Here is a 55,060-nt window from a genome sequence, read left to right on the forward strand (position 1 = left end):
AATAACTCCGCTCGACTTGCATGTATTAGGCACGCCGCCAGCGTTCGTCCTGAGCCAGGATCAAACTCTCCATAAAGGTGTTTGACTTGCTCAAAAACTTTTTATTGCTTTAGTCAGAAGCCGAAGCTTCTTAACTGGCAGTTTCGCTCGTTGTTCAGTTTTCAAAGAACAATCACTTGTCTTACGTTTCTTGCGTGTCTGCCGTTTGTCTCAGCGGCGACTTTTATAATATATCACAGGGGCCCATTTTATTGCAACCCCTTTTTTCAATTTTTTTTAAAAACATTATTAATGCCATTATTACGCCTACTTAAGCAGCTGTATAACAACTGATCCAGTGCAGGCTGATCGCCTCCGTTAGACGCCAGCCGCTTCACTGTATGTATGCCTCTTACCGGTAAGTGCGGGCATTAAGCGCATAGCGCGATAACTCTTTGGGAGATGCAATGCGTGCGTACATACGGAAGATGATTTTGTACCTCCGCGCGATCGCTTGCTTAATATCTCCATCCAATCTCGAATCATTCAGGTCCAGCAGCATTTCGTCCAATTCTTTGCGCAATACGTAATCGAGTTCTTTGCATTCTTTATCGTTGAACAGTATTCCGAGCATAACCGTAAGCGGCCTCCTTTATCAAATACAAAGCGCAATTGGACCGTCCCCCATGTGACAGAAAAGCAGTGCCGTCGATAATGCTTAGGACACTGCTTTACTGTTATGCTCAAATATTGGAAATAATATTACAACGACAACAACCAAACTGAAAGTGTGCTTTCGATTATGGAAGCCACGAGCATTGCAATAGGAAGAATAACGATCATTGGCACGGTTCGTGAAACGAAGGTCTCATACTCTTTGCCGATCGCCGGAAGCTTCGATCTGCTGAACAATAGGCTGCCAAAGCCGCGCAAACCAAGCGTTCCGAACTTCATACCATAGGCGCAAGCGATAATGATAGCTGGAATCTCAATAATACCGTGCGGCAAAATGCCCTTAAGAACAACCGATGCCATATAACCTGCTCCCTCTTGGGCAGCGATATTTTGCAATAGATAACCGATCAGCATCCCATTCACCACGATAAACAATAAAGGGATAATACCGAAGAAGGCACCCAAATACATGACGAACACAGCTTTAATCGCGTTATTAAGGAAGATGATGATGGAAAGCGTCAATGTCGGATTGTCCGAATTCTCGGCAACGTCGGCTAAGCCGCTTAGTCCGGCTAGTTGATTATTCAGAAACGCATGAAAGACGGGATTCGTCCCTCCAATGACCATGCCCGCAAAAAACAATATAAACCCAAAAGTAATATACGGATTCATCTGCTTCAGATGATCCAAGATCGACTTCTTTTTAAACATGAATAAAACCTCCCTAATCAGTTGAACTTTCGGTTGAATCGAACAAGCATGAATAAACTGGGTGTACGAGCATAGATTGTACAACAAGCGCAAATTAGAGAGGAGAGCATGGTTATGAATGTTTTTTATGTGCTCAACGGTCAGAAATTGAAAAGGTACTTCTTAATTGCTATTGCTGTCGCCTTCTCTATCGGCATCATCTATGCGGAACGCGACAACATTACCGTCTTCGCTCCGCAGCAGCCGGCAGCCATCTACAGCATACCAACGGAGAAGAAGATCGTCGCTCTTACGTTCGACATTAGCTGGGGCGAAAAAAAGACAGAACCGATTCTTAATGTGTTGAAAGAAAAAAACGTCAAGCAAGCTACGTTCTTCCTGTCTTCGCCATGGAGTCAGTCCCATCCTGAGATTGTGAAAAAAATTATTGATGCCGGCTATGAGATTGGAAGCCATGGCCATAAGCATGATAATTACAGCAAATTCAGCGATGAAGAGATCCGCAAACAAATTACGACCGCGCATACGATCTTAACCGATGTAACAGGCAAACAGCCTAGCCTGATCCGACTCCCTAACGGAGACTTCGACAAACGTGTCCTTCGTATCGCTGAGGAGCTCAACTACAAAGTGATTCAATGGGATACGGATTCGCTTGACTGGATGAGTCCCGGAACGGACAAGATTGTGAATCGGGTCGTGAGCAGAACACATCCAGGCGATATTATTTTACTGCATGCAAGCGACTCCGCCAAGCAAACCGCGGAAGCTCTCCCGGCTATTATTGATCAATTGCGCGGCAACGGCTATGATTTCGTTAACGTATCGGAGCTGATTTCCCAGACGGATATCGAAGGCAAGCCCGTACAGGAGAAATCAGCATCGATCGCCGCTTACACGCAATGGAGCGCCGATGAACAGCCGTAAGTATGTCATTAATAATTGAATAGGATAAACAATGAGCGGCTCGCAATCGGAGCCGCTCGTTGTATTAGACGACCGGCTTCGCAGTGCTTGCTGCGGGGTCGGCCGCTTTATTGCTGACCAATCGATGCATCATCATAATTTGGTACGCATTGCAGACGAATAACGGAATCATCATAAAGACGATAGCAGATACGTTCGTCTCTCCTTGCAGCGCGGGCCAAGCTTCAATAAACGTAATCACGAACATAAGGAACATTGTCGGTACGAATGCGGTTTTGTTCGTCTGCTTTACTTTGTACCAAGAGACGGCAATCGACAGGATGAGCAGGATTAGAGGCAACACCCAGAAAAACCAATTGTTCGTCCGCTGCTCGAATAAGACGTATCCTAGTCCGAACGCTGCGAATGCAGTCGTATAGCCTTGCAAGGCATTCCACAAATATTTTTTCCGGAATACGCTGAGCGCGATGTAATTCAGTGTCAAATATGCGAAGAAGCCCATTTGGCTGAACGCACCGATCATCAAGCCGACAATAGCCATCATCAAAGCGTTGAAGCCCGTTGCTTCGAGACCCATAAAGCCGAAGTCCTGATCCGTCCATGACATGATCGAGCCGCTAACAACGCAAGCAAGCGCACCGACTGCCATGCAGCTCCAAAATAAAAAGAACCATTTGCGTAAATTCAATTCCAATTCCTCCTGTAAAATGGGTTCAACGTCAACGCATATTCAGCTATGCATCAGCCGGATTGTAATCATTCGTAAGGTCAATAAACAAGCCTTATGCAAACACCCTTTATTTTACCACGTTCGGGGCAAAAAGCTAACTGTCACTCATGATAATACGGTGAACATTGCGCATAATAAGGTCATCAATCTGCTCAATATACAATTTCAGAACACCCCTGCTTCTTGCGAAGATTACACAAGTGCTGACATAGAAGGGAGCAAGGCCATATGCGCAATCGATGGGCTTTATTGTTGGTTATCCCTGCTTTGGCGATGGTATTGACTAGCTGCGGCTCAGAACCGTCAGGCGGAAACCAACAGGTGAGTTATAAGGATATGAAGTCAATGGTCATCGACATTTTGAAGACCGAGGATGCCCAAAAGGCGCTTCAAGAATCTTCGCAGCAGATGTCCGGCTATAACGGCAATACGTCGAAGCTTCTATCCGTTCAGGATCAAGAGGAAGTGCGCCTCGCTGTAAAAGACGTGCTCATCTCACCTGACTACGACAAAGTCATTAAGAAGCTGATGGTGGATACAAGGTTCGCGGGTGAATTCGCCAAAGCCGTCAACAAGCAGAACAAGGACATTCATAAGGAATTGATTAAGGATCCGACGTATCAAGCCGATCTTGTTAAAGTGCTCAAAACGCCGGAAATGGACAAAATGATTCTCGAGGTGCTTCAAAGCACGCAATACCGCAAAGAAGTCATGTCGCTCATGCAGGAATCGATGCAAAATCCGCTTTTCCGGCTTGAAGTGCTTGACCTTATGAAGAAAGCGGTGCAGGAAGAGCTTAAGCCTAACCCTGAAGAGAAGGTTGAGAAGAAGAAAGAAGAAGACGCTTCGAAGGAAGAAGAGCAAGGTTCCGGGGATGATCAATCGTCGGACGACTCGGGCAGCGGTGAAGATTCGGGCATGTAGGAGCAGAAGAAAAGCCAGAACAGCGTATGATGCTGTTCTGGCTTTTTTTAAAAAATTAGATTAGCTTTCGAGCTTTCTTAGCACGCTATCGGCCAGTTCCAAGTACATACCGCCCGTTTCTGTATCTTCCTTATAGACCGAAGGCGCGAAGTCCGGCTCGGATATATGGTTGTCCGGCGCCCCGAGCGGAATTTGCGCGAGCAAATCCGCATTTAGCGATTCGGCTAAGCGAGCTCCGCCTCCGCGTCCGAATACGTATTCCTTCTCCCCTGTGGAGGTTGAGACGTAATACGACATGTTCTCAACAATGCCGATAATCTCATGTTCGGTCTTAATCGCCATTGCCCCTGCCCGCGCCGCCACGAATGCAGCTGTCGCATGAGGCGTCGTAACGATAATTTCTTTGCTTTGCGGGATGATCTGATGGACGTCAAGCGCGACGTCGCCCGTGCCTGGCGGCAAGTCGAGCAGCAAATAGTCGAGCTCGCCCCACTCGATTTCCTGGAAGAAGTTGCGCAGCATCTTGCCGAGCATCGGTCCGCGCCATACGATCGGGCTATTGTCCTCAACGAAGAAGCCCATCGACATCACTTTGACGCCGAACTTCTCGATCGGAATGACGCGCTCGTTCACAACGTTCGGACGTTCCTCTATGCCCATCATATCGGGCACGCTGAAGCCGTAGATGTCGGCGTCGATGATGCCGACGCGCTTGCCCCTGCGGGCTAGGGCGACCGCCAAATTGACGGTCACCGTGGACTTGCCGACGCCGCCCTTGCCGCTGGCGACGGCGATGAACTTCACGTTGCTGGCAGGATCCAGCAACGCGCTGGCGAGGCCGGTGCCGTGTCCCTGCACCGGCGCCGCCCCAGCTGACGCTGGCTTCGCAGCAGGCTCTGCCTTGCTGCTGCCAGCGTCAGGCGCGGGCTCGCTTCGAAACCGGCAACGCACGGTTTCAACGCCCTCCCGCGCCAGCGCCTCGCGAAGCGAGGCTTCCAGCGCGGGCTGTACGTCCGCGCCAGCCCCAAGGACCGTCAATGATACTTGACGGTCCTTTACCATAACGTCGCGGATTGTAATCCCATCCGCGCTATACGTACTCGTCACCGAACCGACGAGATCAATCACTTGTTCACGCGTTAACATCGGTTATGTCCCACCTTTATGTGATCACATTTCGATAAATGATCTTATATTTAATCACTTAATTATAGCACACTATGTCCATCAGCCAACTAGCGAAATATGACTCTTTAGCCAGTTGCGCGCTTTACTCCTGCACATCGGCAACCTTCTCGCCCGAGCTATACCTTAGTATGCCCTGATAGATCGATGCGGCAACCTGCCGCTGGTATTCCGTATCCGCCAGTCGCGCCGCTTCTCCCGGATTGGATAGAAACCCTACCTCAACGAGCGCTGTCGGCATGTCCGCAAGTTCCTTCAGCACATAAACATCTTTTTTCGACGCTGGCATCCGGCTTGTGTTCTCAAGATTGCGTTTAATCTCATCTTGAATGAGCGTCGCAAGCGATCGGTTGTCCGGATGTTTGTCCGGGTGGAAAAAAGTCTGTGCGCCCGACCACTTATCCGATGGGATGCTATTCATATGGATGCTGATGACGGCCGCTGGATGATTCTCTTTGATGAGCGCGACACGCTTCTTCAGATCTTCGGTCTTGCGCTTGCTGTAGGCGCGTGAGTCTCCTGTGGCGAGATCATAATCCCCTTCGCGCGTCATTAAGACAACAGCGCCTGCCTGCTGCAAATAATCGCGCAAATAAAGAGCTATGGCAAGGTTCAAGTCCTTCTCGATAACCCCCTCCTTGCTCATCGCTCCCCCATCCACGCCTCCGTGTCCGGCGTCAATGGCAATAGTCTTGCCCGACAACGGCATCGTCCAATACGACCACGTTCGGGCCGCTGGCATTCCTTGTCCGAGCAGTACGGCTGTTAAGGCGATGACGAGTAAGCCAATGGCGATTCGTATCGCTCCCTTATAATTAATCCATACGACGAAATGCCGACCTAATCGGCGCATAAAAAAACCACCCCGTCCTTCATATAATAATGCGGCAACAGCACACTATCATTTATATGGGACGAGATGGTGTATTATGTGAGTCTTGTCTTCATAGTCGCTCCTCTCGAAAAAAAATCGATTGGAGTTTTAAATCATTTATGCAATCCGCATTCCGTTTTCTCTTGTCCCGACCAGCGTCCTGCGCGTGGATCTTCGCCCGGCATAACTTTGCGCGTGCATTGCTCGCAGCCGATGCTTGGGTAGTTCTGGTCATGCAGAGGGTTATAGATGACGTCATTCTCGCGAATGTAGTTCCATACATCTTCACTTGTCCAACCGGCGATGGGGTTAAATTTCACCAAACCGAATTTTGTATCGTATTCGATTTTCTTCGAATTCGCGCGAGTAGGTGCTTGATCACGGCGAATACCAGTAATCCAAGCTTCGTATTTCGCAAGGATATTCGTAAGCGGCTTAACTTTACGAATGTTGCAGCAAGCGTTCGCGTCCGATTTCCACAGCTCTTCGCCGAACTCCGCCGCTTGCTCTTCAGGCGTTAGCTCTGGTTTCACTTCTACGAACGGAATGCCAGGGTAACGCTCCACCATGCGGTCGCGCGTCTCATAGGTTTCTTTGAAATGATAATCCGTATCCAGATAGAAAATATCGGTCTTAGGACTAACCTTTTGAAGCATATCTACCAAAACAACATCTTCCGCACCGAAGCTGCAGGCGAAAGTAATATTAGGGAATGTCTTAACCGCAAAAGCGATGATTTCCTCTGGCGTCGCATTCTCAAGCTCAACAGCTTGTTTCGCGATAAGCGCTTCTTTTTCAAAAAGATTCATAGCGTTGCCCTCCGATTTTAATACCTAGTAAAGTGGTCTGTATAAAAATTATAAGTCTTTCGTAGTCATTGTTCAATCCATTGTTTGAACCAATATACGTTAAAAACAAAAATACCTTCCCTAGAGTACAGAGAAGGTATCGTCGTGAACCTATTAACGTTTCGAGAATTGTGGAGCGCGACGTGCCGCTTTAAGACCGTATTTTTTACGTTCTTTCATACGCGGGTCACGAGTCAGGAAGCCTGCGCGTTTCAGAGCTGGACGGAATTCTGGGTCAGCTTTGAGCAATGCGCGGGAAATACCGTGACGGATAGCGCCAGCTTGACCGGACATTCCGCCGCCGTTAGCGATAACCAATACGTCATATTTCGAAAGCGTATCAGTTAGGTTAAGCGGTTGTTTTACGATCAGCTTGAGTGTTTCCAAACCGAAATATTCATTCAAATCGCGTTTATTAACAATGATTCGTCCTTCACCCGGCACAAGACGTACACGTGCAACAGAGTGTTTACGACGACCGGTTCCATAGTATTGCACTTGAGCCATGAAACTTGTCCTCCTCTTTATTACCCGCGAAGTTCGTAAACTTCAGGGTTTTGTGCTTGATGTGGATGTTCCGCACCTGCGTATACTTTAAGTTTAAGCTTCATTTTGTCGCCAAGACGGTTCTTAGGCAACATGCCGTGAACTGCGAATTCGATAACGCGTTCTGGCTTGTTTTTGATCATTTCTTGTGCCGGTGTAACTTTCAGACCGCCTGGGTACATCGAGTGACGGTAGTACATTTTGTCCGACATTTTCTTGCCTGTCAATACGATCTTCTCAGCGTTAATGACAACGACGAAATCTCCTGTATCAACATGTGGCGTAAATTGCGGTTTGTGCTTGCCGCGGATAAGCGCTGCAGCTTCACTAGCCAAACGACCAAGCGTTTTGCCTTCCGCATCGATGACGAACCATTTACGCTCAACTTCATTTGGCTTAGCCATATAGGTGGTACGCATGGATGATCCTCCTTAATTCTTATACATTAATCGTTTTTTATAACAACGTTTCCGTTGGTTTGTTATTCATTGTTGATCGCCAAGTTTGTAACTTTCTCAGTCGGGGCTGTGGGATAGCCACTTCGAAAGCACAAGTTATATTATACTATAAAGACTAGGTATAAGCAAGCAATTTATAGTTAATTATAATGGCGTTTCGCTGGAATACTCAACGTCCAGAAGCATTAGTCCGTGGGCCATTGCCGTTGGTCCTGCAAGTGAACGATTGCAGCCGTCCAGGATCCGTTTCACGTCGTCCGGGTCAAGCTTTCCTTGGCCTACCCACAACAAGGTTCCCATAATAACCCGAACCATATTGTACAAAAATCCGTTGCCGGTAATGTACATATGAACGATAGGTCCCTCCTGCACAAAGTCGGCCTCATACACCGTACGCACATGATGCGGCTTAGTCGAGTGGATCGAAGTGAACGAGGTGAAATCATGCTCGCCAATGAGGTGCATGAGTCCTTCTCGCATCGCCTCCACGTTCAAAGGAGCCGGATGATGGAAGCGGTACTGCCGCCCGAACACATCGGGAAACTTCCCGGTATCGATCGTATAGCGGTACGTCTTGCGTTTGGCTGAACGTCTAGAATGAAAGTGTTCCGGCACATCAATGGCCTCTATAATGACGATATCTTTCGGCAAGCGCGTATTGAGCGCAATAGCCCACCGTTCTGTCGGTATGGTCGACTCCGTATAGAAGTTGAATACCTGACCTTGCGCATGCACGCCAGCATCGGTGCGTCCCGAACCGATTATAATAATCGTCTCGCCGGTCAATAGCCTGATCGCCTTCTCAATTTCACCCTGAACCGTTCTGCCATAAGGCTGCGACTGAAAACCGTTGAAGCCGGCTCCATCATAGCTTACTTTCACGCATATGTTTCGCATCGCTAACACCTCCCTTGCCACTCCAAGCTAGTTACCCAATAAAAAAAGGTGGCCGCAAGGGTCCACCCTTTCTCTGTATATACGCACGAGGCTTATATACTACGCAATTGCGGCATCGTCCTTCAAGAAGGACGATTGCAGCTCTTGCGGTAGGTCCGGTCAATTACGCGCGGTCAACCAGTTCTAGGTAAACCATAGGCGCAGCATCGCCGCGACGAGGTCCTAGTTTAAGGATACGCGTGTATCCGCCCGCACGTTCCGAGTAACGGGTGGCCAGTTCGGAGAACAGCTTTTGGATTGCGTCTTGCTCACCGTTAACGGATTCGCGACGAACATAAGCTGCTACTTGACGACGAGCATGAAGATCACCTTGCTTCGCTTTAGTGATCAGCTTCTCAGCGATAGAACGAACTTCTTTCGCTTTAGCTTCAGTCGTTTGGATACGCTCATAAAGGAACAAATCAGTAACGAGGTCACGGAACAATGCTTTCCGTGCACTTGCGTCACGTCCTAGTTTTTGATATGCCATCTTGTTTTCCCCTCCCTTGCTCTGTTGTCTACACTAAGTTGGTCTCTACTCTTCCATACGAAGGCCAAGTCCCAGCTCTTCAAGTTTCTCTTGAACTTCCTCGAGGGATTTACGGCCCAAGTTACGAACCTTCATCATGTCCTCTTCGGATTTCGTGATCAGCTCTTGAACGGTATTGATGCCCGCGCGTTTCAAGCAGTTGTAAGAACGTACGGAAAGATCCAGTTCCTCGATTGTCATCTCCAGAACTTTCTCTTTCTTGTCTTCTTCCTTCTCGACCATTATCTCCGCGTCTTTGGCTTCATCGGTTAATCCAACGAACAAGTCCAAATGCTCGGTCAAAATTTTAGCGCCGAGGCTTACAGCCTCTTCCGGACGAATACTTCCGTCCGTCCATACTTCAAGCGTCAGTTTGTCATAGTTAGTGACTTGACCGACGCGCGTATTTTCAACGCTGTAGTTGACACGCGTAATTGGTGTGTAGATCGAATCGACTGGAATAACTCCGATCGGTTGATCGTCCTTCTTGTTGCGGTCCGCTTGCACGTAGCCGCGTCCCCGATTGGCAAAAATCCGCATATGGAGCCGCGCGCCGGAGGCCAAGGTTGCGATGTGAAGATCAGGGCTTAAAATCTCGACATCACTGTCAGCTCGAATGTCGCCCGCCGTAACGTTCCCTTCGCCTTCCGCGTCGATTTCCAACACCTTTTCTTCATCGGAGTGGATTTTTAACGAGAGGCCCTTCAGGTTCAGAATGATTTCGGTAACATCCTCAATCACTCCGGGAACCGTAGAGAACTCGTGAAGCACTCCGTCGATCTGAACCGAGGTTACTGCTGCACCCGGCAACGACGACAACAAAATTCGGCGAAGCGAATTTCCAAGCGTCGTTCCGTATCCGCGTTCCAGCGGCTCAACGACGAACCGTCCGTAAGTTCCCTCGTCATTCAGTTCAACGGTTTCGATTTTCGGCTTTTCGATCTCAATCACTAATAGTACCCTCCTTCAAACGTCGCTCCGTTACTTACGTTATTTTAAGTCAAATCTCGTAGTATGCCAAACCTTCACAACCATTATTCACAAGTTGTTGTTATTTGATACCACCGTTGATCCAACTATACGCGACGACGTTTCGGAGGACGGCATCCGTTATGCGGAACTGGGGTAACGTCTTTAATGAGGTTAACTTCCAATCCTGCAGCTTGAAGCGAACGAATCGCTGCTTCGCGGCCTGCGCCTGGACCTTTAACCATCACTTCGACAGTTTTCATGCCATGCTCCATTGCAGCTTTTGCAGCGGATTCAGCAGCCATTTGAGCTGCGAATGGCGTGCTCTTACGGGATCCCTTGAAACCAAGGTTACCGGAGCTTGCCCAGGAGATTGCATTACCGTGCGGATCCGTAATCGTAACGATCGTATTGTTGAACGTCGAGCGGATGTGCGCAACGCCAGTGTCAATATTTTTCCGGTCGCGACGTTTGGTACGTACGACTTTTTTTGGTTTAGCCATTGTCCATTATCCTCCCTTCTTATTTCTTCTTGTTAGCTACAGTCCGACGAGGACCTTTGCGAGTACGAGCGTTTGTTTTTGTACGTTGACCGCGAACAGGCAAACCGCGACGGTGACGAAGACCACGGTAGCAGCCGATTTCAGTCAGGCGTTTAATGTTAAGCGAAATTTCACGACGCAGGTCGCCTTCTACTTTAACGTTTTTGTCGATTGCTTCACGCAAACGAGCCAATTCGTCTTCAGTAAGATCGCGAACGCGAGTGTCATAGTTAACATCAGCAGCAGTCAACAAAGTTTGTGAAGTCTTCTTGCCAATACCGAAGATGTACGTCAAGGCGATTTCGACGCGTTTGTCACGCGGCAAGTCTACACCAGCTATACGTGCCATAGGCTATATATTCCTCCTTCTATCCTTGTTTTTGTTTGTGTTTCGGATTTTCACAAATCACCATAACGTTGCCTTTGCGACGAATGACTTTGCATTTTTCGCAGATCGGCTTTACCGAAGGTCTAACCTTCATTGTGATTACCTCCCGAATCTTTCGTCAGCAGGCTTATTAAGCCTACTTACGATAGGTGATGCGCCCTCTTGATAAATCATAAGGCGATAACTGTATAACCACTTTGTCTCCTGTCAGGATGCGAATAAAGTGCATTCTGAGCTTTCCGGAAACGTGTGCGAGAATCTGATGACCGTTCTCCAGCTCCACCTTGAACATCGCATTTGGCAACGGCTCAATTACCGTGCCTTCGACCTCAATGACGTCTTCCTTAGCCACCGTCATTCTCCTTTCGCTTGCATAAACTTCTGAATCACATAACGTAACTTGGCGTTGGTTACCCTGCCGGCTTCAAGCATGCTGCTTGTTACCTCTTGGCTTATTTCAGGCTGTAGTTCAAGATGCAGAACGTTTTTTTTCTTCGGCAGATCGAACTTTCGCTTGTCGCCGTCGGCTATCATGACGAACCTGTCGTCGATGATCGCTACGATGACTGCCAAGCTTGTTTCGTCTTTACCGCGAAGCACTTTGACGAACTGACCAATCTGGGGACGCGCATCCATGGCCATAGACTATGACTGCTGCGGCAAAATGGTCAATATTTCAAAGCCGTCCTCTGTTACGGCTACCGTGTGCTCAAAGTGAGCGCACCATGAACCGTCATCTGTTACGACCGTCCAATTGTCTTCGAGCGTATGGACATATCGTTCACCGATATTAACCATTGGCTCGATTGCAAGTACCATTCCGGGCTTGAGCCGTGGTCCGCGGTCCGGTATACCATAGTTCGGTATTTGCGGCTCTTCATGAAGGTCCGCGCCGATTCCGTGCCCTACGTATTCACGCACAACGGAGAATCCAGCATTCTCAATTACCTTTTGAATGGCATGCGATATCGTGTATAAACGAACATCTGGTTTGATGAGCGCAAGCCCCGCATAAAGCGATGCTTCCGTTACATCTAGCAGCCTTTGAACTTCATCGGATACAGCTCCAACCGCGTAGGTCCAAGCCGAATCGCCATGATAGCCTTCGTACTGCGCTCCGATATCAATACTGACAATATCGCCCTCGTTCAACTTGCGTGACCCAGGGAAGCCGTGTACAAGCTCGTCATTCACAGAAGCGCAAACGCTGGAAGGAAAACCATTGTAACCTTTGAAAGAAGGTATCGCACCTTGACTTCTAATGAACTTCTCGGCGATCTCGTCAAGCTCACCAGTGGTGATGCCCGGCTTAACCGCTGAAGCCATTAGCCGATGCGTTTCCGCAACGATGCGTCCTGCTTCCCTCATATAGCGCAGCTCCGATTCGGATTTGCATATAATCATTACAATGAACCTCGCAAGCAGGATACGATTTCGGATGTTACGACTTCGATGTCCTTCTCGCCGTCGACTTCGCGCAGGAGACCTTTAGTGCTGTAGTAATCGAGTAGAGGGGCTGTCTTGGATGTATACTCATCCAGGCGCGTGCCTACCTTTTCCTCTGTATCATCTGAACGTTGATACAACTCTCCGCCGTCCTTGTCACAGATGCCTTCAACCTTTGGCGGGTTGAACATCACGTGGTAAGTCGAGCCGCAAGATTTGCAGATGCGTCTGCCAGTAAGACGGGCAAGCAGCAGTCCGCGATCAACTTTCAAGTTAACAACATGGTCGATGCCGCGGTTAAGCTCAGCAAGCATCCCGTCAAGCGCTTCGGCTTGTTGGAGCGTGCGAGGGAAACCATCGAGCAGAAAACCGTTTTTGCAATCATCAAGAGCAAGACGCTCTTTCACGATTCCATTTGTGATCTCATCAGGAACGAGCAGACCTTGATCGATATACTCTTTCGCTTTAAGACCGATAGCAGTTCCTTGCTTCATAGCAAGACGGAATGCATCGCCTGTGGAAATATGCGGTACGCTGAATTCTTCTACAATACGTTCAGCTTGCGTTCCTTTGCCTGCCCCCGGAGGGCCCATGAATAAAATGTTCATTGCCGAGTTCCTCGCTTTAAGCACAATAGGCTCGGGCGGGCTTCCCGCACAATATCGTTGTCGATCGCGCAAAGCCCGGTCAGAACCTATTGTTATTTATTGATAAACCCTTTGTAATGGCGTTTGATCAACTGGCTCTCGATTTGCTTCATCGTGTCTAGCGCAACCCCGATAACGATTAGAAGCGAGGTACCGCCAAGCTGAACGGACGTTGGCAATCCAGCAATCTTACCGAACACGACCGGCAATAAGGAGATAACCGCCAGAAAGATTGCACCCGTCAGTGTAATCCGTGACATTACACGAGTCAAATAAGAGGAAGTTGGCTTGCCTGGGCGAATGCCCGGGATGTAGCCGCCGTTCTTCTTCATTTGATCCGCCATTTGCACAGGATTGATTTGTACGAATGTATAGAAGAAAGTAAATCCGATGATGAGCAATACGTACAATACCATGCCAAGCGGCTTGTCATAGTACATATTGTCCATTATCCATTGCGCCCAACCTTTGTCGGCCCAGAATCCAGCAATCGTAATTGGGAACATAATCAGCGATACCGCGAAGATGACAGGAATAACGCCAGCGCCATTCACTTTCATCGGGATATGTGTCGATTGTCCACCGTACATTTTCCGTCCAACGACGCGTTTAGCGTATTGAACCGGAATTTTGCGAATACCTTGCTGAACGAAGATAACACCGACAATGATTGCGATAATCGCAACGATAATCAGAATTACCTTTATGATGTTCAAGAACAATTGGTCTTGTACACCAATGAATTGATCTTGGTAGATCGTACGGATATGTCCAGGGATACCTGCTGCGATAGCAGCGAAGATCAGAATGGAAATACCGTTCCCGATGCCCTTCTCCGTGATCTGCTCGCCAAGCCACATCAAGAATGCAGTACCTGCAGTCAAGATGATAGCGATGACCAAGTAGTCAACGAAGGTAGCGTTCGGAATCATTTGTTGACCATACTGACGGTTAAAGCCGATTGCTGTTGCAAAGCCTTGAACAAGACCGAGCACAACCGTACCGTAACGAGTGATCTGAGCAAGTTTACGTTTACCGTTCTCGCCTTCCTTAGCCCACTCCGCAAACTTAGGAATTACGTCCATCGACAATAGTTGTACGATGATCGAAGCCGTAATGTACGGCGTAATGCCGATTGCGAAGATAGAGAATTGGAACAAAGCACCGCCGGAAAACGTGTTAAGCAAGCCGAACAAATCCGTTCCGGCTTCATTGACTTGATCGAACACGCTCTTGTCGACGTCAGGCACCGGAATGAATGCCCCGATGCGGTATACAAGAAGAATCATGAGAGTGAACAGGATCCTTGTACGAAGATCCGCCACTTTCCAAATGTTGGACACGGTCTTGAACAATTAGATCACCTCGGTTTTACCGCCGGCAGCCTGGATTTTCTCTACCGCAGATTGAGAGAACTTGCTTGCTTTTACAGTCAGCGAAACGCTAATTTCACCGTTACCCAAAATTTTGATTCCTGCAAGAGGATTTTTGACAATCCCTTGCTCAAGAAGAACTTCTGGAGTGACTTCTGTACCTGCTGCAAAGCTGTTTAGTTCTTCAATGTTAACAATCGCATACTCGGTACGGAAACGGTTGTTGAATCCACGCTTCGGCACTCGACGATACAACGGGTTTTGTCCACCCTCGAAACCAGGACGAACGCCGCCGCCGGAACGAGCGTTTTGACCTTTATGACCTTTACCGGCTGTTTTACCGTTTCCGGAACCGATACCGCGGCCTTTGCGCTTAGGCGCTTGAGTCGAACCCGGTGCTGGTGCTAGCTCATGCAATTTCATCGTTCGTGCACCTCCTTATTGATTTCTAGAAAGCTATCTTATACTTCTTCAACTTTAACCAAGTGGCTAACAGCGTTAACCATGCCGCGGATAGCTTCGCTATCGTTCAAAACAACAGCTTGGCGAATTTTGCGAAGGCCAAGCGCTTCAACTGTAGCACGTTGTTTCTCGTTGCGGCCGATCAAACTGCGAACGAGGGTGATTTGCAATTTTGCCATCGTATTTCCCTCCTTAACCTAACAGCTCTTCGACAGTTTTACCACGAAGCTTCGCAACTTCTTCCGCACGTTTCAAACGGGAAAGACCTTCTAGCGTCGCGTTTACCATGTTCATGGAGTTCGAAGAACCGAGCGATTTCGTCAAAATGTCGCCTACACCAGCAAGCTCAAGTACTGCACGTACAGGGCCGCCAGCGATAACGCCAGTACCTTCGGAAGCCGGCTTCAGAAGAACTTCTCCAGCGCCGAAATGTCCGAGGACAAGGTGAGGGATCGTTGTTCCAACGAGTGGTACATGGATCAGGTTTTTCTTAGCATCTTCGATACCTTTGCGAATCGCATCAGGTACTTCGCCTGCTTTACCGATCCCTGCGCCAACCCAGCCTTTGCCGTCGCCGACTACTACAAGCGCACTAAAGCTGAAACGGCGTCCGCCTTTTACAACTTTCGCTACGCGATTGATATTAACAACTTTTTCAGTCAGTTCTAACGTATTCGGATCTACACGCAAGTCATTTAACCTCCTTATAAGTAAAGTCGATTAGAATTCCAGACCAGCTTCACGAGCTGCTGTCGCAAGTGCTGAAATTCTGCCGTGATACAAGTAACCGCCGCGGTCGAATACGATTTGGGTTACCCCTTTCGCTTGAGCGCGTTGTGCAATCAATTGGCCTACTTTCGTAGCTGCTTCGATGTTACCGCCATTGCCGACAGCTTCTGTCAACTCTTTGTCCATTGTGGACGCGGATGCGATCGTTACACCTGCAACGTCATCGATCAATTGTGCATACATATGCTTGGAGGAACGGAATACAGACAGACGTGGACGTGCAGCTGTACCGTTGATTTTTTTGCGAACACGCAGGTGTCTTTTCAGACGAGCCTTGTTTTTATCGCCTTTCGTAATCATGCAAGGTTCACTCCTTTCTCATTGCCTTAGGACGCTATCTTAAGCAAACGAGCCGTTTGCTTATTTCTTCTTACCAGCTTTACCTTCTTTGCGGATGATGCGTTCACCTTCGTACTTGATACCTTTGCCTTTATACGGCTCTGGTTCACGAACGGAGCGGATTTGAGCAGCAACAGCGCCTACGCGCTCTTTGTCGATACCGCGAACAGTGATTTTCGTGTTCGCAGGAACGTCAAACTCAATACCAGCCTCTGGAGTAATCTCCACCGGGTGAGAGTAACCAACGTTAAGAACGATCTTATCGCCAGCTTTGTTCGCACGGTAACCTACACCTACCAGCTCCAGATTTCTCGAGAAGCCTTCAGTAACGCCGCTCACCATGTTAGCGATGATGCTGCGAGTCGTTCCGTGCAAAGAACGATGCAATTTATTGTCGGAAGGACGTTCGATCAGGATTTCAGTCTCCGATACGTTCACTTTCATATCTTTGTGAACTTCGCGGGAAAGCGATCCTTTCGGTCCTTTTACAGTAATAACTGTGTTATCCAAGTTAATAGTAACGCCGTTAGGCACTTGAATTGGTTTACGACCAATACGGGACATTGTTACACCTCCTGTCTTTGTGACTTGTTACTTACCAAACGTAGCAGACTACTTCGCCGCCGGATTTAACTTGGCGAGCTTCTTTATCAGTCATAACCCCTTTGGACGTGGAAATAATAGCAATTCCAAGACCGCCCAAAACGCGTGGGATTTCAGTTGATTGTGTGTAAACGCGAAGGCCAGGTTTCGAAATACGTTTCAGGCCTGTAATTACGCGCTCTTGGTTAGGGCCGTATTTCAGGAAAATACGGATCATACCTTGTTTGTTGTCTTCGATATATTCAGCATCGCGGATGAAACCCTCACGCTTCAAAATTTCAGCAATTTGCTTCTTCATTTTCGAAGCGGGCATTTCCACGGTCTCATGACGAACGACATTCGCGTTACGAATACGTGTCAACATATCTGCAACCGGATCAGACATAACCATTGTGTTAACCTCCTTCCCGAACTAGGCATTTTACCAGCTTGCTTTTTTAACGCCAGGAATCTGGCCCTTATGTGCTAACTCGCGGAAACAAATCCGGCAAATTTTAAACTTTTGCAAAACAGAATGCGGACGGCCGCAACGCTCACAGCGCGTATAAGCACGCACTTGGAATTTCGGTGTGCGTTGTTGCTTCACTTTCATCGAAGTTTTTGCCACTGGGTATTACACCTCCTACAAGTGGATTACTTCGTGAACGGCATGCCCAATTGGGTCAGCAATTCACGAGATTCTTCGTCCGTTTTTGCCGTAGTGACGATGACGATGTCCATACCACGAACTTTATCGACTTTATCGTATTCGATCTCTGGGAAAATCAGCTGCTCTTTCAAGCCAAGCGTGTAGTTTCCGCGACCATCAAATGCTTTATTCGAAACACCACGGAAGTCACGTACGCGTGGAAGCGAAATATTGAACAGCTTGTCAAGGAAATGGTACATGCGCTCGCCGCGCAATGTCACTTTAACCCCGATTGGCATGTTCTCACGAAGTTTGAAGCCGGCAATCGACTTCTTCGCGCGAGTTACGACTGGTTTTTGACCGGAAATGATGCGTAGTTCTTCAACAGCTACATCAAGGATTTTCGAATTGGAAACCGCTTCGCCTACCCCCATGTTGATAACAACCTTCTCAATTTTCGGCACTTGCATTACAGACGTATAGTTGAACTTCTGCATAAGAGCAGGTGTGATGTCATTGAGAAAACGATCTTTCATTCTTGCTGCCATTTTCATGGACCTCCTTTCCTACTGTAACGATTAGTCGATTACTTCTCCGGAACGTTTAGCGATTCGTACTTTCTTACCGTTGTCGAGCACTTTGTATCCGATACGTGTTACTTTACCGCTCTTCGGATCGATGTGCATAACGTTCGATACGTGTACTGGCGCTTCTTGTTCAATGATACCGCCCTGCGGATTTGCTTGCGATGGACGAGTATGCTTTTTCACCATGTTAACGCCCTCTACAAGTACGCGATTTTCACGCGGGTACGCAGCGATTACACGGCCCTTTTTACCTTTGTCTTTACCGGTAATAACGATAACTGTATCGTCTTTTTTGACGTGCAATTTATTGTTATGCGATTCAAGAATTTTTTTCAACCTTGGCATGAGTTACACCTCCTGCACGCTTGTGCTTTCAAGCTTATATAGGGTTTTGATTAGATTACTTCTGGTGCCAGCGATACGATTTTCATGAAATCTTTATCGCGAAGCTCACGAGCAACAGGTCCGAAGATACGTGTGCCGCGCGGGCTCTTATCTTCTTTAACGATTACTGCTGCATTCTCATCGAATGCGATGTAGGAACCGTCTTTACGACGAACCGAACGCTTCGTGCGAACGATAACGGCTTTTACAACGTCACCCTTTTTGACAACGCCGCCTGGTGTTGCTTGTTTGACGGAGCAAACGATCAAGTCGCCAATGTGACCAACGCGGCGTCCTGTACCGCCTAGTACACGGATACACATCAATTCTTTAGCGCCGGAGTTGTCAGCAACTGCTAAGCGCGAAAATGGTTGAATCATTTCAACGTCCTCCTTTCGGAAAAATGCTCAGGTACTGCTATCGCTCGTTAAATAACAACCGCTACTTCTACAACTTCTACAAGTCTGAAGCGCTTGTCTTTGGAAAGCGGACGAGTCTCCATGATTTTCACGATATCGCCAATTTTCGCTTGGTTGTTTTCATCGTGCGCTTTGAACTTTTTCGTAACCTTAATACGTTTATGGTACAATTCGTGTTTTTTGTAAGTCTCAATAGCAACAACAATTGTTTTATCCATTTTGTCGCTTACGACTTTGCCAATTAGCACTTTGCGGGCATTGCGTTCGCTCATGTTCTTCCTCCTTCCTACAGCCGTGATGGTTCATAACTGCAAGAAAATATTATTAGCTGCTGATGCCGAGTTCTCTTTCACGCAAGATCGTTTTAGCGCGAGCAATTCCTTTACGCACGTCACGAATCCGTGTCGGGTTATCCAGTTGGCCAGTAGCCAATTGGAAACGAAGGTTGAAAAGCTCTTCTTTAAAACCAGTGATCTGTTGTTCAAGCTCAGCAGAGGTTAGGTTGCGAAATTCATTAGCTTTCATTTGCTTCACCACCCACTTCTTCGCGTTTCACGAACTTCGTTTTGATCGGCAGTTTGTGAGCAGCAAGGCGCATTGCTTCGCGAGCAATTTCTTCGGATACACCAGCAAGTTCAAACATGATCTTACCTGGTTTAACGACTGCAACCCACTTTTCAACGTTACCTTTACCGCTACCCATACGAACCTCTAGAGGCTTTTGAGTTATCGGTTTATCCGGGAAGATTTTGATCCATACTTTACCGCCACGTTTGATGTAACGAGTCATCGCGATACGAGCTGCCTCGATCTGACGGTTCGTGATCCATGTCGGTTCAAGAGCTTGAAGACCAAATTCGCCGAATGCTACTGTTGTGCCGCCTTTAGCGCGACCTTTCATATGACCGCGTTGTTGTTTGCGGTGTTTGACACGTTTAGGTACCAACATGATTAGTTGCCTCCTTCCTGGGGAGCTTTCTTCTTAGTCGGAAGGACTTCGCCGCGATAGATCCACACTTTTACGCCGATACGGCCGTAAGTTGTATGTGCTTCTGCTGTACCATAATCAATATCTGCGCGCAGTGTATGAAGAGGTACTGTACCTTCGCTGTAGCCTTCCGAACGTGCGATTTCCGCGCCACCGAGACGACCGCTAACTGCGGTTTTGATCCCTTTAGCACCCGAACGCATGGAGCGTTGAATTGCTTGCTTCAATGCGCGGCGGAAAGATACACGACGCTCAAGTTGTTGTGCGATGCTTTCAGCTACAAGAATAGCGTCAAGATCAGCATGTTTGATTTCAGAGATGTTGATGTGAACTTTTTTGCCTTTAGTGATCTTGCCAAGCTCCGTACGTAGGTTTTCCACCTCGGAACCGCCTTTACCGATAACCATGCCCGGTTTAGCAGTTTGGATCGTTACGTTTACGCGGTTAGCTGCACGTTCGATCTCGATATGGGAAACAGCTGCATCTTTCAGCTTGTTTTTCAAATATTCACGAATTTTAACGTCTTCCATCAGAAGATCGCCAAAATCTTTGCCTGCGAACCATTTCGACTCCCAATCGCGGATAACTCCGACACGGAAGCCAACTGGATTTACCTTTTGACCCACACGTAATCCCTCCTTATTTTTCAGATACCACTAAGGTGATGTGGCTGGTTCTTTTATTGATCCGGCTTGCACGTCCCATAGCACGAGGACGGAAACGTTTCATCGTTGGCCCTTGGTTAACGAAAGCTTGCGATATAACCAATTTGTTAACGTCTAGCTGGTAGTTGTGCTCAGCATTCGCTATAGCAGAGTTCAGCAACTTCTCCAGGATTGGGGAAGCGGATCTCGGCGTGTGACGCAGAATGGCAATCGCTTCGCCAACTTGCTTACCACGGATCAAATCAGCAACGAGCATCGCTTTGCGCGGAGCAATACGAACGAATTTAACGTGCGCTTTAGCTTCTTGCATGTAGGAACCTCCTCTCGTTCATTAAAGGTGATAAAGGGCAAATTAACGTCTGCCCGTTTTTTTGTCTTCGCCGGCATGGCCTTTGTACGTACGAGTTGGTGCGAATTCACCAAGCTTGTGTCCAACCATATCTTCCGTTACATAAACCGGCACATGCTTACGACCATCATAAACTGCAAACGTGTGACCAATGAATTGTGGGAAAATGGTCGAGCGGCGGGACCAGGTTTTGATAACGACTTTTTTCTCGGTTTCGTTCAAGACCTCGACTTTTTTAAGCAGGTACCCGTCAATAAACGGACCTTTCTTCAAACTGCGACCCATTTGTGTTCCTCCCTTCACATAACGTTCGTGTTAAGCAATTTGTATCAAGCGACTATTACTTCGTGCGACGACGAATAATATATTGGCTCGATGCTTTTTTCTTCTTGCGAGTTTTGTAACCAAGCGTCGGTTTGCCCCATGGAGACATTGGGGATTTACGTCCGATTGGAGCACGGCCTTCACCACCACCGTGTGGGTGATCGTTCGGGTTCATTACTACGCCGCGGACTTCTGGACGTTTGCCCAACCAACGGGAACGGCCGGCTTTACCGATTTTCACGAGTTCGTGATCTTCGTTACCAACAGAACCGATTGTAGCACGGCAAGTGTTCAGAATGCGACGAACTTCGCCGGAAGTCAAACGAATCGATACGTAGTTTTCTTCTTTACCAAGAAGTTGAGCTTCCGTACCAGCAGCGCGAACAAGTTGTCCACCTTTGCCTGGTTTCAATTCGATGTTGTGGATAACTGTACCGACCGGGATATTCACAAGCGGCAAAGCGTTGCCGATTTTGATATCAGCCGTAGGACCGGACATAACTTGATCGCCGACTTTCAATCCTTTAGGGGCGATGATGTAAGCTTTCGCACCATCCACGTAATGGATCAAAGCGATATTGGAAGTACGGTTCGGATCGTATTCGATCGTCGCAACGTTACCTACGATACCGTCCTTAGTACGTTTGAAATCGATGATACGGTATTTACGTTTGTGTCCGCCGCCATGGTGACGAACCGTAATTTTACCTTGGTTATTACGACCAGCTTTTTTGAAAAGCGGTGCAAGCAACGATTTCTCCGGTGTGCTTGTCGTAATTTCTTCGAAAGTCGACACGGACATACCACGACGAGCTGGCGATGTCGGTTTGTACTTTTTAATTGGCACTTGTATTCCCTCCTTTTCTAAACAGACGTTTCAAAGAACTCAAGTTCTTTGCTGTCAGCGCTCAGTTGAACGATCGCTTTTTTCCAATCAGGTCTGTATCCGCTATGTTTACCATAACGTTTTGGTTTACCCGCTACACGCATCGTGTTAACGCCGGTTACTTTTACTTTGAAGATTTGTTCAATAGCTTGTTTGATTTCGGTTTTGTTCGAACGAAGATCAACTTCAAACACATAACGTTTTGTAGCCATGTAATCGCTCGTACGTTCCGTAATAACCGGGCGCTTGATAATATCGCGTGGATTTTTCATTACGCAAGCACCTCCTGTACTTTCTCTACTGCTTCTTTAGTGATGATCAGCTTATCATACACAAGTACGTCACGAACATTGATGCCGTCAGCTGCGACGAATTTCACGCCCGGAATGTTACGAGCGGACAATGCTACGTTATCCTCATAGTTAGCCGTTACAACAAGCGCTTTACGGTCAACCTTAAGGTTGTTCAAGATGTTTGCGAATTCTTTCGTCTTAGGAGCCGCGAATGTCAGTTGATCAAGAACGATAATTTCGTTAGCGATAACTTTCGAAGACAATGCGGATTTGATCGCAAGACGACGAACTTTTCTAGGAAGCTTGAATCCGTAAGTGCGTGGAGTCGGTCCGAATACAGTACCGCCGCCAACCCACTGCGGGGAGCGAATGCTACCTTGACGAGCACGGCCAGTACCTTTTTGTTTCCAAGGTTTACGACCGCCGCCGCGTACTTCGGAGCGTCCTTTAGTTTTGTGAGTACCTTGACGTTCAGCAGCTTGTTGAAGGACAACAGCGCTGTGCATAACCGTTGCGTTTGGCGTGATACCAAATACGTTCTCAGCAAGCTCAAGCTCGCCAACGGAAGCGCCACTCACGTTCAATACTTTAACTGTAGGCATTTCTTGTTCCTCCTTTCTTCAAGAGCAATTATTTCTTAACGGTTTGTTTCACTTTAACGAATCCGTTTTTAGGGCCCGGGATCGAACCTTTTACAAGAAGAACGTTACGTTCTGCATCTACACGGATAATTTCAAGCTTTTGGATTGTGATCGTTTCGTTACCCATGTGACCTGGAAGGCGTTTGCCTTTCGGTACGCGGTTAGCTTGGATCGAACCCATCGAACCTGGACCACGGTGGTAACGCGAACCGTGTGCCATTGGTCCAGTGCTTTGTCCCCAACGTTTGATAACGCCGGCAAAGCCTTTACCTTTCGAAATACCTGTTACGTCAACGAATTCGCCCTCTGCGAACAAGTCAGCTTTCACTTCCTGGCCAACTTCGTAATCACCAAGGTTAATACCGCGAATCTCACGAACGTAGCGCTTAGGAGTCGCGCCAGCTTTCTTAGCGTGGCCGATCTCTGGCTTATTCGTTCTGCTTTCTTTCTTATCGGAGAAACCGAATTGAACGGCTTCGTAGCCATCGTTCTCTTGGTCTTTCTTCTGAAGCACGACGCAAGGACCAGCTTCGATAACCGTTACTGGAACTACGTTTCCTTCAGGAGTGAACACTTGAGTCATTCCAAGTTTTTTCCCTAAGATACCTTTCATGTTGACACCTCATTTCCTTTCTATAATCGCATTTACTTTTGTTATTACAGTTTGATTTCGATATCTACACCGGATGGTAGATCCAGGCGCATCAACGCATCAACCGTTTGCGGCGTTGGGTTAACAATATCGATCAAACGTTTATGTGTACGTTGTTCGAACTGCTCCCGGGAATCCTTGTACTTGTGTACCGCACGGAGAATAGTGATGATTTGCTTTTCCGTTGGTAACGGAATCGGCCCGGATACACCTGCACCGGAACGTTTTGCAGTTTCAACGATCTTCTCTGCGGATTGGTCAAGAATTCTGTGATCGTATGCTTTCAAGCGAATACGAATCTTTTGCTTTGCCATATAAGTCCCTCCTTCTATCGCCCAATTTATTATCGGACATACTCCGCGAGAAAAACCCTTCACGCGCTCCATGGCAAAGGAGCGGGGTGTGTCGGCAACCTCTCGCATCAACGCAACGTCAGACCAACAGTCAATATTATACCGAATTTAATAGGCAATTGCAACATAATAATCTCGCTCGCAACATTTGGCATCGTACAAGGATTATTACCGCTCTGCGCCACTGCATTCGGCCTCCGTCCGCTGTTGAAATGGTGATCCTAAGATTCGAGTTGAAGGTAAGATCACCATTTCAAAGGCGGAACGTAAACTCTCCGACCGAACGCAGTTCTGCTCCACTCTTATCCTTGAAAAATACCTGATGTGCTCGCTCGAAGCAGAAAAACATGCTCGTTCAATTTCATGTGAACGAACATATGTAGCTGATGCCATCATTCCGTTATGAGTTGTCCTCACTCATTATTGACCCGAATCACATTATATAACGCCGATCGCTACGTTTCATTAGTAATAAGAAGGGAATGCTACACGCTACACGCTACATGCTTCATGCACCGTGCTCTATGCTCGAACGTCGATCAATACTGTGCTGATTACATCCAACCACCTACTGCTGCGCATTAGTGGCATTTCGTGAAGCTAATTAGTCCTCTACACCGAAATACCCCCATTTAGTTCGATTTCAGGCAGCTACTCCGGCGGTTTTAGTATTTTGTACGATTATCGGACAATTAGTTCGACGAAATGCATCTATCGAGTAGAATAAAGCTCGTTACTCAAAATTAGTTCGACGAAATCGAACTAATGCTTCTTCCACAACAAAAAAACGCGTGCGACTTAACATCGCACGCGTTTCTTCTATTATATATATGGTTTGTTGAGGACGGAACGGAGAGGAAGGCGGGGAGCTGGAGAGTTTACGATCTGCTTTTGAAATCCGTATTGTATCAGCGTTCTATTCTAATCAAAACAATACGGTTTCAACGCAGACGTAAGCCCCCGACTTCTTCGCAGTGCAGCTCCCTCTATTAATACCCCAGTTTGTTGAGGACGGAACGGAGAGGAAGGCGGGGAGCTGAGGAGTTTACGTTCTGCTTTTGAAATCCGTATTGTTTCAGCGATCTATTCTAATCAAAACAATACGGTTTCAACGCAGACGCAAGCCCCCGACTTCTTCGCAGTGCAGCTCCCTCACATGAACCTTCACCTAGCCCAGTGCAGTCTGCAATCAAACCTATCCCAGCACGATGCGATCGTCGGCCAGTTTCTTGCCGCTGATCTGCTCGAACTCGCCAAGCAGTTGCTCGACCGTCAGGTTCTGCTTCCGATCCTCGTTAACGTTGAGGATGATGCGACCCTTGTCCATCATGATGAGTCGGTTGCCAAGGCGGATTGCCTGCTCCATGTTATGCGTAACCATAAGAGTGGTAAGATTCATCTCGCGAACGATCGATTCCGTCAACGTCGTAATCAGCTCGGCACGAGCGGGATCCAACGCCGCCGTATGCTCGTCCAACAGAAGGATCTGCGGACGGGTAAATGTCGCCATCAACAGGCTGAGCGCCTGACGTTCGCCGCCAGATAACAAGCCTACCTTCGCGCTTAAGCGATTCTCCAATCCGATACCTAGTCGAGATAGTTCTTCCCTGAATATCTTCTTTTTTGCCCTATTCACGCCGAAGGAGAAACCACGTGATTTGCCGCGCGTATACGCCATCGCCATATTTTCCTCAATCGTCATGCGCGGCGCTGTACCGGCCATCGGATCTTGGAAGACACGTCCGATCCAGCGGCTGCGCTGGTGCTCGGACAATGGCGAGATGATCTTCCCGTCAATCTTGACATCACCGGCATCCGGCTTCATTACGCCAGAAATAATGTTCATAAGCGTCGACTTGCCTGCTCCGTTACTGCCGATTACGGTAACGAAGTCGCCTGGCTTCATGATCAAGTTAGCGCCTACGAGCGCCGTCTTCTCATCCACCGTGCCTGGATTGAAGAGCTTCGATACGTTAGCTATCTCCAACATTATCGCTCACCTCCTGCTTGAGAGGCGTTGCCTAGCTTGGCCAGCATTTCGGCCGTGCGTTTACGGGCGACGCTCTTCATTTTCACTGCCCGTCTTGCCGAAGGCACAACGAGGGCGAAAATAATAATAATCGCAGTAATAAGCTTCATATCAGACGCTTCCAGCCACTCCACGCGGAGTGCCAGAGCAAAGATAATCCGATAAATAATAGCGCCCAGTATGACAGCCAGCGTTGCACGGAAGATCGAACGCGAGCCGAAGATCGCCTCGCCAATAATAACGGAAGCTAGTCCGATAACGATCATCCCGATCCCCATGCTGTTGTCGGCAAACTTTTGCTGCTGAGCTATAAGAGCTCCGGATGTTGCAACCAGTGCATTGGATAACGCAATTCCGAAAATCGTTGTAATGTCAGTGTTTGCTCCGAAGCTCCGAATCATTCGCGAGTTATCCCCAGTAGCGCGCAAGCTTAACCCCATATCGGTTTTGAAGAACAAGTCCAACAATACCTTAACCACAATAGCCAATATTACGGCAAGCACCAGCACCGAAACACCGTCGAATACATTGTCCATATTGCGCAATGAAACATTTGGCTTGCCTAGAATACGCAAGTTGATCGAATATAAAGCAATCATCATAATGATACCGGACAACAAGCCATTGATCTTGCCCTTCGTATGAAGCAAGCCGGTGCAAGTACCTGCAACCGCCCCGCCGATAAAAGCGCAAATGACCGCAATCCATGGCGGTGTACCGTTCACGGTCATGACAGCGCCTATTGCAGCTCCCGTCGTGAAGCTTCCGTCAACCGTTAAATCCGGAAAGTCGAGTATTCGAAACGTAATATAGACGCCAAGCGCCATCAACGCATACAACAGGCCGCTTTCTACAGCACCCTGTAATGATGTGAGCATCGTTATGCCACTCCTTTGTCACAACAAGGGGGTGAACAGAATTACCGCTCACCCCGCATGTTTTCATATTCTTATTCTATTCCAATGATACCGGACTTACTCGATGATGTTATTCTCAGGGTCTTTTACGTAGCTTTTCATTTTATCCGTAACCGTGATGCCTTGCTCTGCAGCTGCCTTCAGGTTCATGATGAAATCAAGTTTTTGCGGAACCGTGATGTCCATTTCGCCTGGTTTTTTGCCGTTTTTCAAAATTTCAACAGCCATTTGTCCAACTTCATAACCGTGGTCGAAGTATTTGAAACCAACCGTTAGGAAGGCTCCCTTTTCAACCGTATCACGGTCGGCGGAGAAGAACGGAATGTCGTTTTTGTTAGCCACTTCAATAATAGAATCCACGCCGCTTACAACGTTGTTATCGAGCGTAATGTAGATAGCATCAACACGGCCAACCAAAGACTCGGCAGCTTGTTGTACATCGGAAATGTTAACGATAGGAGCTTTAACAAGTTCTATGCCATGTGCTGAAAGTGCTTCTTCGGCATATTTAGCCATAACTACAGCATTTGGTTCGCCTTCGTTGATAACTAGGCCTACTTTCTTCACTTCTGGGAGCTCGGCAGCGATGAAATCCATCGTTTGCTTAACCGCATCCGGGTTCGTATCGGAAGCGCCCGTTACGTTGCCGCCTGGAGCTTGAAGTTGCTTAACGATGCCTGCATCGATCGGATCTGTTACTGCTGCGAACAATACTGGGATGTTCGTCACGTCCTCAGCCAAGTTCTGAGCCGTCATTGTCGCGATCCCGAGTGCAAGGTCCGCTTTGCCCGAAGCGATTTTCTGAGAAATCGTTTTGCTGTTTGCCGTATCCGCTTGTGCGTTGTTCATATCGATCTTCAGGTTCTTTCCTTCTTCAATGCCTGCATCCTTCAACGCTGCGAGAAAACCTTCTTTTGTTGCATCGAGCGACGGATGCTCAACCAATTGCGAAATCGCAATCGTATACGTTTTTTCTGCATCCCCGCCAGTATTGCCTGTGTTGTTGTTCGATCCTGCATTCGTATTGCCGGAACCGTTCGCACCGCATGCCGCCGTTACAGCCATAACAGCCGCAAGCGTAACGCCTAACCAAAACTTTTTCTTCATTTTGAATTACCCCTCTCATGATGTGTACCGTTAAAGTTGTGCTCGTACAGCGTCTGCCTAACAAAAGACAATACAAAAAAAGGCCATACCTTTTCTCTCTTCGGAAATATGCCTGACTTGTAGGAACTGAATACCTTCGGAGCTTTGGCCAACCTTACATTACATTTAATATTAAAGGTCGAAGCAGCATACCGTCAATCATTAGTTACATGAAAAATATCCAAATAAACTTACAAACATAAAGAAGCTCCCACAACTGTGGGAGCTTCTTTTTATAAACGTCGGCCTAAGGCCGCGTTTATTATTTTTGGATAGTTGCTACTGCGCCAGCGCCTACTGTACGGCCGCCTTCACGAATCGAGAAACGAGTTCCCTCTTCAACAGCGATTGGAGCGATAAGCTCAACCGTTACAGTGATGTTGTCGCCAGGCATAACCATCTCAGTGCCTTCTGGCAGGTTGATGATACCTGTTACGTCAGTTGTACGGAAGTAGAACTGTGGACGGTAACCTGTGAAGAAAGGCTTGTGACGGCCACCCTCTTCTTTAGTAAGAACGTAGATTTGAGCAGTGAAGTTCGTGTGTGGCTTAACCGAACCCGGTTTAGCCAATACTTGACCACGCTCGATGTTGCTGCGGTCTACACCACGAAGCAATGCGCCAACGTTGTCGCCAGCTTGAGCGGAGTCAAGCAATTTGCGGAACATTTCTACGCCTGTTACTACGGATTTACGGGACTCTTCAGCAAGACCGATGATTTCGATCTCGTCGCCAACTTTGATAACGCCACGCTCTACGCGACCTGTAGCAACTGTACCACGGCCTGTGATTGTGAATACGTCCTCGACAGGCATAAGGAAAGGCTTAGCCGTGTCGCGTTCTGGAGTTGGGATGTAAGTGTCAACTTGTTCGAACAGTTCAACGATTTTGTCAGCCCAAGGACCATCTGGGTTAGCAAGTGCTTCACGAGCTGCGCCGCGGATGATTGGAGTGTCGTCGCCTGGGAACTCATACTCGGAAAGAAGGTCGCGAACTTCCATCTCAACAAGCTCAAGAAGCTCTTCGTCTTCAACCATGTCGCATTTGTTCAGGAATACAACGATGTAAGGCACGCCTACTTGTTTCGAAAGCAAGATGTGCTCACGAGTTTGTGGCATTGGGCCGTCAGTAGCGGATACTACAAGAATAGCTCCGTCCATTTGCGCAGCACCAGTGATCATGTTTTTAACGTAGTCGGCGTGACCTGGGCAGTCAACGTGTGCGTAGTGACGAGCTGGCGTCTCATACTCAACGTGAGCTGTCGAGATTGTGATACCGCGCTCGCGCTCTTCTGGAGCTTTATCGATTTGGTCGAATGCTACTGCTGCACCGCCGTATTTTTTGGAAAGAACAGTTGTAATAGCAGCCGTCAATGTTGTTTTACCGTGATCGACGTGACCGATAGTACCAATGTTAACGTGCGGTTTATTACGTTCAAATTTTGCCTTAGCCATTGAACTTAATCCTCCTCATATACCATCATATTTTTTATGTGTGGGCCGACACCTAGAGTGCAAGCAAACCTGATGACGGCCTAAAACAAACTTTAGTTAGCCAAACGCAGTGATTACTCAGTGCCTTTGTGCTTGGAAATAATTTCTTCAGCGATCGACTTAGGAACTTCTTCATAGTGAGAAAGCTCCATCGAGAATACGCCGCGTCCTTGTGTACCGGAACGAAGTGTTGTGGAGTAACCAAACATCTCGGAGAGAGGCACCTTAGCACGGATGATTTGCGCGCCTGCGCGCGAATCCATACCTTCGATACGACCACGACGGGAGTTAAGCATACCCATAACATCGCCCATGTACTCTTCAGGAACAGTAACTTCAACTTTCATGATTGGCTCGAGCAATACTGGCTTACATTTTTCTTTGGCAGCTTTAAGCGCCATCGAACCTGCAATTTTGAACGCCATCTCGGAGGAGTCGACATCATGATAAGATCCGTCTACAACAACAGCTTTGACATCAACGAGCGGGAAGCCGGCAACTACGCCGTTTTTCATCGACTCTTCAATACCAGCCTGGATAGGAGCGATAAATTCACGTGGAATCGAACCGCCGACTGTTTTGTTTTCGAATATGAAGCCTGAACCTGGCTCAAGTGGTGAGAATTCAACCCAACAATGTCCGAATTGACCTTTACCACCGGATTGACGAACGAACTTACCTTCAACTTTCGCGGCTTGACGGAACGTTTCACGGTAAGCAACTTGTGGTTTACCAACGTTTGTCTCAACTTTGAATTCACGGAACATACGGTCAACGAGAATTTCAAGGTGAAGCTCACCCATACCAGAAATAATCGTTTGGTTTGTTTCTTCATCCGTATGTGCGCGGAAGGTAGGATCTTCCTCAGCGAGTTTAGAAATCGCAATACCGAGTTTGTCTTGGTCCGCTTTCGTTTTTGGTTCGATAGCAACCGAGATAACCGGTTCTGGGAAGTTCATCGACTCAAGGATGATGATCGCTTTCTCATCGCAAAGTGTATCACCAGTTGTTGTGTCTTTAAGACCAACAGCTGCAGCGATATCGCCGGAATACACTTCAGAGATTTCTTGACGTGAGTTAGCATGCATTTGAAGAATACGTCCAATACGTTCACGTTTGCCCTTAGTTGAGTTAAGAACATACGAACCGGATTTCAGTATACCCGAATACACACGGAAGAACGTCAAACGACCAACATAAGGATCCGTCATGATTTTGAATGCCAAAGCCGAGAACGGCTCTGTATCAGACGATGGTCGTGCACCTTCTTCGCCATCTTCGAGCGTACCTTTGATTGCTGGTACATCGAGTGGGGATGGAAGATAGTCAACAACCGCATCCAACATCAATTGAACACCTTTATTGCGGTACGAGGATCCAACGATTACTGGGAAGATTTTAACTTCGCATACGCCTTTACGGAGTGCTGCTTTAATTTCTGGAATAGTGAGTTCTTCACCTTCCAAATATTTCATCGTTAATTCTTCATCCAGTTCTGCAACCTTTTCAATCAATTCCGTGCGAAGTTCTTCGACTTGGTCGGCGTACTCAGCAGGAATCTCAACTTGAATTGGATCTTTACCTGTATCATCTTTGTACTTGTATGCTATGCGTTCAACGATATCGATAACGCCAACAAAATCACTCTCGGCGCCGATCGGTATTTGAATCGCAACAGCATTAGCTTGCAGACGCTCGCGCATGTCTTTAATAACATTCAGGAAGTCTGCGCCAATGATGTCCATCTTATTGACGTAAGCGATACGTGGTACGTTGTAACGGTCAGCTTGACGCCATACCGTTTCAGACTGTGGCTCAACGCCTTCTTTCGCACTGAAAACCCCAACAGCCCCGTCCAATACGCGCAGGGAACGTTCAACTTCAACTGTGAAGTCAACGTGTCCCGGGGTGTCGATAATATTGATGCGGTGACCGTTCCATTGAGCGGTTGTAGCGGCAGACGTAATCGTAATACCGCGTTCTTGTTCTTGTTCCATCCAGTCCATCGTAGCTGCACCTTCGTGCACCTCACCGATTTTATGAGTACGGCCCGTGAAGAACAAGATCCGTTCAGTAGTAGTCGTTTTACCAGCATCAATATGCGCCATGATCCCGATATTGCGCGTATTATTCAAGGAGAACTCTCTTGACATAAAATGGTCTCCTCTCGATTGTTAAGATTCTACCAGCGGTAGTGAGCAAACGCTTTGTTTGCTTCAGCCATTTTGTGCGTATCTTCGCGTTTCTTAACAGAAGCGCCAGTGTTGTTCGAAGCATCCAGGATTTCAGCAGCTAGACGCTCTTCCATCGTTTTCTCGCCGCGGTTACGTGAGTAGTTCACGAGCCAACGGAGACCAAGTGCCGTACGGCGCTCTGGTTTAACTTCGATAGGCACTTGATAGTTAGCGCCGCCTACACGGCGAGCTTTAACCTCAAGAACCGGCATAATGTTTTTCAAAGCTGTTTCAAAAACCTCCATCGGATCTTTACCCGAACGCTCTTGAATCAATTTGAAAGCATCGTATAGCAGTGTTGCTGCTACGCCTCTTTTACCGTCAAGCATAATGCGGTTGATTAGGCGCGTTACCAGCTTGCTGTTATACATCGGATCTGGAAGCACATCGCGCTTCGTTACAGGACCTTTGCGTGGCATGTAAAGTCCCCCTTTCTTCTTATAGTCGCTTGTTCTAGCTTGTTAATAACTCAATAGAGTTATTCTTACGATTTTTTAACTTTAGGACGTTTTGTACCATATTTCGAACGAGCTTGCATACGGTTGTTAACACCTGCAGTATCAAGCGCGCCGCGAACGATATGATAACGTACTCCCGCTAAGTCTTTTACTTTACCGCCGCGGATCAAAACAACGCTATGCTCTTGCAAGTTGTGTCCGATACCCGGAATGTAAGCCGTAACCTCTAGACGGTTCGTCAGACGAACACGAGCATATTTACGAAGCGCGGAGTTCGGTTTCCTTGGAGTCATTGTACCTACACGAGTGCACACACCGCGTTTTTGAGGAGCGCTGATGTTAGTAGCTTCACGTTTCAGAGCGTTGAAACCTTTTTGCAATGCTGGCGATTTCGATTTAACGACTTTCGCTTGACGTCCTTTGCGGACCAGCTGGTTAATTGTTGGCATGTTGCCACCCCCTTCCCCTATATCAATGTCTTTAATACGGTAGACATTTTACCCCATTTAAGCCCACAGAACCAGGCGGTTCATAAATGAACATACGAATTTCTAATTCCTAGTCATCAGGCACACTTCGACATATTAGCATCTATACTGTGTACATGTCAAGTGTAATCCTCTAAAATTCATATTTTTACTGAATTAATGATTAATGCTATACATAATTTACTGCATGATCTCAAAAGAAAAAGCGATCCACGCAGCCCGTTCGCATCGAGCGAACGGGTGCACGTATCACTTCATTCTTCATTCATTACCTATCTGAGTCAGCTATGGACTGCTATCTATTCGATAGCTACTGCTTCCGTAGCTTCCTCTTGGACAATTGGATTGCCTTCTTCATCTTCCATACCCACGAAGTGGATATTGCGGTAACGCTGCATACCGGTACCTGCTGGAATCAGCTTACCGATAATTACGTTCTCTTTCAAGCCAAGCAATTGGTCGACTTTGCCTTTGATAGCAGCATCGGTCAATACGCGCGTCGTTTCTTGGAACGATGCCGCCGACAAGAACGAATCCGTTTCAAGCGACGCTTTCGTAATACCGAGCAATACCGGCTTAGCGACAGCTGGCTCTTTATCAGAGAAGATAGCCTCGCGGTTCTGCGACTCATATTCATGAATGTCGACGAACGCACCTGGAAGAAGAGTTGTACCGCCAGCGTCTACGATACGGATTTTACGGAGCATTTGTTTAATCATGACTTCAACGTGCTTGTCATTGATTTCTACGCCCTGGTTCCGGTAAACGCGCTGTACTTCTTGCAAAATGTAGTTCTGAACGCCGCGGATACCTTTGATGCGCAGCATGTCTTTCGGATCGATCGAACCGTCTGTCAGCTCGTCGCCTGCTTCGATATGCTGGCCTTCCGTTACGCGGATACGCGAACCGTAAGTAACTGCATATACTTTCGATTCTGCTTCGCCTTGAACTTCGATTTCTCGACGGTCCTTCGCTTCGCGAATTTCCTTGATGACGCCGTCAAGCTCGGAAATGATCGCTTGGCCTTTCGGATTACGCGCCTCGAACAACTCCTGGATACGCGGCAAACCTTGCGTGATGTCGTCGCCGGCAACGCCGCCCGTATGGAACGTACGCATCGTGAGCTGTGTTCCTGGTTCGCCGATCGATTGAGCCGCGATAATACCTACCGCTTCACCAATCTCTACGTGCTTGCCAGTAGCCAAGTTACGGCCGTAGCACACTTTACATACGCCATGACGAGCGCGGCAGCTAAGCACAGAACGAATCTGCAGCTTCTCAACACCTGCATCGATGATCGCATCCGCTTTGTTCGAATCGATCAGTTCACTGCGGTTAACGATAATCTCGCCAGTCTTCGGATGACGAACAGTCTCGAAGGAGTAACGTCCTTCAATACGGTCGTACAGATCCTCGATAACTTCTTTACCGTCTTGAATCTTGCTAACCGTGAATCCTTTATCTGTACCGCAATCTTCTTCACGAACGATAACGTCCTGCGCAACGTCAACCAAACGACGAGTCAAGTAACCCGAATCGGCTGTACGAAGTGCTGTATCGGCCAAACCTTTACGCGCACCATGCGTCGAGATAAAGTACTCGAGGACGGTAAGACCTTCACGGAAGTTCGATTTGATTGGCAACTCGATGATACGACCGGATGGGTTGGCCATCAGACCACGCATACCGCCGAGCTGAGTAATTTGCGATTTGTTACCCCGTGCTTTCGAATCCACCATGAGCATGATGTTGTTGTAACGATCCATCGATTTCATGAGGACTTCGGTAATTTCGTCTTTACACGCGCTCCAAATCGTGATGATACGGTCATAACGCTCTTCGTTCGTAATCAAACCACGACGGTATTGATTCATAACGGTAGCGACCTTATCGTCGGAACGTTTCATGATTTCTGCTTTTTCTATCGGGATGATAACGTCGGATACGCCGATCGTAATACCAGCCTTTGTGGAATAAGTGAAACCAAGTTGCTTAATGCGGTCAAGAATGACAGCCGTAAGCGTTGTATGGTATTGACGGAAGCATTCCGCAATAACAAGCGCGAGGTAGTCTTTGCCTACCGCGCCAGGGGTATTCAGTTCATCCGCAAACTTAACAAGGTCTGCACCTTTTTCGTATACGAAATATTTATCTGGCGTACCGTGAAGCAGGTTCGTTTTCGTTGCTTCGTTGATATAAGGGAAATCTTCAGGGAAAATCTCGTTGAAGATGACTTTACCAACCGTAGTAACGAGCAACGAATTTTGCTGCTGTTCGGTGAAATTCACTTTTTTCAATACGCGAACCGGAACGAAGATACGCGCATGCAACGATACAATACCGCGTTGATAAGCGGAGATTGCTTCGTTGACCGTACCGAATACGGATCCACTGCCTTTGGACTCTTTGTTGTCCATCGTCAGATAGTAGCTGCCGAGAACCATATCCTGCGATGGCGTAACGACTGGCTTACCGTCTTTCGGGTTCAAGATATTGCCCGATGCAAGCATAAGAAGACGAGCTTCCGCTTGCGCTTCTGCGGACAACGGTACGTGAACGGCCATTTGGTCACCGTCGAAGTCAGCGTTGTAAGCTGTACATACGAGCGGGTGAAGCTTGATCGCTTTACCTTCAACCAAGATTGGCTCGAACGCTTGGATACCAAGTCTGTGAAGCGTCGGGGCACGGTTGAGCAATACCGGATGCTCCTTGATCACTTCTTCAAGAACGTCCCACACTTCAGGGCTTACACGTTCAACTTTACGCTTCGCGCTCTTAATGTTATGCGCAAGGCCTTTGTTGACGAGTTCCTTCATGACGAACGGCTTGAACAGCTCAAGTGCCATTTCCTTCGGAAGGCCGCACTGGAACATTTTCAGGTTAGGACCTACGACGATAACGGAACGACCGGAATAGTCAACCCGTTTACCGAGCAAGTTCTGACGGAAACGTCCTTGCTTACCTTTGAGCATATGGCTGAGAGATTTCAATGGACGGTTGCCCGGTCCTGTAACAGGACGGCCGCGACGACCATTATCGATCAATGCGTCAACTGCTTCTTGAAGCATGCGCTTCTCATTCTGTACGATAATGTCTGGTGCACCCAGATCAAGCAGGCGCTTCAGACGGTTGTTCCGGTTAATTACACGGCGATACAAATCGTTAAGGTCGGATGTTGCGAAACGGCCGCCGTCGAGTTGTACCATTGGACGAAGCTCAGGAGGAATGACCGGAAGCACGTCCAAAATCATCCACTCCGGCTCGTTGCCGGAATTACGGAATGCTTCGACGACTTCAAGACGCTTGATCGCACGGTTACGGCGTTGGCCTTGAGCCGTACGCAGCTCTTCCTTCAGTTGCTCAAGCTCTTTTTCGATGTCGATATCTTGAAGAAGCTTCTTAACTGCCTCAGCACCCATGCCTGCATGGAAGCCGAAACCGTACTTCTCACGATAACTGCGGTATTCTTTCTCAGACAATAGTTGTTTCTTCTCAAGCGGAGTTTCACCTGGATCGGTAACAACGTAAGATGCGAAATAAATGATCTCCTCAAGCGAACGAGGGGACATATCAAGCGCAAGGCCCATGCGGCTTGGAATACCTTTGAAGTACCAGATATGGGAGACAGGAGCTGCAAGCTCGATATGTCCCATACGCTCGCGGCGAACTTTCGCGCGAGTAACTTCGACGCCACAGCGGTCACAGACTACGCCTTTGTAACGAACGCGTTTGTATTTGCCGCAATGACATTCCCAGTCCTTAGTAGGTCCAAAGATTTTTTCGCAGAAGAGACCTTCCTTCTCCGGTTTTAACGTCCTATAGTTGATTGTCTCCGGTTTCTTAACTTCTCCGCGGGACCACGAGCGAATTTTGTCAGGCGAAGCCAGACCGATTTTCATATACTCGAAGTTGTTCACGTCCAACAAGGAGCAACCCTCCTTCGTCATCTATAACTATGTCTTTATGCGTAAACTGCCGAATTCCGAGGAGCGCGTGACGCTACTCGGAATTCAGGCGAATGCTTTATTCAGCGCCGACTTCAGTGCCTTCTAGATTAAGATTAAGTTTATCGCCAGTGTTCTCTTCCTCGTCGTCCATTTCCTTCATCTCGATCTCTTCTTCATTCTCGGTCAGGATCTTAACGTCCATGCCCAAGCTTTGAAGCTCTTTGATCAATACTTTGAACGATTCTGGAACACCCGGTTCAGGAACATTCTCGCCTTTGACGATCGATTCGTATGTTTTCACACGGCCGACCACGTCATCGGATTTGACGGTAAGAATTTCTTGGAGCGTGTACGCTGCGCCATATGCTTCAAGCGCCCATACTTCCATCTCCCCGAAACGTTGTCCGCCGAATTGCGCTTTACCGCCGAGAGGCTGTTGCGTAACGAGCGAGTAAGGACCCGTCGAACGAGCATGGATTTTATCGTCAACCATGTGCGCCAGTTTGATCATGTACATGACGCCAACGGTAACTTCACGTTCGAAGTTCTCGCCGGTACGACCGTCATAAAGGACAGTCTTACCATTACGCTGCATGCCGGCTTCTTCCATCGTATCGAATACGTCATTCTCGCGCGCGCCGTCGAATACAGGCGTTGCGGCGTGAATGCCGAGATGCTTACAAGCCATACCAAGGTGAACTTCAAGCGCTTGACCGATGTTCATCCGCGAAGGTACGCCGAGCGGATTCAGTACGACTTCTACTGGTGTACCGTCCGGTAGGAACGGCATATCCTCTTCCGGCATGATGCGGGCGATAACCCCTTTGTTACCATGACGTCCGGCCATTTTATCGCCTTCAGAAATTTTACGCTTCTGAGCGATATAAGCACGAACCAACTGGTTAACGCCTGGCGGCAATTCGTCGCCGTTCTCACGAGTGAACACCTTCACGTCTACAACGATACCGTCCGTACCATGCGGTACGCGGAGCGATGTATCACGAACTTCGCGAGCTTTCTCGCCGAAGATTGCGTGGAGCAATCTTTCCTCGGCCGTCAGCTCCGTTACGCCCTTAGGCGTTACTTTACCGACAAGGATGTCTCCTGCGTTAATCTCAGCACCGACACGGATAATGCCGCGCTCGTCGAGATTGCGTAGCGCATCTTCGCCGACGTTCGGAATGTCGCGTGTAATTTCTTCCGGTCCAAGCTTCGTATCACGAGCTTCGGACTCATATTCTTCAATGTGAATGGACGTGTATACGTCTTCCTTCACAAGCTTTTCGCTTAGCAAGATGGCATCCTCGTAGTTGTAACCTTCCCACGTCATGAACGCGACAACAACGTTGCGTCCTAGGGCCAATTCGCCTTGTTCTGTGGAAGGGCCGTCTGCGAGAATATCGCCTTTCTTGATTACGTCGCCTTTGCGTACAAGCGGACGTTGGTTAATGCACGTACCTTGGTTGGAACGCATAAACTTATGCAGCTTGTGCTTAACCAAGTCGCCTGTTACCGGTTTGCCGTCAATGATCTCAACGCGGCGCAGCCAAATTTCGTTAGCTGACGAGCGCTCGATAATTCCGTCATATTTGGCAACAATACATACACCCGAATCTTTTGCTGCCTTATGCTCCATACCCGTACCGACGAACGGCGCTTTCGGGATAAGAAGAGGTACGGCTTGACGTTGCATGTTCGATCCCATTAGTGCGCGGTTGGAGTCATCGTTCTCTAGGAACGGAATGAGCGCTGTCGCAACCGACACAACCTGCTTAGGCGATACGTCCATGTAGTCAACGCGTTCGCTAGGCATCGTCAAGATGTTATCCGCCTGTTTGTTGTAACGAACGATTGTGTTCGTTTCAGCAAATTGGCCTTCAGGAGTCAGCTTCGCATTCGCTTGCGCGATGATATAGTTGTCTTCCTCATCGGCAGTCATGTAAGAGATTTGTTCCGTAACAGTGCCCGTCTTCGGATCAACCCAACGATACGGAGCTTCAATGAAGCCGTACTCGTTAATACGGGCGAACGAGGACAAGGAGTTGATCAAACCGATGTTCGGTCCCTCTGGCGTCTCGATTGGACACATACGGCCATAGTGAGAGTGATGGACGTCACGCACTTCGAAGCCTGCGCGTTCCCTTGTCAAACCGCCTGGTCCGAGTGCCGATAGACGACGCTTATGCGTCAATTCAGCAAGCGGATTCGTTTGGTCCATGAACTGGGAAAGCTGCGAGGAACCGAAGAACTCTTTGATCGACGCGATAACGGGACGGATATTGATTAGCGCCTGTGGCGTAATCGCATTCGCATCCTGAATCGACATTCTCTCGCGCACAACGCGTTCCATACGTGAAAGACCGATACGGAATTGGTTCTGCAGCAATTCGCCTACGGAACGCAGACGACGGTTGCCGAGATGGTCAATATCGTCCGTGCTTCCAACGCCGTGGAGCAAGTTAATGAAATAGTTAATGGAGGAAATGATGTCCGCAGGCGTGATGTGCTTAACGGATTTATCAATAACGCCATTTGCGATAACTTTAATGACTTTGTTCTCGTCAAGCGGCGAGAATACGCTGATCGTTTGCAGCGGAATACTATCAGCATCAAGCACGCCGTTAGCGACGTGATAAGTCTTGAAGCCCACATCCGTCTCCAGCTTCTCGAGAATCTCGTCAAGCAAGCGACGGTCGATCATTTGTCCCGCCTCGGCGATAATTTCGCCTGTAGTCGGATCAACCAAATTCTCAGCGAGCTTCTGGTTGAACAAACGATTTTTGATATGAAGCTTCTTGTTTATTTTGTAACGGCCGACATTGGCCAGGTCATATCGTTTTGGATCAAAGAAACGAGCTACAAGCAAGCTCTTCGCATTATCCAAAGTCGGCGGCTCACCTGGACGAAGACGCTCGTAAATCTCGATCAGCGCTTTCTCCGTGGAATCCGTGTTGTCCTTGTCTAGCGTATTGCGAATGTACTCATCATGGCCTAGCAGCTCGAGAATCTCAGCGTCTGTGCCAAAACCAAGTGCACGCAAAAGCACCGTTACCGGAATTTTCCGGGTCCGGTCAATACGAACGTAAACAATATCCTTGGCATCCGTTTCAAGCTCCAGCCAAGCACCACGGTTCGGAATAACCGTTGCCGTGTAGTTCTTCTTCCCGTTCTTATCAACCTTCGTGCTGAAGTACACACTCGGGGAGCGCACCAATTGGCTGACTATAACCCGCTCGGCCCCGTTAATAATAAACGTGCCTGTCTCAGTCATAAGCGGGAAATCACCCATGAACACTTCTTGTTCCTTTACCTCGCCGGTTTCCTTATTGAAAAGTCGTACCTTAACGCGTAAAGGAGCTGCATACGTCACGTCGCGCTCTTTTGATTCATCGACCGAATATTTCGGTTCGCCTAAGCCATAGTCGATAAACTCAAGCGATAGATTGCCCGTAAAGTCCGAAATCGGAGAAATATCCTGAAACAATTCAATCAAATCGTTGTCCAAGAACTTCTCATACGATTTTTGTTGGATTTCAATCAGGTTCGGGACTTCCAGCACCTCGTTGATTCGGGCGTAGCTTCTGCGCGCTCGCCGACCATACTGAACAAGTTGTCCTGCCAACTTAACCTCACCCCTCATGTCTGTCTCACAGCATCGATACTTACTGCGTCACTCATAGCCGGCACCAGCCGCCTATATAGTTAAATAAAGAAAAGCCCTTATCGAATAGTTCGAAAAAAGAGCGTGTTTCCGGCAGCCAACCATTCGCAGCGCGGCGCGATGGTCACATATCAAGTAATTTTGCCCAAAATGTAAACATTATACGTCAAACTTGCATATCTTATGCAATCCGCGCCCAAAAAATCATACTTGACATTTTAGTTGACTAAAGAGATTGAGCCCAATTTAATGCTGACATTTTATAATATTACCATATCCAAAAAGTCAAGTCAAACTATTTTGCAAAACATTCTTTGAAAACTTTTTTTTTGCTTATGTTCGAGTAGCTTTGAAGATCCGATAGCCTTTATCCTTCGTAACTTCCTCAACCTCATGCTCTCCGTACAAGTCCTTAAGCTTCGCCTCCGCTGACGGCGCTCCTTGCTTCTTCTGAATCACAACCCACATCGTTCCGCCTGGCTCAAGCAGCTCATAGCCTTCCTCGAAGATACGATGAACGACTGCTTTTCCCGCGCGAATAGGCGGATTCGTTACAATGGTATTGAACCGTTGTTCTTTCACCGCAGCATAGATATCACTCTGCACTACCGTTACATTCGATATGCCGTTAAGTCGAGCATTCTCGCGAGACAGCTCTACCGCTCGTTCATTAATATCAATCATCGTCACATGACCTTGCTGCGCCAGCTTCGCAGCCGTCAGCCCGATCGGGCCGTAGCCGCAACCGACATCAAGCACCTTTGCATCGCCCGCAATCTCCATGACATCAATCAACACTCGGCTGCCGTAATCGACACCCGTCTTGGAGAATACGCCGGCATCTGTCATAAAACGAAAGGCATAGCCGCGCAGATCAAAGGTATGCTGCTGCCGGTTATGCTTTACTTCCGGGCTTTCAGAATAATAATGATTCGACATGTTCGGCTTCCCTTCCGTCATCCTTGAGCTATTAGCTTATAACATGCAACGAACCCCTTGAAACCATGCGGTTCCAAGGGGCTCGTCAGCGAGGCCACAGCGTATGCTTATGTCCCTGCTGTATGCAATTTAAGCGATATTACTTAACTTCTACGGAAGCGCCAGCTTCAGTAAGTTTAGCTGCAACAGCTTCAGCTTCTTCTTTAGCAACTTTTTCTTTGATTGCTTTAGGAGCGCTGTCAACCAAGTCTTTCGCTTCTTTCAGGCCAAGACCTGTGATTTCGCGAACAACTTTGATTACGTTGATTTTCGATGCGCCAGCGTTGTTAAGGATAACGTCGAATTCGGATTGCTCAGCTTCAACAGCTACTGCTGCGCCGCCAGCAGCTACTGGAGCTGCAGCAGTTACGCCGAATTCTTCTTCGATTGCTTTAACAAGGTCGTTCAGTTCAAGAACGGTCATAACTTTGATGGCTTCCAAGATTTGCTCTTTAGACATGGTTATACCTCCGGAAATTTGGTTTAGTTTTTTTGGTTTCTCGCATTATGCGACCGGCATAAGCCGGATAACAGTTACATCATTAGCAATGTTGCGTTGTTTCTTAAGCTTGTGCTTCTTGCTTCTCGCCGACTGCTTTAACTGCAAGCGCGAAGTTGCGCATAGGAGCTTGCAATACGCTGAGGAGCATGGAAAGCAAACCGTCGCGGGACGGAAGCTCTGCAAGAGCTTTGATTTGTTCCATATCAACGACTTTACCTTCAACGATACCGCCTTTAAGTTTCAAAGCGTCGTTTTTCTTAGCAAAATCGTTCAAGATTTTCGCTGGAGCAACGGCGTCTTCTTTGCCGAATGCGATTGCTGTAGGACCAGTCAGGATATCGTTCAAAGCTGCGAAATCCGTTCCTTCAGTTGCACGGCGAACGAGCGAGTTTTTCAAAACTTGGAATTCAATGCCCGCTTCGCGGAGTTGTTTCCGAAGTTCAGTAACTTGCGCAACGTTCAATCCGCGATAGTCAGCAACAACCGTGCTCGAGCTCTCAGAGATCTTTGCCGCGATTACTGATACTGCTTCTTGTTTCTCTTGGATGATCTTTGCGTTAGCCAAACTGTACACCTCCCGTAATATTTTACATTCCGATATACGACGGGCTTTCCTCGCCTCGATGCATGAGAAAGGCCTTCGCAGACGTTGCGAAGGCCATGATGTCGTTATCGCGGCAAGGCCGATAGGCCTTGGCTCGCTTACAAACGTTTTATCATAACACCTCGGTAGGAAATTAAGCCTAATGGCACCTACTGTCTTCGGTATGCGTGTTCGAAATTAAGTTCCGTTTCTTAGCGATAGTTCGCAGTCGATACACGAGCGCCAGGGCCCATAGTCGACGAAACGGCGATGTTTTTCAGGTAAATACCTTTAGCAGCAGCCGGTTTAGCGCGAACCAAAGCATCAACCAATGCTTTAAGGTTCTCGTTCAGCTTCTCAGCATCGAACGATACTTTACCGATTGGAGCGTGGATTTGACCTGCTTTATCAAGACGGTATTCAATCTTACCGGCTTTGATTTCTTGAACGGCTTTCGTAACATCAAATGTTACTGTACCAGCTTTCGGGTTAGGCATCAAGCCCTTACCGCCGAGGATACGTCCAAGTTTACCAACTTCAGCCATCATGTCCGGCGTTGCTACGCAAACGTCGAATTCGAACCAGCCTTGTTGGATTTTGTTGATCATGTCTGCGTCGCCAACAAAGTCAGCGCCTGCAGCTTCCGCTTCTTTCGCTTTTTCGCCTTTTGCGAAAACGAGAACGCGTTTAGTTTTACCAGTACCGTGCGGAAGTACTACGACGCCGCGCACTGCTTGGTCTTGTTTACGTGGGTCAACGCCCAGACGAACTGCTACTTCAACGGATTCGTCGAATTTAGCTGTCGCAGCCTTCTTAACGAGTTCAATCGCTTCAGCCGGCTCGTAAGTTGCTTCGCTGTTGATCAGCTTAGCAGCTTCAACATATTTTTTACCGTGTTTAGCCATTTTGTTCTCCTCCTTATGTGGTATAGCGGAACACCCTCTTAGGGATGATCCTCCCACCTGCGAAAGCCGATTGGCCTCGCAAGACAGATCGTTCTAATCCCGCTAAAGCTGTAATAGCCTATGCGGAATTAGTCAACGATTGTTACGCCCATACTGCGCGCAGTACCTTCAACCATACGCATAGCTGCTTCAACAGAAGCTGCGTTTAGATCTTGCATTTTTTGCTCTGCGATTTCACGAACTTTATCGCGTTTTACAGTAGCAACTTTTTTCTTGTTCGGCTCACCTGAACCTTTTTCGATACCAGCAGCAACGCGGAGCAATACAGCAGCCGGCGGCGTTTTAGTTTCGAAAGTAAAGGAACGGTCTTCGAATACAGTGATCACGACTGGAATAATCAGACCAGCTTGATCCGCAGTACGAGCGTTGAACTCTTTACAGAAAGCCATGATGTTAACGCCTGCTTGACCTAGTGCCGGACCGATTGGTGGCGCTGGGTTAGCTTTGCCTGCAGGAACTTGCAGTTTGACCATCTTGATGACCTTTTTTGCCATGACTCATACCTCCTTACCTTGTAATCCTAAAGCATTACACGATCCGATGAAATACGCTAAAGTATTCCAAGCGGACTTGGAAACCGGATATTAAATCTTTTCCACTTGAGTATAGTCGAGCTCAAGAGGGGTTTCCCTGCCAAACATGTTGACATGAACTTTCAACTTCGCTTTGTCGAGCAAAATTTCTTCTACTGAACCGACAAAGTCTGCGAAAGGACCTACTTTGACGCGAACCGTTTCTTTCAGTTCGAATTCGATCTTCGGCTTCGGCTCTTCCATACCCATATGCTTGAGGATTTGCTCCACTTCATCGGGCAATAGAGGAGTCGGCTTCGAACCGGACCCAGTTGAACCTACGAATCCAGTTACGCCTGGCGTATTGCGAACAACGTACCATGAATCGTCGGTTTGAACCATTTCCACAAGAACATAGCCAGGGTAGACTTTGCGTTGAACGGTCTTCTTCTTACCGTCCTTCTCTACCACTTCATCTTCCATAGGAACGAGCACGCGGAAGATCTTGTCTTCCATGCCCATTGATTCAACACGGCGTTCCAGGTTGACTTTCACCTTGTTCTCATACCCGGAGTAAGTGTGCACGACGTACCATCTTTTTTCCATCACTAATCCACCTTTGGACCCTTCTTAAACAATGAGTTCAACCAGAGTCGAGATCCCGATGTCAAGAAGCCAGAAGTAAATCGTTACAAACGTGATCGTTAAAAGAACGACGATCGAGTAGCTTGTCAACTCTTTACGATTTGGCCAGCGAACTTTCTTAAGTTCTGCCCAGCTGTCGGCAAAAAAACTAAACGTATTACCAAAGCTTTGCTTTAGTTTAGCCAAAAATGCCACGGTCACACCTCCAATTGACTATCTCGTCTCGCGATGAGGAGTCTGCTCGTTACAAAACTTGCAAAACTTCTTCAACTCGATGCGGTCGGGGTGATTGCGTTTGTTCTTGCTGCTCGCATAGTTTCTCTGTTTGCAGTTTGTGCATGCCAACGTGATAATAACCCGCATTGAATTACACCTCCCGAACTGCTACAAAATACGAATCATGAAGCTCTATATGAAACATCATTGATTCCATCGCAAATACAAAAAAAAACCTCGATTTCAGGCCTACCTAAACACTTTAGCATATGGCATTTTTCATGTCAATGTAAAAGATAGACGCGCGGCATGCGAATTATTGCCAAGACAGCTTGCTTGGACACGGGACTCGTATCTACCATTATCGTCTGCTTCACGATTTTTCAACCCTATCAATAAAAAAACCGTCCCGGTCCGCCTGGTCTTACCAGACGGAATAGACAGCCTTGGTTATTATGCAGCTTGCAGCTCGTTGCTGAATGACACTTACCCGCTAATGTCCCTGATTTCCAAGTAACGTTCAAGCTTCCGCTTCACCCGTTGCAAAGCATTATCAATGGACTTCACATGGCGGTCCAAATCGACGGCAATTTCCTGGTATGATCTTCCGTCCAAATAAAGCATGAGCACCTTGCGCTCCAGATCGCTTAATATTTCGGACATCTTATCTTCCAAGCCAACGAATTCTTCTTGATTAATAATAAGTTCTTCCGGATCGGATACGCGTGTGCCGCATATAACGTCCAGCAGCGTGCGGTCTGAATCTTCATCATAAATTGGCTTGTCAAGCGATACATACGAATTGAGTGGGATGTGCTTCTGACGCGTGGCTGTTTTGATGGCGGTAATGATCTGCCTTGTAATGCACAATTCGGCAAAGGCTTTGAAGCTTGCTAGCTTGTCCCCTTTGAAATCGCGAATTGACTTATATAAGCCGATCATCCCTTCCTGCACGATATCTTCACGATCCGCGCCGATAAGAAAATAAGAACGCGCCTTTGCTCGCACGAAGTTCTTATACTTATTAATCAAATATTCCAGCGCCATGCTGTCGCCGTTGCGGACCGCCTCGACGATGTCCTCGTCCGTACTGCTGTCGTATTCGAGCGTACTCCATTCTTTGAGGTCGATGCCCACGAACTATCCCTCCGGCCTGCAAGGCGTACACCGCTAGATTCTGAAAATATAGAGCCAGTATACATGATAAAACCTTACACCGTCAACCAATTGAGCCTCGAAAACTATCGATTATCTAGTAAAATTGTAACTTTGTGGAACATTGAAACAAGCGTCGATCAAATACGATCTTCACTTATTTCGCCGACTCGATTTCCCTTACTTTTCACCGCGTCTCATTCGTTCCAGCTTACTCCATGTCTCCAAGTTCACTCTCGAGTCAACCGAATTGCGCTTGATCGGCTTATCTTCCCGAAGCGTTTGCTCGATATCTTTGCGGTTCTGCCCAATGTCGATGAGCAGTTCGCGCGCGGATACACGAAGGGCGCCTTGGCCGAACGCAACATGCTGCTCAATCATATCGGAGGTCGCCACGTAGATGTTCCTACGCCTCGAGCTCAGCTCCGCGCACAAGCGTTCAATGCACTCGTCAGCCGTTTCTTTCTCCTTCGTATAGATGACCGTGAGCTTATGCTGCCGGTAAGTCGCCCCTATGCCTGGGACAAAATAAGCGTCAAATACCACATACACCTTCATGCCCGTGAAGCCTTGATAATCCGCAAGCATGTCCAGCAGCTTATCCCGCGCATCCTCCAGGTCATGCTCCTTGAGCTTCTCGAGCATTGGCCACGCGCCGATCATATTGTATCCATCGACCAACAAAATGTCGTCGCGCCGATTCATGCCCTAGACGCCCCGGCGTTGCCGCACGACTTCATACATAAGCACGCCTGCTGCAACCGAGGCATTCAGTGAATTCAAGCGGCCGAGCATCGGAAGTTTAACGAGAAAATCGCATTTTTCTTTAATAAGCCGGCCCATGCCCTTGCTCTCGTTGCCGATTACGACGGCGAGCGGCATATCGAACTTCATCTTGTACACATCCTGCGATGCGCTTACGTCCGTGCCGGCGACCCATACGCCCGCTTCCTTCAGCTTATCGATGGTTTGAGCCAGGTTCGTCACTCTCGCTACAGGCACATGTTCTGCCGCTCCGGCCGAGGTCTTAAGCACAGTAGCCGTCAGCGAAGCCGAGCGGCGCTTCGGAATAATGACGCCGTGCACGCCCGTACATTCTGCCGTTCTTAGAATCGAGCCGAGGTTATGCGGATCCTCAATCTCGTCAAGAACAAGAATGAACGGCGTTTCCCCGCTCTTCGATGCGATCTCGAGCAGCTCTTCTACTTCTACGTAATCAAAGGCAGCCGCCTGCGCGACGACACCCTGATGGGCAACGCCTTCGACCAAACTATCCAGCTTACGCTTGTCAACGAATTGAACCACGATGCCAAGCTTCTTCGCCTCGGCAACGATCGGCTGCGTCAACGTCTTCTGCGCGCCGTCAGCAATCCATATTTTATTAATTTCCCGTCCGGAACGAAGCGCTTCAAGCACGGGATGCTTGCCAGCGATCATTTCCTCCTGGTTTTGGTTCTCAACAGACATCATGTTCCCTCCTCTATTTCTATTTTCCTTCAAGTCCGATCGCGAACAGCTCACCTAGCCGCTCATTGCGCCCCTCGTAATACAAATAGCCGACGAGGCTCTCGAGCGCCGTCGCAAGGCGGTAATCGGCCGGATCCGCGTTCTTAGGCGGAGCTCCCGACTTGGCGTTGCGGCCTCGGCGGACGATGTCCGCCTCCTCCTCCGTCAGATGCGGCTGCAATCGCTCAAGCAATTGCCGCTGGCCCTTCGCTGACACGATGCTTGTCGCTTCACGATGCATATGATGCGACTTGTTGTTGGGCAGCGACACCAAGTACTGTCGCACGAGCAGTTCAAATACGGCATCGCCCACATATGCCAGCACAACCGGATTAATCAACTGCGGTTTCTTGGCGGGCGGATAGAACATGAGCGAGCCTGCGTCTACATGTTCGCTCATTTGCGTCTCCAACGAATGCCTTGCGGCGTATCCTCAAGCACAATATTTTTCTCAGCCAGCAGATCGCGGATTTCGTCCGCTCTTGCCCAGTTTTTCGATTTGCGCGCTTCCGTGCGCTCTACGATCAATTGATCGATATCCGCATCAAGCAATTCGTCGGCCGCTTCTTGAGCCGGCAGGAGGCCAAGCACATTATCCAACTGCTCAAACAGAGCCAACAGTGCCTGCAATCCTTCAGCAGAAGCGTCGCTGCGATTCATATATTGATTCGCTTCAGTCACAAGCTCGAATACTGCCGTAATAGCATCCGGCGTATTGAAGTCGTCGCTCATCTTCGCATGGAACTGGCTCGCAATCTCATCGAGCTTCGTTTGAAGCGCTGGATCTACCGCGGCTTCGCTTAGTCCTTCGCTGCTCAGCCTATGCTTCAGGTTCGCCGCGCAGTTGGCAATCCGCTCAACGCTATTTACCGCTTGCGCAATCGTCTCGTCGCTGAAGTTAAGCGGGCTGCGGTAATGCGTCGACAACATGAAGTAACGGATCGCGTGCGGCTTAATCCGCTTCACGAGCTCATTAACCGTGATGCCGTTGCCGAGCGATTTGGACATTTTTTCATTATTGATATGAATGTAACCGTTATGCATCCAGTAGTTCGCCAGAGGCTTGCCGCTAAGGCTTTCCGACTGCGCGATTTCGCATTCATGATGCGGGAATTGAAGATCATGTCCACCGCCGTGAATATCGAGCGTTTCGCCGAGATACTTGCGCGCCATTGCCGAGCACTCTATATGCCAGCCCGGACGACCGTCACCCCATGGGCTCTCCCACTTGATCTCGCCTGGCTTCGCACCCTTCCACAGCACGAAGTCCTGCTGATTTTCTTTGCGGTCGCCAATCTCTACGCGGATGCCGAATTGCAGCTCGCCTAGGTTTTGGCCCGAAAGCTTGCCATATTCATCGAATTTGGACGTACGGAAATATACGTCCCCTTCGCTCTCATACGCATAGCCTTTGTCTACAAGCTCTGCAATAAACGCGATAATCTCCGGAATATTGTCCGTTACGCGCGGGTTAAGTGTCGCCTTTCGAACGCCGAGTGAATCGATGTCTCCATAGAACGCTGTAATAAACTTCTCCGCAACTTCCGGCACAGTCGTGCCGAGCTGTTCCGCCTTCTTAATAAGCTTGTCGTCTACGTCCGTGAAGTTGACCACATAACGGACCTCGTTGCCTGCTGCTTCCAAGTAGCGGCGCACCACGTCGAAGAATATAACCGGACGCGCGTTGCCGATATGGATATAGTCATACACTGTCGGCCCGCATACGTACATGTTAACCTTGCCCGGTGTCTGAGGGACGAACGAATCCTTCGCTCTCGTGAGCGTATTATATATCGTAATTGCCATTATCAAAAACTCCTCCTGCTTCTGGCTCTTCAACTTCCTTGCCTAGTTCAGCCTTCAAACTATCAATTTCCTTTTTCATCGCGCGGAACATTTCAATGACCGGATCCGGCAGCTGCTTATGGTCGAGCCGATCGCCCACCCGCTCCCCGTTCCGCTTCACCACGCGGCCTGGATTCCCGACCACGGTGCTGTTATCAGGCACCTCGCGCAGGACGACCGCATTGGATCCTATATTAGAATTATCTCCAACTTGGAAGGAACCGAGAACCTTCGCTCCCGATCCAATGACAACATTATTACCGATCGTCGGATGGCGTTTGCCTTTTTCCTTGCCTGTGCCGCCCAGCGTAACACCTTGGTAGATGACGACATCGTCTCCGATTTCGCATGTTTCTCCGATAACGACGCCCATGCCATGATCGATGAACAGCCGATTGCCAATTCGCGCGCCGGGGTGGATCTCAATACCCGTCATGAAGCGTCCTACCTGCGAGATGATCCTCGCAAGCGTAAACCAGCCTCTACGGTATAAGGGATGCGCAATGCGATGCGCCCATATAGCATGCAGGCCCGAATAGGTGAAAATGACCTCGAAACGGCTTCGGGCCGCCGGATCATTTTCGAATACTGCTTGAATGTCCGATCGAAAATGGCGAAACATACGTTTTGCTCCTCTGCTTTCAAAATTGCTTGGCTCTACGCTATGCGCTGCTTTTCTTCCCAATAAAAAAAGCCCCTGCAGCATCAAGTGCTGCAGAGGCGTGTTTATCGCGCGGTCCCACTCTGCTTGAACAATACACGGCATTCCAAGCGTAAATGGCTAACGCCGTCCTTTAAGGCGGCGTGAAGCAATCATTTCGCGAAGAAATATAAGCACAGTATAAACATGAAATTTATACTTTCTTATATTTTAAAGAAGCCGGCTGTTCACCTTCATGTCTTTAACGCAGACTTACGTTGTCGCCTACCCTGCTTATCGATGACTAAAGCCCGATAATCAGCTCGGAACAAAGCTCCCAGGTGCAAATTTCCGTTAGCGCGAACCAAACAACTTTCAGCCCCACTCTTGCCGCTGCCCTATACCCTCAAACAGCGCCGATTCGAATGACGGTTGTCCTCTCTGCGAATCCGCATGCAAACGTACTAATCCTGTTCATAGCCGATATATTCATATAGATATTATCCATAGTATACTCAATAGCCAAATAGGTGACAAGGACTATCTGCAAAGCCTCTCTTCACAGCGCCTGTCGTGCCAGCAGACGATCGACAGCTACAACGTTAGCCTAGACGTGCGCGAAGACGCGATACGACCTTGTCTTTGCCGAGCAGTGCGATCGACTGGTTCAAGTCGGAGCCATGGGTTTGACCTGTCAGCGCAGCGCGAATAGGCATGAACAGCTGCTTCCCTTTGAAGCCGGTATCCTTCTGAACGGCCTTAATCTTTTCCTTAATACCGTCAACCGTAAATGCAGTATCGTCCGCATCCACTAGCGCAAGGAATGCGCTCAGCACTGCCGGAACCTGCTCTTCGGCAAGCACGTTAACTGCATCATCCTCGTCCGCAGGCTCATCAGCGAAGAACAATGCCGTAATCGGCACAATATCAGCCGCATAACGAAGTTTATCCTGATGCAGCGCTACGAGATCGCTTACCCAAGCGCGGCCATCCGCATCCAGCTCAGCCGCGATACGGCCAGCCTTCTGCAGGTGAGGAATACACATATCAACGACGCGCGGAAGCTCCGCCTTTTTCATGTACTCGTTGTTCATCCAGCTCAGCTTCTGCGTGTCGAATACGGCCGGGCTCTTGCTCAGACGCTCCGCATTGAATACCTCGATCAGTTGCTCGCGTGTGAACATCTCTTGCTCGCCTTCCGGCGACCAGCCAAGCAAAGCGATGAAGTTGAACAACGCCTCCGGCAAGTAGCCGAGGTCATCGTACTGCGAGATGAATTGAATAATAGATTCATCGCGCTTGCTTAGCTTCTTGCGCTGCTCGTTTACGATCAGCGTCATATGGGCAAACAGCGGCGGCTCCCAGCCGAAAGCTTCATAGATCATAAGCTGGCGCGGCGTATTGGAGATATGATCCTCTCCGCGCAGCACATGGCTGATTTTCATCAAATGATCGTCCAGTACAACAGCGAAGTTATAGGTCGGAATGCCATCCTTCTTCACGATAACGAAGTCGCCCATCTCAGCCGTATCGAAGCTGATCGAGCCCTTCACCATGTCGTCGAACTGATACGTGCGCCCTTCCGGTACACGGAAGCGAATGCTAGGCACACGGCCCTCCGCCTCAAACGCAGAACGTTGCTCATCAGTGAGATCGCGGTGACGTCCGGAATAACGAGGCGTTTCGCCGCGCTCAAGCTGCTCATTCCGCTCTTGCTCTAACTCCTCTTCATTGCAGTAGCAGCGGTAAGCTAGGCCGCGGTCAAGCAGTTCCTGCCAATACACGCGATAAATATCGAGACGCTCGGTTTGACGATATGGGCCGTATCCGCCGCCGATATCCACGCTCTCATCCCAATCGATGCCGAGCCACTTCATGTATGTAAGCTGGCTTTCTTCCCCGCCCGCTACGTTTCTTTTCACATCCGTATCTTCAATACGAACGATGAATTTGCCGCCAAGATTGCGTGCAAACAAATAATTGAATAAGGCCGTTCTAGCGTTGCCGATATGCAGGTGACCCGTCGGCGACGGCGCATAACGTACACGTACTTCCTGTGTCATAAATATACTCCTCCATTATTTAAGTAGGTTTAATTAGTCCGCTTTAACTAAACAAACAACCGATTGCGCCGCAATCCCTTCGCCGCGTCCTGCGAAGCCAAGCTGCTCCGTCGTTGTCGCCTTCACATTCACTTGCGATACATCCGCTTCAAGCGCCTTCGCAATTATCTCCGTCATTTGCGGAATATAGGGCAGCATCTTAGGGCGTTGAGCAATAATCGTCGAATCAATATTGCCGAGCTTATAGCCCTTCTCCCGAATAAGCTTCCATACATGTTCCAACAGCTTTAAGCTGTCCGCATCCTTATATGCAGCGTCCGTATCAGGAAAATGTTTACCGATGTCGCCCATTCCGAGCGCGCCTAGAATGGCATCTGTAATGGCATGCAGCAGCACGTCCGCGTCGGAATGCCCGAGCAGCCCCTTCTCATAAGGGATCGTAACGCCGCCGATAATGCAAGGACGCCCCTCAACCAATTGATGCACATCAAAGCCTTGTCCTACACGTATCACTATTTATCATCCTTTCCCTCAACCAGATCGACACGGCGATTTGCTAGCAGAAATTCCGCCCATGGCAAATCGTCAGGCGTCGTTATCTTTATATTCGTATATTCGCCCTCTGCAACGGTAACGGTTGCTCCCGTCCGTTCCACAACCATCGCGTCATCCGTGCCGATGAAGCCGGCTGCTTCCGCCCGCTCATGCGCTTCAAGCAGCAATGCATGACGAAAAGCTTGCGGCGTTTGTATCGCCCACAAGCTTCGACGGTCCGGCGTAGCAATGATGACGCCCGCTTCATCTACTTGCTTGATCGTATCCTTCACAGGAACGGCAAGCACCGCGGCTTCGCTGCGCTCGGCGGTCTCGCAGCATCGCTGCACGGCTTCCGCCGACACGAGCGGACGAACGCCGTCATGCACCATGACCCATTCGGCCGCAATCGCTTGAAGACCGATGTGCACGGAATGCTGGCGCTCCTTGCCTCCGGCAAGAACAGCCTTCACCTTCGCAAAGCCGTAGCGGGCAACCCATTCCTGGCACCTAGGCACATCGTCCGCGCCGACAACAAGCACCGTTTCCTTCACGGCGTCCATTCGCTCGAACAGCTCCAGTGTATGCACAAGAATAGGCTTGTCCGCTAACTGCAAATATTGTTTGCTCTCTTTCGTCCCCATTCGCGTCCCGCGTCCGGCCGCGACGATGACGACTCCCCAATCTGCTAACATGACCCAACCTGCCTAACGCTCTATGATAGTACTATCATACCTTGTTAGAGCGCTTTTTCCAACAGCTTCGGTTTCGCGAATATCATCCGGCCCGCCGATGTCTGCAAGACACTCGTAACGAGCACCTCCATCGTCGTGCCGATGTAATCGCGACCGCCCTCAACGACGATCATCGTGCCGTCATCCAGATACGCTACGCCTTGGCCGTGTTCCTTGCCGTCTTTGATCACTTGAACGATAATTTCTTCTCCCGGCAGAACAACCGGCTTCACGGCGTTAGCTAGATCATTAATGTTAAGCACCGATACGCCTTGCAGCTCGCATACTTTATTCAGGTTGAAGTCATTCGTTACCACTTTGCCGTGGAGCGCCTTCGCTAGCTTCACCAGCTTGCTGTCCACCTCGCCGATCTCCTCGAAGTCTCCTTCGTAGATTAGAACGCGAACATCAAGCTCCTTCTGAATTTTGTTCAAAATATCAAGCCCGCGACGGCCTCTGTTACGCTTCAGCAAATCCGAGGAATCGGCAATATGCTGCAGTTCCTCCAGCACGAATTCCGGAATGACCAGCGTGCCTTCGATAAAACCGGTTTTGCATATATCCGCAATCCGTCCATCGATAATAACGCTCGTATCGAGGATCTTATGCTCCTCGTAACCGCTCGTTTCCTCGGGCTCTGGCGCTGTCCGCCGCTTCTCAAGCAAGCTCTCTAAGCCGGTCGCCAGCTCTTCCTTCTTATGCAAGCCGATGCTGAGGCCCAAATACCCGAATGTCAACATCATCGCAGCGGGAATGAGTCGTCCCATACCGCTGAAATCCGAGACGGCCGGATAAAGAAGTACAGCAAGCAGCAAGCCGGCCAGCAAACCGCCCGCGCCCGCTATCAAATCCTTCATCGGCAGCGCAGCTGTCTGCTCCGCGCCTTTCTGCATATAGCGAATGACCTGCCCTGCCAACATCGTTGCTGCAATGACTCCAAATACCGCGCCAACTGCTACATTCATGTAATAAGTGCCCGATCGCTGCAGCATACCGAATGATGAGCTCGACCACAGTGCCGCTCCATTCATCCAACCATATACTTCGCCGCCGGCCATACCGCCAAACAACATACCCATTATTTGAATTATACGTCTAACCATTACGGTTCACCTCCATTACAATTATGTTCCAATAATAGGCAGGTTAATCGTTGGCAGCGCGTGAATTTGTAAAATAGTTCTAGCATCCCCATCGCTCAAGCAAAAACGGCGCTCGCCATTCGTGCATAAGTGGAGTTTTATCTCATCCGTAGTGAAGTTAACCTCACTTAAATGAGCCTCATAAGCCTGCTTCGCACAAATAGTGAGGCAATCCTCACTCGCCATGAAGCTGGGTTCACGACAAGTGAGGTTTGCCTCACTATATTGGCCTGACTTAAACAGTTCAGAGTACTTCTGTGAGATTCTCCTCACTAATTTGTGAACCCCTCCACTAGTCGCTCATCCTCGAATTTCTACGATAAAGTTTTTCTCCCCACATCAGAATGTTCACCTCTATACAGAGTGAACCCGTATAGATGTTCATTCTGATTGGCGATAAAATTTAGCTTTAGCCGCGGTCGCTCACCACTGAATTACTTCGATCAGAATTTTCTCCCCACATCAGAATGTTCACCTCTATACAGAGTCAACCCGTATAGATGTTCATTCTGATTGGCGATAAAATTTACCTTTAGCCGCGGTCGCTCACCACTGAATTACTTCGATCAGAATTTTCTCCCCACATCAGAATGTTCACATCAATCCAGAGTCAAAC

Annotated in this window: 69 protein-coding genes, 1 rRNA gene and 1 other annotated feature; of the genes, 2 read left to right on the top strand and 68 right to left on the bottom strand. The window is 48.5% G+C overall.

Annotated elements, in window-relative coordinates; translation table 11 throughout:
* The 3 genes from AC0YN0_RS30505 to AC0YN0_RS30515 all read right to left on the bottom strand — a co-directional run.
* Window positions 1–76: ribosomal RNA gene (locus AC0YN0_RS30505) — 16S ribosomal RNA — on the bottom strand; the annotation flags it as partial.
* A 315-nt stretch (window positions 77–391) separates the two neighbouring features.
* Complete coding sequence (locus AC0YN0_RS30510) at window positions 392–613, bottom strand: hypothetical protein (RefSeq protein WP_307208526.1); 222 nt, start codon at window positions 611–613, stop codon at window positions 392–394.
* 128 nt (window positions 614–741) lie between these two features.
* Window positions 742–1,368, bottom strand: coding sequence for a stage II sporulation protein M (locus AC0YN0_RS30515; RefSeq protein ID WP_475824644.1), 627 nt, complete (start codon window positions 1,366–1,368; stop codon window positions 742–744).
* Window positions 1,369–1,482: 114 nt separating this feature from the next.
* Here AC0YN0_RS30515 and pdaB point away from each other — a divergent pair, with 114 nt between their 5' ends.
* Window positions 1,483–2,295, top strand: a complete 813-nt coding sequence (gene pdaB / locus AC0YN0_RS30520) for a polysaccharide deacetylase family sporulation protein PdaB (protein WP_475824645.1) — start codon at window positions 1,483–1,485, stop codon at window positions 2,293–2,295.
* Window positions 2,296–2,359: 64 nt separating this feature from the next.
* On the opposite strand, the gene AC0YN0_RS30525 is transcribed toward pdaB, so the two are convergent.
* Window positions 2,360–2,983 (bottom strand): KinB-signaling pathway activation protein, encoded by a 624-nt coding sequence (locus AC0YN0_RS30525; protein ID WP_475824646.1) that lies wholly within the window; start codon window positions 2,981–2,983, stop codon window positions 2,360–2,362.
* 270 nt (window positions 2,984–3,253) lie between these two features.
* Here AC0YN0_RS30525 and gerD point away from each other — a divergent pair, with 270 nt between their 5' ends.
* Entirely contained in the window at window positions 3,254–3,949 is a 696-nt protein-coding gene (gene gerD / locus AC0YN0_RS30530) for a spore germination lipoprotein GerD (RefSeq protein ID WP_475824647.1), read from the top strand.
* A gap of 60 nt (window positions 3,950–4,009) precedes the next feature.
* Here the strand turns inward: gerD and AC0YN0_RS30535 are convergent, their stop codons facing one another.
* From AC0YN0_RS30535 to AC0YN0_RS30850, 64 genes are all read right to left on the bottom strand, one after another.
* A complete protein-coding gene (locus AC0YN0_RS30535; RefSeq protein WP_475824648.1) occupies window positions 4,010–5,095 on the bottom strand; it encodes an Mrp/NBP35 family ATP-binding protein in 1,086 nt (361 codons plus the stop codon).
* Window positions 5,096–5,219: 124 nt separating this feature from the next.
* The gene (gene cwlD, locus AC0YN0_RS30540; protein WP_475824649.1) at window positions 5,220–5,987 is read right to left on the bottom strand and encodes an N-acetylmuramoyl-L-alanine amidase CwlD; all 768 of its coding nucleotides are present in this window, start codon (window positions 5,985–5,987) and stop codon (window positions 5,220–5,222) included.
* Between the two features lie 134 nt (window positions 5,988–6,121).
* Entirely contained in the window at window positions 6,122–6,817 is a 696-nt protein-coding gene (locus tag AC0YN0_RS30545) for a phosphoadenylyl-sulfate reductase (RefSeq protein ID WP_475824650.1), read from the bottom strand.
* A gap of 153 nt (window positions 6,818–6,970) precedes the next feature.
* Window positions 6,971–7,363: a 30S ribosomal protein S9 gene (rpsI, locus tag AC0YN0_RS30550; protein ID WP_028609625.1), complete on the bottom strand. Its 393-nt coding sequence runs from the start codon at window positions 7,361–7,363 to the stop codon at window positions 6,971–6,973.
* Window positions 7,364–7,383: 20 nt separating this feature from the next.
* Window positions 7,384–7,821, bottom strand: a complete 438-nt coding sequence (rplM, locus tag AC0YN0_RS30555) for a 50S ribosomal protein L13 (protein ID WP_337103259.1) — start codon at window positions 7,819–7,821, stop codon at window positions 7,384–7,386.
* Between the two features lie 183 nt (window positions 7,822–8,004).
* A complete protein-coding gene (truA, locus tag AC0YN0_RS30560) occupies window positions 8,005–8,757 on the bottom strand; it encodes a tRNA pseudouridine(38-40) synthase TruA (RefSeq protein WP_475824651.1) in 753 nt (250 codons plus the stop codon).
* A 163-nt stretch (window positions 8,758–8,920) separates the two neighbouring features.
* Window positions 8,921–9,286, bottom strand: a complete 366-nt coding sequence (gene rplQ / locus AC0YN0_RS30565) for a 50S ribosomal protein L17 (RefSeq protein ID WP_224726618.1) — start codon at window positions 9,284–9,286, stop codon at window positions 8,921–8,923.
* 45 nt (window positions 9,287–9,331) lie between these two features.
* Window positions 9,332–10,276 carry a DNA-directed RNA polymerase subunit alpha gene (locus tag AC0YN0_RS30570; RefSeq protein WP_475824652.1) on the bottom strand — a complete coding sequence of 315 codons (945 nt, stop codon included), beginning with the start codon at window positions 10,274–10,276 and terminating at the stop codon, window positions 9,332–9,334.
* A gap of 125 nt (window positions 10,277–10,401) precedes the next feature.
* The gene (rpsK, locus tag AC0YN0_RS30575) at window positions 10,402–10,797 is read right to left on the bottom strand and encodes a 30S ribosomal protein S11 (protein ID WP_090986296.1); all 396 of its coding nucleotides are present in this window, start codon (window positions 10,795–10,797) and stop codon (window positions 10,402–10,404) included.
* 19 nt (window positions 10,798–10,816) lie between these two features.
* Entirely contained in the window at window positions 10,817–11,185 is a 369-nt protein-coding gene (rpsM, locus tag AC0YN0_RS30580; RefSeq protein ID WP_475824653.1) for a 30S ribosomal protein S13, read from the bottom strand.
* A 19-nt stretch (window positions 11,186–11,204) separates the two neighbouring features.
* Window positions 11,205–11,318 (bottom strand): 50S ribosomal protein L36, encoded by a 114-nt coding sequence (gene rpmJ, locus AC0YN0_RS30585; RefSeq protein ID WP_003333770.1) that lies wholly within the window; start codon window positions 11,316–11,318, stop codon window positions 11,205–11,207.
* A gap of 42 nt (window positions 11,319–11,360) precedes the next feature.
* On the bottom strand, window positions 11,361–11,576 hold the full coding sequence (infA, locus tag AC0YN0_RS30590; RefSeq protein ID WP_015847200.1) for a translation initiation factor IF-1: 216 nt from the start codon (window positions 11,574–11,576) through the stop codon (window positions 11,361–11,363).
* Window positions 11,577–11,578: 2 nt separating this feature from the next.
* The gene (locus tag AC0YN0_RS30595; protein ID WP_442050294.1) at window positions 11,579–11,866 is read right to left on the bottom strand and encodes a hypothetical protein; all 288 of its coding nucleotides are present in this window, start codon (window positions 11,864–11,866) and stop codon (window positions 11,579–11,581) included.
* 3 nt (window positions 11,867–11,869) lie between these two features.
* The gene (map, locus tag AC0YN0_RS30600) at window positions 11,870–12,628 is read right to left on the bottom strand and encodes a type I methionyl aminopeptidase (RefSeq protein WP_475824654.1); all 759 of its coding nucleotides are present in this window, start codon (window positions 12,626–12,628) and stop codon (window positions 11,870–11,872) included.
* The gene (locus AC0YN0_RS30605) at window positions 12,628–13,278 is read right to left on the bottom strand and encodes an adenylate kinase (RefSeq protein WP_307208506.1); all 651 of its coding nucleotides are present in this window, start codon (window positions 13,276–13,278) and stop codon (window positions 12,628–12,630) included. Before AC0YN0_RS30605 ends, map begins: the two co-directional genes overlap by 1 nt.
* A gap of 92 nt (window positions 13,279–13,370) precedes the next feature.
* Window positions 13,371–14,672, bottom strand: coding sequence for a preprotein translocase subunit SecY (gene secY / locus AC0YN0_RS30610; RefSeq protein ID WP_337103253.1), 1,302 nt, complete (start codon window positions 14,670–14,672; stop codon window positions 13,371–13,373).
* Entirely contained in the window at window positions 14,673–15,113 is a 441-nt protein-coding gene (gene rplO / locus AC0YN0_RS30615) for a 50S ribosomal protein L15 (protein ID WP_307208504.1), read from the bottom strand. It lies immediately after the preceding gene.
* A gap of 38 nt (window positions 15,114–15,151) precedes the next feature.
* A complete protein-coding gene (gene rpmD / locus AC0YN0_RS30620) occupies window positions 15,152–15,331 on the bottom strand; it encodes a 50S ribosomal protein L30 (protein ID WP_337103252.1) in 180 nt (59 codons plus the stop codon).
* Between the two features lie 13 nt (window positions 15,332–15,344).
* Window positions 15,345–15,842 (bottom strand): 30S ribosomal protein S5, encoded by a 498-nt coding sequence (gene rpsE / locus AC0YN0_RS30625; RefSeq protein ID WP_337103251.1) that lies wholly within the window; start codon window positions 15,840–15,842, stop codon window positions 15,345–15,347.
* A 30-nt stretch (window positions 15,843–15,872) separates the two neighbouring features.
* Complete coding sequence (rplR, locus tag AC0YN0_RS30630; RefSeq protein WP_337103250.1) at window positions 15,873–16,241, bottom strand: 50S ribosomal protein L18; 369 nt, start codon at window positions 16,239–16,241, stop codon at window positions 15,873–15,875.
* A 60-nt stretch (window positions 16,242–16,301) separates the two neighbouring features.
* Window positions 16,302–16,844, bottom strand: coding sequence for a 50S ribosomal protein L6 (gene rplF, locus AC0YN0_RS30635; protein ID WP_337103249.1), 543 nt, complete (start codon window positions 16,842–16,844; stop codon window positions 16,302–16,304).
* A gap of 31 nt (window positions 16,845–16,875) precedes the next feature.
* Window positions 16,876–17,274, bottom strand: coding sequence for a 30S ribosomal protein S8 (gene rpsH / locus AC0YN0_RS30640; protein ID WP_307208498.1), 399 nt, complete (start codon window positions 17,272–17,274; stop codon window positions 16,876–16,878).
* Window positions 17,275–17,304: 30 nt separating this feature from the next.
* A complete protein-coding gene (locus tag AC0YN0_RS30645) occupies window positions 17,305–17,490 on the bottom strand; it encodes a type Z 30S ribosomal protein S14 (protein ID WP_219874746.1) in 186 nt (61 codons plus the stop codon).
* 26 nt (window positions 17,491–17,516) lie between these two features.
* On the bottom strand, window positions 17,517–18,059 hold the full coding sequence (rplE, locus tag AC0YN0_RS30650) for a 50S ribosomal protein L5 (protein ID WP_307208496.1): 543 nt from the start codon (window positions 18,057–18,059) through the stop codon (window positions 17,517–17,519).
* A gap of 30 nt (window positions 18,060–18,089) precedes the next feature.
* Window positions 18,090–18,443, bottom strand: a complete 354-nt coding sequence (gene rplX / locus AC0YN0_RS30655; RefSeq protein WP_307208495.1) for a 50S ribosomal protein L24 — start codon at window positions 18,441–18,443, stop codon at window positions 18,090–18,092.
* Window positions 18,444–18,493: 50 nt separating this feature from the next.
* Window positions 18,494–18,862: a 50S ribosomal protein L14 gene (gene rplN, locus AC0YN0_RS30660; protein WP_053373907.1), complete on the bottom strand. Its 369-nt coding sequence runs from the start codon at window positions 18,860–18,862 to the stop codon at window positions 18,494–18,496.
* A gap of 47 nt (window positions 18,863–18,909) precedes the next feature.
* Window positions 18,910–19,173 carry a 30S ribosomal protein S17 gene (gene rpsQ, locus AC0YN0_RS30665; protein WP_337103248.1) on the bottom strand — a complete coding sequence of 88 codons (264 nt, stop codon included), beginning with the start codon at window positions 19,171–19,173 and terminating at the stop codon, window positions 18,910–18,912.
* A gap of 52 nt (window positions 19,174–19,225) precedes the next feature.
* Window positions 19,226–19,426, bottom strand: a complete 201-nt coding sequence (rpmC, locus tag AC0YN0_RS30670; protein WP_307208493.1) for a 50S ribosomal protein L29 — start codon at window positions 19,424–19,426, stop codon at window positions 19,226–19,228.
* Entirely contained in the window at window positions 19,416–19,850 is a 435-nt protein-coding gene (gene rplP, locus AC0YN0_RS30675; protein ID WP_337103247.1) for a 50S ribosomal protein L16, read from the bottom strand. The genes rpmC and rplP overlap by 11 nt, the downstream gene beginning before the upstream one ends.
* 2 nt (window positions 19,851–19,852) lie before the next feature.
* On the bottom strand, window positions 19,853–20,515 hold the full coding sequence (gene rpsC, locus AC0YN0_RS30680; RefSeq protein ID WP_337103246.1) for a 30S ribosomal protein S3: 663 nt from the start codon (window positions 20,513–20,515) through the stop codon (window positions 19,853–19,855).
* A 13-nt stretch (window positions 20,516–20,528) separates the two neighbouring features.
* Window positions 20,529–20,864 carry a 50S ribosomal protein L22 gene (rplV, locus tag AC0YN0_RS30685; protein WP_307208489.1) on the bottom strand — a complete coding sequence of 112 codons (336 nt, stop codon included), beginning with the start codon at window positions 20,862–20,864 and terminating at the stop codon, window positions 20,529–20,531.
* Between the two features lie 42 nt (window positions 20,865–20,906).
* Window positions 20,907–21,188: a 30S ribosomal protein S19 gene (gene rpsS, locus AC0YN0_RS30690; protein WP_056635975.1), complete on the bottom strand. Its 282-nt coding sequence runs from the start codon at window positions 21,186–21,188 to the stop codon at window positions 20,907–20,909.
* 55 nt (window positions 21,189–21,243) lie between these two features.
* Entirely contained in the window at window positions 21,244–22,074 is an 831-nt protein-coding gene (gene rplB / locus AC0YN0_RS30695) for a 50S ribosomal protein L2 (protein ID WP_442050291.1), read from the bottom strand.
* Window positions 22,075–22,091: 17 nt separating this feature from the next.
* A complete protein-coding gene (gene rplW / locus AC0YN0_RS30700) occupies window positions 22,092–22,385 on the bottom strand; it encodes a 50S ribosomal protein L23 (RefSeq protein WP_337103244.1) in 294 nt (97 codons plus the stop codon).
* On the bottom strand, window positions 22,385–23,008 hold the full coding sequence (gene rplD / locus AC0YN0_RS30705; protein WP_337103243.1) for a 50S ribosomal protein L4: 624 nt from the start codon (window positions 23,006–23,008) through the stop codon (window positions 22,385–22,387). The genes rplW and rplD overlap by 1 nt, the downstream gene beginning before the upstream one ends.
* 28 nt (window positions 23,009–23,036) lie before the next feature.
* The gene (gene rplC / locus AC0YN0_RS30710; protein ID WP_337103242.1) at window positions 23,037–23,660 is read right to left on the bottom strand and encodes a 50S ribosomal protein L3; all 624 of its coding nucleotides are present in this window, start codon (window positions 23,658–23,660) and stop codon (window positions 23,037–23,039) included.
* A 44-nt stretch (window positions 23,661–23,704) separates the two neighbouring features.
* Window positions 23,705–24,013, bottom strand: a complete 309-nt coding sequence (gene rpsJ / locus AC0YN0_RS30715) for a 30S ribosomal protein S10 (protein ID WP_017692074.1) — start codon at window positions 24,011–24,013, stop codon at window positions 23,705–23,707.
* A 1,234-nt stretch (window positions 24,014–25,247) separates the two neighbouring features.
* Window positions 25,248–26,042, bottom strand: a complete 795-nt coding sequence (locus AC0YN0_RS30720) for an ABC transporter ATP-binding protein (protein WP_475824655.1) — start codon at window positions 26,040–26,042, stop codon at window positions 25,248–25,250.
* On the bottom strand, window positions 26,042–26,959 hold the full coding sequence (locus AC0YN0_RS30725; protein WP_475824656.1) for an ABC transporter permease: 918 nt from the start codon (window positions 26,957–26,959) through the stop codon (window positions 26,042–26,044). Before AC0YN0_RS30725 ends, AC0YN0_RS30720 begins: the two co-directional genes overlap by 1 nt.
* A gap of 96 nt (window positions 26,960–27,055) precedes the next feature.
* Window positions 27,056–28,105 carry an ABC transporter substrate-binding protein gene (locus AC0YN0_RS30730; protein WP_475824657.1) on the bottom strand — a complete coding sequence of 350 codons (1,050 nt, stop codon included), beginning with the start codon at window positions 28,103–28,105 and terminating at the stop codon, window positions 27,056–27,058.
* Between the two features lie 301 nt (window positions 28,106–28,406).
* Window positions 28,407–29,597: an elongation factor Tu gene (gene tuf / locus AC0YN0_RS30735; RefSeq protein WP_442050287.1), complete on the bottom strand. Its 1,191-nt coding sequence runs from the start codon at window positions 29,595–29,597 to the stop codon at window positions 28,407–28,409.
* Between the two features lie 113 nt (window positions 29,598–29,710).
* Window positions 29,711–31,789: an elongation factor G gene (fusA, locus tag AC0YN0_RS30740; RefSeq protein WP_442050286.1), complete on the bottom strand. Its 2,079-nt coding sequence runs from the start codon at window positions 31,787–31,789 to the stop codon at window positions 29,711–29,713.
* A gap of 29 nt (window positions 31,790–31,818) precedes the next feature.
* Window positions 31,819–32,289, bottom strand: coding sequence for a 30S ribosomal protein S7 (rpsG, locus tag AC0YN0_RS30745; RefSeq protein WP_337103236.1), 471 nt, complete (start codon window positions 32,287–32,289; stop codon window positions 31,819–31,821).
* 65 nt (window positions 32,290–32,354) lie between these two features.
* Window positions 32,355–32,777: a 30S ribosomal protein S12 gene (rpsL, locus tag AC0YN0_RS30750; protein ID WP_054025332.1), complete on the bottom strand. Its 423-nt coding sequence runs from the start codon at window positions 32,775–32,777 to the stop codon at window positions 32,355–32,357.
* A 338-nt stretch (window positions 32,778–33,115) separates the two neighbouring features.
* Window positions 33,116–36,742 carry a DNA-directed RNA polymerase subunit beta' gene (gene rpoC, locus AC0YN0_RS30755; protein WP_475824658.1) on the bottom strand — a complete coding sequence of 1,209 codons (3,627 nt, stop codon included), beginning with the start codon at window positions 36,740–36,742 and terminating at the stop codon, window positions 33,116–33,118.
* 97 nt (window positions 36,743–36,839) lie between these two features.
* A complete protein-coding gene (gene rpoB / locus AC0YN0_RS30760) occupies window positions 36,840–40,403 on the bottom strand; it encodes a DNA-directed RNA polymerase subunit beta (RefSeq protein ID WP_442050284.1) in 3,564 nt (1,187 codons plus the stop codon).
* 354 nt (window positions 40,404–40,757) lie between these two features.
* Entirely contained in the window at window positions 40,758–41,363 is a 606-nt protein-coding gene (locus AC0YN0_RS30765) for a class I SAM-dependent methyltransferase (RefSeq protein WP_475824659.1), read from the bottom strand.
* Window positions 41,364–41,502: 139 nt separating this feature from the next.
* The gene (rplL, locus tag AC0YN0_RS30770; protein ID WP_137186567.1) at window positions 41,503–41,862 is read right to left on the bottom strand and encodes a 50S ribosomal protein L7/L12; all 360 of its coding nucleotides are present in this window, start codon (window positions 41,860–41,862) and stop codon (window positions 41,503–41,505) included.
* A gap of 103 nt (window positions 41,863–41,965) precedes the next feature.
* Complete coding sequence (gene rplJ, locus AC0YN0_RS30775) at window positions 41,966–42,469, bottom strand: 50S ribosomal protein L10 (RefSeq protein ID WP_475824660.1); 504 nt, start codon at window positions 42,467–42,469, stop codon at window positions 41,966–41,968.
* A gap of 55 nt (window positions 42,470–42,524) precedes the next feature.
* Window positions 42,525–42,688 (bottom strand) — a sequence feature (ribosomal protein L10 leader region).
* Window positions 42,689–42,699: 11 nt separating this feature from the next.
* Window positions 42,700–43,392, bottom strand: coding sequence for a 50S ribosomal protein L1 (gene rplA, locus AC0YN0_RS30780; protein WP_442050282.1), 693 nt, complete (start codon window positions 43,390–43,392; stop codon window positions 42,700–42,702).
* A gap of 128 nt (window positions 43,393–43,520) precedes the next feature.
* Window positions 43,521–43,946: a 50S ribosomal protein L11 gene (gene rplK, locus AC0YN0_RS30785; protein ID WP_337103231.1), complete on the bottom strand. Its 426-nt coding sequence runs from the start codon at window positions 43,944–43,946 to the stop codon at window positions 43,521–43,523.
* Between the two features lie 90 nt (window positions 43,947–44,036).
* On the bottom strand, window positions 44,037–44,570 hold the full coding sequence (nusG, locus tag AC0YN0_RS30790) for a transcription termination/antitermination protein NusG (protein ID WP_307208468.1): 534 nt from the start codon (window positions 44,568–44,570) through the stop codon (window positions 44,037–44,039).
* Window positions 44,571–44,594: 24 nt separating this feature from the next.
* Window positions 44,595–44,804 carry a preprotein translocase subunit SecE gene (gene secE / locus AC0YN0_RS30795; protein WP_337103230.1) on the bottom strand — a complete coding sequence of 70 codons (210 nt, stop codon included), beginning with the start codon at window positions 44,802–44,804 and terminating at the stop codon, window positions 44,595–44,597.
* A gap of 18 nt (window positions 44,805–44,822) precedes the next feature.
* Window positions 44,823–44,972 (bottom strand): 50S ribosomal protein L33, encoded by a 150-nt coding sequence (rpmG, locus tag AC0YN0_RS30800; protein WP_015847242.1) that lies wholly within the window; start codon window positions 44,970–44,972, stop codon window positions 44,823–44,825.
* Between the two features lie 339 nt (window positions 44,973–45,311).
* Window positions 45,312–45,962: an RNA polymerase sporulation sigma factor SigH gene (sigH, locus tag AC0YN0_RS30805; protein ID WP_442050281.1), complete on the bottom strand. Its 651-nt coding sequence runs from the start codon at window positions 45,960–45,962 to the stop codon at window positions 45,312–45,314.
* 198 nt (window positions 45,963–46,160) lie between these two features.
* Window positions 46,161–46,685: an NYN domain-containing protein gene (locus AC0YN0_RS30810; protein WP_475824661.1), complete on the bottom strand. Its 525-nt coding sequence runs from the start codon at window positions 46,683–46,685 to the stop codon at window positions 46,161–46,163.
* Window positions 46,686–46,688: 3 nt separating this feature from the next.
* A complete protein-coding gene (gene rlmB / locus AC0YN0_RS30815; protein WP_475824662.1) occupies window positions 46,689–47,447 on the bottom strand; it encodes a 23S rRNA (guanosine(2251)-2'-O)-methyltransferase RlmB in 759 nt (252 codons plus the stop codon).
* 19 nt (window positions 47,448–47,466) lie between these two features.
* The gene (locus AC0YN0_RS30820; RefSeq protein WP_475824663.1) at window positions 47,467–47,886 is read right to left on the bottom strand and encodes a Mini-ribonuclease 3; all 420 of its coding nucleotides are present in this window, start codon (window positions 47,884–47,886) and stop codon (window positions 47,467–47,469) included.
* Window positions 47,883–49,292 carry a cysteine--tRNA ligase gene (gene cysS / locus AC0YN0_RS30825; protein WP_475824664.1) on the bottom strand — a complete coding sequence of 470 codons (1,410 nt, stop codon included), beginning with the start codon at window positions 49,290–49,292 and terminating at the stop codon, window positions 47,883–47,885. Before cysS ends, AC0YN0_RS30820 begins: the two co-directional genes overlap by 4 nt.
* Window positions 49,273–49,953 (bottom strand): serine O-acetyltransferase, encoded by a 681-nt coding sequence (gene cysE, locus AC0YN0_RS30830; protein ID WP_475824665.1) that lies wholly within the window; start codon window positions 49,951–49,953, stop codon window positions 49,273–49,275. Before cysE ends, cysS begins: the two co-directional genes overlap by 20 nt.
* A 620-nt stretch (window positions 49,954–50,573) precedes the next feature.
* A complete protein-coding gene (gltX, locus tag AC0YN0_RS30835; protein ID WP_475824666.1) occupies window positions 50,574–52,034 on the bottom strand; it encodes a glutamate--tRNA ligase in 1,461 nt (486 codons plus the stop codon).
* 33 nt (window positions 52,035–52,067) lie between these two features.
* Window positions 52,068–52,547 (bottom strand): 2-C-methyl-D-erythritol 2,4-cyclodiphosphate synthase, encoded by a 480-nt coding sequence (gene ispF, locus AC0YN0_RS30840; protein ID WP_307208457.1) that lies wholly within the window; start codon window positions 52,545–52,547, stop codon window positions 52,068–52,070.
* On the bottom strand, window positions 52,547–53,263 hold the full coding sequence (gene ispD / locus AC0YN0_RS30845; protein WP_475824667.1) for a 2-C-methyl-D-erythritol 4-phosphate cytidylyltransferase: 717 nt from the start codon (window positions 53,261–53,263) through the stop codon (window positions 52,547–52,549). Before ispD ends, ispF begins: the two co-directional genes overlap by 1 nt.
* A 44-nt stretch (window positions 53,264–53,307) precedes the next feature.
* The gene (locus tag AC0YN0_RS30850; RefSeq protein WP_475824668.1) at window positions 53,308–54,405 is read right to left on the bottom strand and encodes a PIN/TRAM domain-containing protein; all 1,098 of its coding nucleotides are present in this window, start codon (window positions 54,403–54,405) and stop codon (window positions 53,308–53,310) included.
* Window positions 54,406–55,060: the final 655 nt, after the last annotated feature.

Source organism: Paenibacillus sp. J22P218, assembly GCF_056269195.1.

What these genes read in the sequence shown, in the direction of transcription:
- AC0YN0_RS30510 (WP_307208526.1), bottom strand. Translation starts at nt 613, where the DNA reads ATGCTCGGAATACTGTTCAACGATAAAGAATGCAAAGAACTCGATTAC.
- AC0YN0_RS30515 (WP_475824644.1), bottom strand. Translation starts at nt 1,368, where the DNA reads ATGTTTAAAAAGAAGTCGATCTTGGATCATCTGAAGCAGATGAATCCG.
- pdaB (WP_475824645.1), top strand. Translation starts at nt 1,483, where the DNA reads ATGAATGTTTTTTATGTGCTCAACGGTCAGAAATTGAAAAGGTACTTC.
- gerD (WP_475824647.1), top strand. Translation starts at nt 3,254, where the DNA reads ATGCGCAATCGATGGGCTTTATTGTTGGTTATCCCTGCTTTGGCGATG.
- AC0YN0_RS30535 (WP_475824648.1), bottom strand. Translation starts at nt 5,095, where the DNA reads ATGTTAACGCGTGAACAAGTGATTGATCTCGTCGGTTCGGTGACGAGT.
- cwlD (WP_475824649.1), bottom strand. Translation starts at nt 5,987, where the DNA reads ATGCGCCGATTAGGTCGGCATTTCGTCGTATGGATTAATTATAAGGGA.
- AC0YN0_RS30545 (WP_475824650.1), bottom strand. Translation starts at nt 6,817, where the DNA reads ATGAATCTTTTTGAAAAAGAAGCGCTTATCGCGAAACAAGCTGTTGAG.
- rpsI (WP_028609625.1), bottom strand. Translation starts at nt 7,363, where the DNA reads ATGGCTCAAGTGCAATACTATGGAACCGGTCGTCGTAAACACTCTGTT.
- rplM (WP_337103259.1), bottom strand. Translation starts at nt 7,821, where the DNA reads ATGCGTACCACCTATATGGCTAAGCCAAATGAAGTTGAGCGTAAATGG.
- truA (WP_475824651.1), bottom strand. Translation starts at nt 8,757, where the DNA reads ATGCGAAACATATGCGTGAAAGTAAGCTATGATGGAGCCGGCTTCAAC.
- rplQ (WP_224726618.1), bottom strand. Translation starts at nt 9,286, where the DNA reads ATGGCATATCAAAAACTAGGACGTGACGCAAGTGCACGGAAAGCATTG.
- rpsK (WP_090986296.1), bottom strand. Translation starts at nt 10,797, where the DNA reads ATGGCTAAACCAAAAAAAGTCGTACGTACCAAACGTCGCGACCGGAAA.
- rpsM (WP_475824653.1), bottom strand. Translation starts at nt 11,185, where the DNA reads ATGGCACGTATAGCTGGTGTAGACTTGCCGCGTGACAAACGCGTCGAA.
- rpmJ (WP_003333770.1), bottom strand. Translation starts at nt 11,318, where the DNA reads ATGAAGGTTAGACCTTCGGTAAAGCCGATCTGCGAAAAATGCAAAGTC.
- AC0YN0_RS30595 (WP_442050294.1), bottom strand. Translation starts at nt 11,866, where the DNA reads ATGGCCATGGATGCGCGTCCCCAGATTGGTCAGTTCGTCAAAGTGCTT.
- map (WP_475824654.1), bottom strand. Translation starts at nt 12,628, where the DNA reads ATGATTATATGCAAATCCGAATCGGAGCTGCGCTATATGAGGGAAGCA.
- AC0YN0_RS30605 (WP_307208506.1), bottom strand. Translation starts at nt 13,278, where the DNA reads ATGAACATTTTATTCATGGGCCCTCCGGGGGCAGGCAAAGGAACGCAA.
- rplO (WP_307208504.1), bottom strand. Translation starts at nt 15,113, where the DNA reads ATGAAATTGCATGAGCTAGCACCAGCACCGGGTTCGACTCAAGCGCCT.
- rpmD (WP_337103252.1), bottom strand. Translation starts at nt 15,331, where the DNA reads ATGGCAAAATTGCAAATCACCCTCGTTCGCAGTTTGATCGGCCGCAAC.
- rplR (WP_337103250.1), bottom strand. Translation starts at nt 16,241, where the DNA reads ATGATTACGAAAGGCGATAAAAACAAGGCTCGTCTGAAAAGACACCTG.
- rplF (WP_337103249.1), bottom strand. Translation starts at nt 16,844, where the DNA reads ATGTCCCGTATTGGTCGTAAACCAATTCAAGTGCCTAACGGCGTTACT.
- rpsH (WP_307208498.1), bottom strand. Translation starts at nt 17,274, where the DNA reads ATGGTTATGTCTGATCCGGTTGCAGATATGTTGACACGTATTCGTAAC.
- rplE (WP_307208496.1), bottom strand. Translation starts at nt 18,059, where the DNA reads ATGGCAGCAAGAATGAAAGATCGTTTTCTCAATGACATCACACCTGCT.
- rplX (WP_307208495.1), bottom strand. Translation starts at nt 18,443, where the DNA reads ATGCCAAGGTTGAAAAAAATTCTTGAATCGCATAACAATAAATTGCAC.
- rplN (WP_053373907.1), bottom strand. Translation starts at nt 18,862, where the DNA reads ATGATTCAACCATTTTCGCGCTTAGCAGTTGCTGACAACTCCGGCGCT.
- rpsQ (WP_337103248.1), bottom strand. Translation starts at nt 19,173, where the DNA reads ATGAGCGAACGCAATGCCCGCAAAGTGCTAATTGGCAAAGTCGTAAGC.
- rpmC (WP_307208493.1), bottom strand. Translation starts at nt 19,426, where the DNA reads ATGAAAGCTAATGAATTTCGCAACCTAACCTCTGCTGAGCTTGAACAA.
- rplP (WP_337103247.1), bottom strand. Translation starts at nt 19,850, where the DNA reads ATGTTGGTACCTAAACGTGTCAAACACCGCAAACAACAACGCGGTCAT.
- rplV (WP_307208489.1), bottom strand. Translation starts at nt 20,864, where the DNA reads ATGCAAGAAGCTAAAGCGCACGTTAAATTCGTTCGTATTGCTCCGCGC.
- rpsS (WP_056635975.1), bottom strand. Translation starts at nt 21,188, where the DNA reads ATGGGTCGCAGTTTGAAGAAAGGTCCGTTTATTGACGGGTACCTGCTT.
- rplW (WP_337103244.1), bottom strand. Translation starts at nt 22,385, where the DNA reads ATGAAAAATCCACGCGATATTATCAAGCGCCCGGTTATTACGGAACGT.
- rplD (WP_337103243.1), bottom strand. Translation starts at nt 23,008, where the DNA reads ATGCCTACAGTTAAAGTATTGAACGTGAGTGGCGCTTCCGTTGGCGAG.
- rplC (WP_337103242.1), bottom strand. Translation starts at nt 23,660, where the DNA reads ATGAAAGGTATCTTAGGGAAAAAACTTGGAATGACTCAAGTGTTCACT.
- rpsJ (WP_017692074.1), bottom strand. Translation starts at nt 24,013, where the DNA reads ATGGCAAAGCAAAAGATTCGTATTCGCTTGAAAGCATACGATCACAGA.
- AC0YN0_RS30720 (WP_475824655.1), bottom strand. Translation starts at nt 26,042, where the DNA reads ATGTTGGAGATAGCTAACGTATCGAAGCTCTTCAATCCAGGCACGGTG.
- AC0YN0_RS30725 (WP_475824656.1), bottom strand. Translation starts at nt 26,959, where the DNA reads ATGCTCACATCATTACAGGGTGCTGTAGAAAGCGGCCTGTTGTATGCG.
- AC0YN0_RS30730 (WP_475824657.1), bottom strand. Translation starts at nt 28,105, where the DNA reads ATGAAGAAAAAGTTTTGGTTAGGCGTTACGCTTGCGGCTGTTATGGCT.
- tuf (WP_442050287.1), bottom strand. Translation starts at nt 29,597, where the DNA reads ATGGCTAAGGCAAAATTTGAACGTAATAAACCGCACGTTAACATTGGT.
- fusA (WP_442050286.1), bottom strand. Translation starts at nt 31,789, where the DNA reads ATGTCAAGAGAGTTCTCCTTGAATAATACGCGCAATATCGGGATCATG.
- rpsG (WP_337103236.1), bottom strand. Translation starts at nt 32,289, where the DNA reads ATGCCACGCAAAGGTCCTGTAACGAAGCGCGATGTGCTTCCAGATCCG.
- rpsL (WP_054025332.1), bottom strand. Translation starts at nt 32,777, where the DNA reads ATGCCAACAATTAACCAGCTGGTCCGCAAAGGACGTCAAGCGAAAGTC.
- rpoB (WP_442050284.1), bottom strand. Translation starts at nt 40,403, where the DNA reads ATGAGGGGTGAGGTTAAGTTGGCAGGACAACTTGTTCAGTATGGTCGG.
- AC0YN0_RS30765 (WP_475824659.1), bottom strand. Translation starts at nt 41,363, where the DNA reads ATGTCGAATCATTATTATTCTGAAAGCCCGGAAGTAAAGCATAACCGG.
- rplL (WP_137186567.1), bottom strand. Translation starts at nt 41,862, where the DNA reads ATGTCTAAAGAGCAAATCTTGGAAGCCATCAAAGTTATGACCGTTCTT.
- rplA (WP_442050282.1), bottom strand. Translation starts at nt 43,392, where the DNA reads ATGGCTAAACACGGTAAAAAATATGTTGAAGCTGCTAAGCTGATCAAC.
- rplK (WP_337103231.1), bottom strand. Translation starts at nt 43,946, where the DNA reads ATGGCAAAAAAGGTCATCAAGATGGTCAAACTGCAAGTTCCTGCAGGC.
- nusG (WP_307208468.1), bottom strand. Translation starts at nt 44,570, where the DNA reads ATGGAAAAAAGATGGTACGTCGTGCACACTTACTCCGGGTATGAGAAC.
- rpmG (WP_015847242.1), bottom strand. Translation starts at nt 44,972, where the DNA reads ATGCGGGTTATTATCACGTTGGCATGCACAAACTGCAAACAGAGAAAC.
- AC0YN0_RS30810 (WP_475824661.1), bottom strand. Translation starts at nt 46,685, where the DNA reads ATGAATCGGCGCGACGACATTTTGTTGGTCGATGGATACAATATGATC.
- rlmB (WP_475824662.1), bottom strand. Translation starts at nt 47,447, where the DNA reads ATGTCTGTTGAGAACCAAAACCAGGAGGAAATGATCGCTGGCAAGCAT.
- AC0YN0_RS30820 (WP_475824663.1), bottom strand. Translation starts at nt 47,886, where the DNA reads ATGAGCGAACATGTAGACGCAGGCTCGCTCATGTTCTATCCGCCCGCC.
- cysS (WP_475824664.1), bottom strand. Translation starts at nt 49,292, where the DNA reads ATGGCAATTACGATATATAATACGCTCACGAGAGCGAAGGATTCGTTC.
- cysE (WP_475824665.1), bottom strand. Translation starts at nt 49,953, where the DNA reads ATGTTTCGCCATTTTCGATCGGACATTCAAGCAGTATTCGAAAATGAT.
- gltX (WP_475824666.1), bottom strand. Translation starts at nt 52,034, where the DNA reads ATGACACAGGAAGTACGTGTACGTTATGCGCCGTCGCCGACGGGTCAC.
- ispD (WP_475824667.1), bottom strand. Translation starts at nt 53,263, where the DNA reads ATGTTAGCAGATTGGGGAGTCGTCATCGTCGCGGCCGGACGCGGGACG.
- AC0YN0_RS30850 (WP_475824668.1), bottom strand. Translation starts at nt 54,405, where the DNA reads ATGGTTAGACGTATAATTCAAATAATGGGTATGTTGTTTGGCGGTATG.